The organism is Sorangium sp. So ce726 (assembly GCF_051521405.1).
Classification (GTDB): domain Bacteria; phylum Myxococcota_A; class Polyangia; order Polyangiales; family Polyangiaceae; genus Sorangium.
The window spans coordinates 5,832,822-5,890,492 of record NZ_CP150349.1 but is presented as its reverse complement, the minus strand read 5'-3'; the positions used below and the strand labels follow the sequence as shown (position 1 = coordinate 5,890,492).

Here is a 57,671-nt window from a genome sequence, read left to right as displayed (position 1 = left end):
CCACGTCGTTGCCGACGGATACTTCTGGGATTACGTGCACCTGTGCACGGACCCGTCGCTGGTCGACTGGAAGGTCGAGCAGGCGCTCTGCGCGTCGCGGTACCACGGCGTGTGGGACGCGGCGAAGGGGGTCTGCCACCCGATCGAGCGCGATTGCCTGGCGTGGGCGAAGTTCTGGGCCGGCGGCCTGACGTACTACGGCGGCTTCCTGGGCGCGTCGGCGATGGCGTACTGGCTGCTCAAGCGCGATCGGTTCCCGTTCTGGAAGGCAGCGGACATGGCTGGCTTCGCCGTCCCGCTGGGCCTCGGGTTCGGCCGGATGGGCTGCCTGCTCGCCGGCTGCTGCTTCGGCCTGCGCACCGAAGGGGCGTTCGGGCTCTCGTTCCCGCCGAACAGCCCCGCGAGCGAGGCGCAGTTCAAGCTGCTCGAGCTCACGAGCCCGCGCCTGCCGTCGCACCCGGTGCACCCGACGCAGATCTACGAGTCGGCGATGTCGTTCGCCATCGCGGCGATCTGCATGCTCTACGTGCACGGGCGGAAGCGGTACGACGGGCAGGTCTTCGCGACATTCCTCGGCCTCTACGCGCTCGGGCGCTTCATGCTCGAGTTCGTGCGCGCCGACGACCGCGGGGGCTTCCTCAGCCTGTCCACGTCGCAGCTCATCGGGCTCGCGATGGCCGGCGCCGCGGTCGCGATCCACGTGGCGCGGAGCCGGAAGGCTGCGCCCGCGGCGGCCGCGCCCGCCGCCTGACCTGCGCCGCCGCGGAGGACGGCGCGCGGAGGAGCAGCGCAGCGGTCTGCCGTGCGGCACGCCGTCGCGGAGGACGCCGCGCAGGCGGCCCCAGCTGCGCCGCGCCGCCCGTCAGCCCTTGGTGACTTCCTTCTCCTTGCGCGCCTTGTACGCCGCGCGCTGGGCGTCGGTCGGCGGCTTGCCGAAGAGGTACGCGAGGCCGATCGAGAGCACGTAGAGCAGGCACATCGGCACCGCCATGACGAGCTGGCTCGTGATGTCCGGCGGCGTCAGGACGGCTGCCAGGACGAAGGCGCCGAACACGAACCAGCGGCCGAACAGGATGAGCTGGATGTAGTTGACGATGCCGGCGATGGACAGGAAGAGCACGATGAGCGGGATCTCGAAGATGATCCCGAAGCCGAGCAGGAGCTGGGCGACGAAGTCGAGGTAGTCGCCCATCATCACGGTCGGCGTGATCGTCACCCCGTCGCCGCCGACGGTGCCGGCCAGGCTGAGGAAGTAACCGAACGAGATCGGGAAGGCCGCTCGCCAGCCGAACCAGCCGCCGCCGACGAACAGGATCGTCGAGAACAGGACGAACGGGATGACGTAGCGCTTCTCTTTGGCGTAGAGGCCGGGCGCGACGAACGCCCACAGCTGGTAGAAGATGAACGGCGAGGCCATCGCTGCGCCGCCGATCATCGACAGCTTGAAGTAAGCGACGAACGCGGCCGCGGGCGCGCCGAAGTGGAGCGAGGGGTTGCCCGCCAGGTTCTGCTCCCGCCACGCCTGCACGAACGGGACGGTCAGGAAGTGCAAGAGCTCCTCGCGCACCTCCCACCCCACGATGCAGGCCGCGAAGAAGACAAGGATGCTCCGGACGAGCCGCTTTCTCAGCTCGTCGAGGTGCTCCCAGAACGACATCGGCCTGTCTTCGCCCTGATCCTCCGCGGCGTCGCTGGACGCGCCCGCCGCCTCTGGGGAGCCGCTCTTCACCGCCGCCGCCTGCTCCTGGCTCATGACGTCGCTCCGTTTCCGGTCACCACGCCGTGCGTCGCCGCGGCGGTCTCTGCGGCCGCGGGCGCCGTCGTCGCGGCGGTCTCTGCGGCTGCGGGCGCTGTCGCCGTGGTTGCGGTCGCTGTGGCCGCGGTGGTCTCTGCGGCCGCGGGCGCCGTCATCGCGGCGGTCTCTGCGGCTGCGGGCGCTGTCGCCGTGGTTGCGGTCGCTGTGGCCGCGGGTGCTGTCGCCGCGGTTGCGGTCGCTGTCGCTGCAAAGGTCTCTGCGGCTGCGGGCGCTGTCGCCGCGGCGGACCCCGCGCCGGCCGTGGCGTCCGTCGCGCCGGCCGTGGCGTCTGCGCCGGCCACACCGGCCGTGGCGTCCGCCGCCGTCGCGGTCTCCGTGGGGGTCGCGCTCTCCGGTGCGACCGGCAGGCTGGTCGCGCCGTCCGGCGCCACATCCAGCGTCACTCCGTAGGCGTCGCAGCCGAGGACGGGATACTCACGCTCGCGGAGCGGCTGAACGAGGGGCGGCGGCGGCGGCTCGGGATCCGGTGGCCTCACGCGCGGCGTGGACGAGGCGACCGTACCGGCGGCGGTCACGGCGCCGACGACGGGGTTCACCAGCGTCTCGATCACGTTGACCCGCGACAGGGCGCGGAGCTCGCGGAGCTCACGCTCCAGTCCCTCCTGGCGGATCAGATCGTCGATGCCGCTCTGCGTCCGGAGGTCCGTGCTCAAGCGGCGGAGCTTGGCGACCCAGCCCCCCGCCGTCCTCATCATCGCAGGCAATCGCCGGGGACCGACCACGATGATGCCCACGATGGCGAGCACCATGATTTCGCCGAAGCTGAAGCCGAACACGCGCGCAAGCTAGCGCGCGTGGGAGCGGGGATCCATAGCGACGCTCACGCTGGCCTGGGCGGCGCGCTCGGCCCGACGTCGGCTGCGCCCGCGGTCGCCCCGGCGCGGGGCGGCGCCCGGCGGCCGCCCGGCCGCTGCGCCTCCGCCAAAGGCCGCGCAAGCTGACCGCACGCCGCGCCGACGTCGCCCCCGCCCGAGTAGCGCACGATCGAGCCTACCCCGGCGGCGGAGAGGACCGCACGGAACGCGTCAAGCCGCGCCGAGCGCACGAACGGATCGGCCGACGCGCCGCGTTCATCGCCGCCGCCCGGCGAGGGCAGGGGATCGCCGGGCGCGCCGATCGCGTTGTAGGGGATGAGGCTGAGCCGGGGAGAGATGCCGTGCTGCGCCGCGAAGCCGCGGGCGAGCGCGGCCAGGCACCCCGCGTCCTCGTCCGTGTCGTTCTGGTCCGCGAGGAGCGTGTACGCCCACATCGGCGCGTGCCCGCTCGCGCGCGCGTGCTCGCCCACGGCCGCGAGGACCTCCTCGAGCGGGTGCGCCCCGTCGATCGGCATGAGCAGGCGCCGCTTGCCGGGGCGCACCGAGCCGAGCGACAGGCCGAGCCGGACCGCGGGGACCTCGGCCGCGAGCCGCCGGATGCCGGACGGGAGCCCCGCCGTACAGACGGTGATGTTGCGCATGTCGATGGCCTGCGCGCTCGGCTCGGAGAGCACCCGGATCGCCTGGATGACCCGGTCGGCGTTGGCGAGCGGCTCGCCCATGCCCTGGAACAGCACGCCGTGGACGCGCGCGCCGCCGCCAACCGTGGCGTCGAGATCGCGGCGGATGAGCCGCACCTGCTCGACGATCTCCCAGGCCTCCAGGTTGCGCGTGAGGCCCATGCGCCCGGTGGCGCAGAAGGCGCACGCGAGCGCGCAGCCGACCTGCGAGCTCACGCACGCCGAGTACCGGCCCGGCCGCTCGAGCGGGATGCGCACCGACTCGACCGCCGCCCCGTCCTCGAGGCGGAAGGCGTACTTCACGAACGGATCCTCGGCGCTCGCGCGCCGCTCGACGAGCGCGAGCGTCCTGATCTCGCCCGCCGAGCGCGCCGCGTCGAGCGCGGCGCGCCGGACGGTCGCGGGCGCGCGGGCGGGGAGCTCGCCGAGGCGGTGCGCCAGGGAGACGATGCGGCGCGCGTCGGCGATGTCGATGCCGCACGCGCCGGCGAGCTCCTCCGGCAGCACGGCCTGGAGCGCGAGGCGGGGGCGGCGTTCGTCCGGGCTGCTTCGAGGGCTGAGATCCACGGCGGATACCGACTAGCGCGCCAGGGCGGCCCAGTCTACGGTCGCGCGCGCATGTTTCGCCGGATCCGCCGGAGGGGGCGCGGGTTCGCGCCGCTCCTGGCGGCGGGGCTCGCCCTCGCGCAGGGCGGCGCGGCGCAGGCGTCACCGGAGGACGTGCTCGGCTTCGGCGCGCGATCGAGCGCCATGGGCGCGACCGGCGCCGCGGCCGCGGAGGGCTACGAGGCCGTCCACGCGAACCCGGCGCTCCTGTCGCTGTCGCGCGAGCGCCGGCTCACGCTGGGGCTCACGGGCGCGATCTTCGACCTCCGCGCCGGGGACCTGCGGCTGTCCTACGCGCCGCTGCGCGGCAGCGTGATCGGCGCGACGGTGCCGATCCCGTTCGGCGGCGCGCTCGCGGATCGCGTGACGATCGGCCTCGGCTTCTTCGCGCCGTTCGATGTGGTGGTCCGCGGGCGGATCCTCTACCCGGAGACGCCGCAGTTCCCGCTGGCGGATCGCACCCAGTCGGTCGCGGTGCAGGCGGCGCTCGGCGCGCGGGTAGGGCGCGGCGTCCGGGTGGGCGCCGGCTTCGCCGCGCTGGCAGCGCTGTCCGGCGCGGTGACGGTGGCGACCGACGCCTCCGGCCGCGTGGGCACCCTCGTCGAGGACACGCTCGTCGCGAGCTACGGGCCGATCCTCGGCGCGAGCTACGACGTCGGCGCCTACCGCGTTGGGGCCACGTTCCGCGGCGAGCTCGTCGGGCGGTTCAACGTCGTCATCCACGCCGAGGATCTCGGGGGGATCGCCGTGCCGCCGCTCCACATCGCGGGGATCGCGCAGTACGATCCAGCGCAGATCGCGCTCGAGGTGGCGCGCGTGAAGGGGCCGTGGAAGGTGGCGATCGGCGCGACGTACAAGCGCTGGTCGGACTACCCCGGAGCGCTCGAGGCGACGGTGCGCTGCCCGGAGGTCGACCCAGAGACGGGCGAGCCGTTCGCCGGCTCGTGCGCGGCGCCGGTGCCCGCGGACCCGGGGTACTCGGACACGGTCGTGCCGCGCGCTGGCGTGGAGCGCAGCCTCGCGCTGGCGCGGGGGGCCACGGCGCACGCGCGCGCGGGCGCGTTCTTCGAGCCGTCGCCTGCGCCCGAGCAGACGGGCGCGTCGAACGTCTACGACAACGCGCGCGTCGCGCTCTCGATCGGCTACGGGCTCGCGCTCTCCGCGCCGCTGCCGCGGCTGACGCTGGACCTGTTCGGCCAGGTCCAGCTGCTCCTGCCGCGCGCGCACCGGAAGCGGGAGGAGGGAGCGGCGGACGCGGAGGAGGGCGGCGCTGGCCTTGTGCGCACGCGGGGCGTCCTCGTCGCGGGCGGGACGACGCTCGGGGTGGTGTTCTGATGCGCCGGCTCCCCTGCGCCGCGGCCGCGCTGCTCTCGCTCGCCGCCGCGGGTCGAGCGCGCGCGCACGCGCCCGACGCGTACGGATTCGGCTCGCGCGGCGCCGCGATGGGCGGCGCGCTCGTGGCGGACGCGACCGATTTCTCGGCGAGCTACTACAACCCGGCGGGCCTCTGCGGCGCGACGGGCCTCGGCCTCTCGATCGGGTACGGCTACGCGTCGAACCGCCTGCGCACGAACGGGCGCGACAGCGGCGCGCGCGACGTCCACGGGCTCGCGGGCGGCCTGGTCGCGCCCGGCGAGGTGTTCGGCGTGCCGTTCGCGCTCGGCCTGGCGACGTTCCTCCCGGACGACGGGCTGTCGCGGATCAAGGCGATCCGCCAGGAGACGCCGCGCTGGGAGCTCTACGACGACCGGCTCTCGATCCTCTTCCTCGCCGCGAGCGTGGCGGTCCGCCCGCTCCCGTTCCTGGAGCTCGGCGGCGGCGTCGCGTTCCTGGCCTCGACGCGGGGCCGCTTCGCGGTCACGGGCCGCGCTGACGCGCTGTCCCCGTACGACTCGGCGCTCCGGCACGAGGTGGACGCGGATCTCACGTCGATCCGCTATCCGCACCTCGGCGCCCGGGTGCGCGTCGGAGATCTCGGCTTCGTGGGCATCGCCTACCGTGGGGAGGCGAAGCTCCCCCTCGCGATCGACGCGCGCTTGCAGGGGGTCGTGGACTTCGCGGGCATCGAGGTGCCGCTCCTGTACGAGCTCGAGTCGCGCACCGTCGATGCGTTCCTGCCGCAGCAGGTCGTCGTGGGGGCGAGCTTCCAGCGGATCCGAGGCCTCCGCGTGAACCTGGACGTGACGTGGGTGAACTGGTCAGCCTACGAGAGCCCGGTGGCGAGGACGCGGGCGCACCTCGAGGCGGCGCCTCCGCCGGAGGTGCCGATCGACCTGCCCGACGATCCGAGGCCCACGGCCGTGGCGCCGCTCCGGTTCGGGGATCGGTTCGTGCCGAGGCTGGGCGTCGAGTACGTCGTCCCGGCGGCGGGGGGCCTGCGCAAGGTGGCCGGGCAGGGGGAGCGCCGCGCGATCGAGATCCCGCTCCGCGCGGGCTACGTCTACGAGAGGTCCCCGGTGCCGCCGCAGGAGGGCGTGACGAATTACATCGACGCGGACCGGCACACGATGTCGCTGGGGGCGGGCGTCGTCCTGAACCGGCCGCTGGAGGAGCTGCCAGGGTCGCTCCGGATCGACCTGCACGGGCAGCTGTCTGTGCTGCCGGAGGTGGTGATCGAGAAGGACAATCCGGCGGATTTCGTGGGGGATTACCGGGCCGACGGGACGATGCTGAACCTGGGGGCGACGGTGACGGCGGCGTTCTGACGTCGTCACGCTGACTCGAGCGAGAGAAGTCTGCGATGGAGGTAGTCCATCGGGGTCTCGTCCAGCATGTCCACATCGTCCAGTATCCAGTCGTGCCGAAGGAGGGCGCCCTCGGAGTTCATGTAGATCGTCGCTTCGACGTCGCTGCCGACGGGCACGAGCGGCGCGCCGTGGAAGCGTACGCGCGGCCATTCGGTGCCATTGTCGAGCGTGGTGCTGTCCTTTGCCCATAGCGCGTGGTCCTGGGCCTCTCTCTCGAATGCGAGCAGCTGGAATGCACCGAAGGACAGCGACGCGGCTCCTTCGCGCAGGGGGCATCGGAGCCCTCCGAGCCGGAGCTCGAGCGTGCGCACCATCGGAGTCGACGGTAGCCCATGGCGCGCGAGGAGCGCGTCGAGCTCCTCGACATGGCACGTGCGCCGCAGATCGCGCCGAAAGCCAAGCCGGAGGAGCCGTGCCTTGTCCTCACCTGGCAGACCTTCGACCCAAGGCGCTACGTGCTCGACGGCGCGCCCGCTCGGCCATTCCATCTCGCTTATCCGATATCCATCGATGGTGCAGACTTCTTCGACCGCAGCCGGATCGCTGCCGTCGACCCAGGCCACCCAGCCGTCGCCACGACCGAAGCGTGGCCGGTAGCGAAACCAGCTGGAATGAGGGCATCCGTCCGGCTCGCGCACGAGCGGGGCGATCGTCGGCGCCTGCGGGCCATGTACGAGGGCGCCCGAGAGGCCGAGCGCGCAACACGCATCAATGACGCGCTTGGCATCGGATAGGCGTGCGAGAGCGTGCACTGCCGAGGCAGAGGGGGCGTCTAGATCACCCTCGTAGAGAAGGAGCGCGCCCGATTGCCAGAAGCGTTGAAGCTCATCGCTCGCCGCGGCGATCCCGACGACGCCGAGTCGCTCCGCCAGCGGCTCGATTTTCTCGCGTTCCAAGAGGACGACGTGCAATCGCTGGTCTTCCTCAGCCATACCAGCGAGCGCGAGCCTAGCCAGGTAGATGGCCGGGTGCTCGGCTAGAAGAATCCACATGTCTCCGCGGATGCTGAAGAGTCTTCCGCGCTCGTCCATCCCGAGCGCGCCGCCCCCGACGAACCGGCCTACAATCACGACCGTCCGGCCGTCTCCGGGAAGCGTCGCCTGCGCGGCGCCCGTGGCCACGGTCCCGAAGCACGTGTCTGCCAGCTCGAGCAGATAAGGGGAGCTCTGGGATCCTCCCTCGCCGAGTGCATGAAGAGCGCGCTCCCAGGTAACGAGGAGCTCGGAGCAAGGCACGCCGCGTTCTTCAAGGGACCTGCGCAGCAGGAGCTCGTCCCACGAGCGGCTGAATTTGGCATGGCGCTGGATCCAGGAGAGGATCGAAGGGGGGAATTCTTCTAGGTCGCCGATTGTCATCGTAGTTCCCGTTGCGATCAGCGGATCCGCATCCACTGTCCGTTCCGGTGCTCCCACGTGCCCAACGCGCCCGGACCTCCGGGCGGAGGGGCCGCGTTATTGAAATACGCAGCATTTGCCGGGTTGTTGGTGAAGGATGTGGGGGGATTGAACACCGGCCCTGTCTGGCCGCCCGCTGTCCCCGTTGCGACCACATTGTTCGGCGGAGTCATCCCGGCGAGCGTATAGAGCCGCGGGATCATCTGACTGCAATTCTCGCAGGCGGGCCACCGCTTCTCACCGCCTGGATTGGATTGGTCTATCCTGCGTCCACTTACGATCCCGTCATTCGTGTCGATTCCGCTTAACGCACTGCCCAGGTTCTGCTGCCATCCCGGATCCCCCGGACGACATGATCTCGGTGGAGCCCCGGACCGTTGGGATGGCGGAGTCCCGTTCCACTCCCACTCGTTCAGGTAGTTGCTCAGCGCGTGCGGCTCAGCGCATCGCCCGCGCGAATCGTTCTGCCTCGCGGTGTTCGCATCGTTCGGAGGCAACGCAGCGCGTACGGCAGGATGCAGGTCGTCAAGGCTGCCACCGCTCTCCCCTCGACCGAGGACCGGCCGACTGCCCGCCGGGCCCGGGCCATAGAGAACCGATTGCGCAGCGAGGCCATCCAAATCGAAGGCCTCCATAGGCCTTCCCTCCGCGTACGCATAGGTTCGCAGGCTCCCCTCTAGCCGGATCGGCTCCGGACTCAGGTACTGCCCCGTCTCCGGATCGTAGTAGCGGTACCTGTTGTAGTGGAGCCCCGTCTCTTCGTCCGCGTACTGCCCCGGGAACCTGACCGGCGTCAGCCCCGCCCGCTCGTCTTCGACCCTCCCGAACAGAGACGCTTCCAGCGTGCCGACGAGCCGTCCATCCTCCGCCACGAGCGCCTCCGGCATCCCGTTCGGCGCGTCGACATAGTACCGGACCTCGTCATGCTCGCCCCGCCGCACGAGGTCGGCGAGCGGCAGCGACGCCCCGGGCAGCACCGCGTACGCGCGCTCCTCCACGACCGGATCCCCGCTCGCCGACGCGCGCTCGCGGACCTCGTGCACCATCGCATCCCCGCTCCAGGCGTACCGCGTGATGCTCTCCACGGCGCCAGCGCTCTCCACCCGCTTCTCGAGCCGTCGCGCGAACGGGTCGTACACGAAGCGGACCACCCGCCCGTCCGGTAGCCACACCGCCTGGAGCCGGTCGTCGTCTCCCCATTCGAAGCGCCACGAGCGGCCGTCATCGGCGGCCTTGCTCGTCATGCGCCCTCGCTCGTCATACGTGAACGTCACCCCTCCGCGCGCCACGAGCCGCCCGCCGGGCGCGTACTGCCGTTGCGCCGCACCCTCGTACAACGCTCCGCCTGGTCCGTAGCTGAAGCGCTCCATCTCCTCCCGCCGCGCCCCCTCGGCTCGCTGGCGCGCCACGGCCATCCCGTTCGCGTCGCGCGGGATCTCCACATAGCTCCCTCCCGCCGCCTCGCCCACCGCCTGGAGCAGCCCTGCCGGTGACCACCCGTAGCTCTGCGCGAAGGTCACCCCGAGGGGTCGCGGCCCGACCCACGCGGGCTCGCCCGGCCGCACCGCCGGCCCTGCCTGCGGGCTCATCGCCGTCACCCTCGCGACGAGCCCATCCGGTGTCATGTCCTCGGCGATGCGTCCGCCTCCCGGCAGGGCCCGCTCCGCCAGGTTGCCCGCCGGATCGTAGGCCAGGCGCAGGACCCCAGCCGCGCCCAGCGCGACCTCGACCGCCCGCCCCACCACGTCCCGCGCGATGTCCATGGCCCCGAACGGACCCGCTGTCCGCACCGCGTTGCCGAGGGCGTCGTACGCCGTCTCCGTCGTCGTCCGCTGGTTGCCCTGCGTGACTGTCTCGCGCACCACCCGCCCGCGCGCGTCACGTGTGTACTCGCAGCTGACCTCTCCGCTCGTCACGCACTCCATCCGGCCGAGCGGGTCAACAACGATCTTGTCCTTTCGGCCGTCCGAGAAGCTGCGCTCGATGAGCCGCCCGCACGGGTCGTAGGCGAACTCCACGTGGCCCGCGCCGTCCCGGATCTCGGTGAGCCGACCCATCGCATCATGGCGGTAGGTGATCCGTCGTCCATCGAACGTCTGCTCCTCGACGATGCGCCCCTCTCCCCGCCGCACGTACCGGTGCTCGTCGCCGGCCTCGTTCACCACGCGCACGAGATCCTGCTCGCGATCGTGGAAGTACCGCACCGAGCTGCCATCGGGCCGGACCACCTCGGTCACCACCCCGATCCCTCCCCAGCGCAGCGTGGTCACGCGCCCGTCGGCGTCGACGATGCGCGACAGGCGGCCGTCAGCGTCGTGATCGTACCGCTCCGTCGCTCCGCTGGGCCGCCGTACGGACGCGAGCCGCCCGCACGCGTCGTAGACGTAGACGGTCTCGAGCCCCCGCTCGTCCACGAAGCTCGTCACCCGTCCCAGGAAATCGTACCGAATCCGCCGCGTCGACCCGTCCGGCTCGGTCACCGCCACCCGGTTGCCGAGCGCGTCGTAGTCCATCCGGGTCACGCCGCCGTTCGGGAGAGTCGCCTCGACGAGCAATCCCCGCGCGTCATAGCGAAACGCCGCCACGAGCCCGAGCTCGTCGGACACCTCGGTGACGTCCCCCTGCGCGTTCCGCTCGTAGCGGGCGAACCCTCCGAGAGCGTCCCGCACCTCGGCGATGCCGCCCCCCTCGTCGTAGGCATATGCCGTCCTCGCGCCCATCGGATCCACCACGACCCGCAGCCGCCCGATCGCGTCGCGCTCGCAGCGCCACGCGTGTCCGAGGGCGTCGCGGTACTCGAGCACGTTGCCCGCGGTGTCGAACCGGTACGCGTGGACGCCCCCTTGCCAGACCACCTTGTCCGCCTTGTCCAGGGGATTGCCCTCGATGCGCCGCTTCGACCGTGAGGTGATCACCTCGGTGAAGACGCCGTGATCCTCGATCTTGACATGGCAGAACCCCTTCGCCTTGGTCTCGCCATCATCCAAGGTGTCAGGAACCTCGCGGTCGAGCGCGTCGTTGCCGGGTCGCTCGCACCACGTCTCGACGCAGCGGCCCTGGTCGTCATAACGAAATTGCGCGACGAGCCCCCTGGGCTCCCGGCGCCGGATCAGCCGGTGCTCCTCGTCGTACTCGTACCGATGCTCATGACCAGCCGCGTCGATCGCGGCCACGAGATCTCCCCGCTCGCCGTATCGGTACGTGCGAAAGGAGGTCCATCGCCCCTGCGCCGACGCGTTCTTCACCTCGAAGGCAGCGATCCTGCCGTCCGCGTGCCGGCGGACGCGGACGACCCGCCCTGCGCTGTCGATCACGTGCGATAGGTGATTTCCCTCGTACGTCAGGCGAACCTCGTTGCCGTAGCGATCGACGATACGCGACAGGAGCCAGGCGCTCTCCCGTCGGTCGCTGAGCACAACCAAGAGCCCTCCCACCTCGAGCGTGTAGCCCGCCTCGTGCCGCGTCAGCCGGCCGCAGGGAAGGGCGACGGGGCGTCCCGGCTCGGGCACCGCAGCCGTCGTTGGCGCGGCGTTCGGCTCCAGCACCCGGAGCGTCCTCCTCCGCTCCTCGATGGTCCAGGCCAGCGAATGGCTCCAGCCGAACCCGAGGCCCAGATCGACGTCGCGCGTCTCCGACGAGTAGCTCCGCTCGATGAACAACGGGATGGGCCCCGGCAGGGCCAGATCGACGACCTTGGCGGTGTACACGCGCCCGGTCACGGGATCGACCGGATCCCCCGCCGACGTGCCGCCGCCGCGCCCGTGCGACGGATTCGGACAGCCGCCGCCGCTGCCCGGACCGCAGGAGCCGGCGTTCTTGCCGCCGCCCTGCGCCCCCTCGCCGCCACCGCTCCCGTTCGCGCCTTGCCCGGCTCCGCGCCCCCGGCCTCCGCGTCCCCCGCCGCCACCCCCACCGCCTCCTCCGCCCAGGATCCACGTGCCGGGGTTCATGCCAGGTATCGCGGGGATGTTCGGAACCGGAGCCGTGCGCGCCATGGCGCGATGATTTCCAGCTATCCCGTGCAGTCAACCTCTCTGCGGGTGGGGGAGGCGGCAGCCCTCGGCGTCGGATGCCGTGGTGATAGACTCGGTACACATGTGGTGTCATTTCGCATGCAGATCTGTAAACGTCGGTACACATGTGGTGTCATTTCGCATGCAGATCTGTAAACGTCGGTACACACGTGGTGTCATTTCGCATGCAGATCTGTAAACGTCGGTACACATGTGGTGTCACGGTCCATCCGTCAGGGTCTGGACCGCGCCAGGCGTTGCGTTCGTCGCACCCGTCGCCTCTGCGGGCGCTCGCCCTCGCGGCCGTGGGGCTGCTCGCGGCCTGCGCGACGCTCCCGTCGGGGGGCGACGAGGGCAGCCTGCCGAACGCCCACGCCGGCCCGTTCCGGGACATCGCGGGGGAAGAGCTCGGCAACGCGCGGACGGCCCCGCACGTCATGGAGGACGACGAGCGCTTCGTGCGCGACGCGTCTGTCGTCGATCTCGACGGCGACCCCTCGACGCTCGCCGCCGCCGGCTTCTTCGCTGCCACGCTCCACCCCGAGGGCGCCTCGCCGGACCCTCTCGCTCCGCCGAACGCCATCGTCCGCTACGAGGCCGCGGACGGCCGCTCGTTCGAGCGATCGTCGGCGACGGTCCTCGCGCCGGAGCTGCCCTGGGAGGGTGGCTCGGTGGCGGCCCCCTCGGCGCTGCTCGTGCGCGGCGAGATCTGGCTCTACTACGCGGCGGCAGGCGGCATCGGGCTCGCGCGCAGCGACGATGGGCTCGCCTTCACGCGCGAGCCGGCGCCCGTGCTCGCGCCGAGCACCGACGGCGACGGCTGGGAGCGCGGCGCGATCCCGAGGAGCCCCGGCGTGGTCCGCCTGCCCGACGGCTCGCTGCGCATGTTCTACGAGGTCGCCGGCGAGGCGGGCGCCTCATTCCTGGGCGAGGCGCGCAGCGACGACGGCCTCGTCTGGGAGCGCGTCGGCGGCGCTCCCGCGCTCGAACCGGCGTCCGTCGCCGGCGCCGGTGCGCCGGAGGGCGCCGGTGCGCCAGAGGGGGAAGGCGAGCCCTTCGACAGCGCGGCCGTCTCCGACCCCGCCCCGGCGCTCGCCGTCTCCGCCACGGGCCGCCCGCTCCTTCGCGTCTACTACGCCGGAAGGGACAGCGCAGGGCGCTCGGCCATCGGCCTGGCCGCCCGCCTGGGCCACGACGGCCCGCTCCAGCGCGCGGTGGCGCCGGTGTTCGGAGCGTCGTCCGCGCTCTCGCCGCGCGCGCCCTCGGTGGTGGTCTACCCCGGGTTCTCGCTGCTGTTCGTCACGCAGGCGGCTGGGACGCGCGATGGTCAAGGCTACCCCGTGGTCGCCGCCGGCGTCGCTCCCGCCGACGCCGCGCTCCCGCCCCCCACGCCGTGAGCACGAGAGCCGCTCCTCTAGCCCGACGTCTTGCCGGAGCCGCCGACCCTCGAATCGAGCCCTTTGGCGAGCCGAAAAACTTGCGTTCGGCCGCCCACGACGAAACATAGGAAAGAGTGCCTGACAGGACCACGCCGCCCCTTCCTTCGAAGCTTGAGCGCCCGCCGCATCTGGCGATGGTGGTCCGAGGACGCGCATGCAGAGGAGCCGCGACGCGGCTGCCAGCGACCGCGGTGACGGGAAGCGGCGCCCGGGCCGGAGCGCGCGGGCTGCCCGGAACCGCAGGTAGACCACGAGCCTGACGAGCTCTCGTCAACGAGGCGGAACATGGCGTTCAAGAGCGCAGTTATCGGACACACGACGCAGACAACCAGCAGGATCCTGGCCATCTTCGAGAGGCCCAAGGCGAGGGCGAGACTGGCGTTCGCGGACGACAACGGCGTTCGCACGCTCGACGTGCCGATCCTCAGCGCGCCTCCCTTCGGGCTCGCCACGTTCGAGCTGAGCGGGCTGAGCGGCGAGAGGATCCGGTACGGCATCATGGAGCACGACGCAGGAGATCCGCTCCCTACACCCGCGGACAACCTGAGCATCAACGGGTCTGCCTTCCGCACCGTCACGAACGGGCCGATTCGTATCGGCCTCGTGAGCTGCAACGACATCGACAATCACGAGTTTCCCAAGGAGCGGCGCGGGGCGATGTGGCGGGCGCTCAAGGCCCTCGTGGATGAAGGCAAGGTGAACCTCCTGGTTCACGCTGGAGACCAGATCTACGGCGACGGCGATCCCCCGGGCTGGTCGGCCTCGGAGGGGCGCACGGCCGCATACCGCAGGCACTACGTGCAGACGTGGTCGCACCCTGACGTGGCGGCGGTCCTCGGGAGCTGCCCGAGCGTAATGATGTGGGACGACCACGAGATCTACGATGGCTGGGGGTCGAACAACAACGACGGCACTGCGCAGGCCGTGGAGCGCTACAGGGCCGCGGAGCAGGCGTTCAAGGAGTTTCAGGTGGCGCTGAGCCCGAGGGACCGCTTGAGCAGCTCGGGGTTCGGCTGGATCGCGAAGTACGGCGACATCGCCATTCTCGCGGTCGATGGGCGGTCGCAGCGCTCGTGGAGCAAGGGGACGATCCTCGGCAAGCAACAGCTCGACGACCTCGAGCTCAGGCTCAACGAGCTCGCGGCGCTTGATCTCAGGCACCTCTTGGTCGTGGTCGGCACGCCGGTCGTCTACCTGCCGCTCGCGGCCGCCGAGGCGCTCACGAGCGTGTTCAGCAAGGCCACCGTCGACGACATCCGGGACGGCTGGGCAGCCTCCAACAACCAGAACGAATGCAGGCGCTTCCTGATGTCTCTCATGAATTTCGCCGGCTTCAGCCCTCGCACCCAGGTGACGCTCCTGGGCGGCGATATCCACGTGGGCACCATGGCGCACATCGACACGGGCCTCGGGTTCGGGAAGCCGCGCTCGCGGCCGCGCCTGTATCAGGTGACCGCATCCGGCATCGCACGCCCACCTCCCAAGGGCATGTTCGGCATGATCCTCTCGCTGGTGACCAACGGCGGAACTCAGAACCTGTTCAACGGAGACATCAAGGGATTCCTCCGGGAGATCGCGGGCTCGGATCACAAGTACTGCGTCACGCACCGCAACTTTGCGATCCTCGATCCGAGCGACGGCGGAGATGACTGGGACAAGAACAACAACCTGTCGGTCCGCTTTCACGTGGAAAAGGACAACGGCGCAGTCGGCGTCCTCGAGCAAGTCCTCCCGAGAGTGCACACGTAGGCGCCGACGAGCCACGAGCCGGCCTTTCGCGTAAGGGAGAGCGCTCCGTGGGTGCGGTACGAGCGGGCGGCGCCGACCGGCCCGCGGTCACGCACGATCACGTTGGGTGGTCGTGAGCACTTCCTGCACGCCTATCCGACGAGCGGCCGCTCGTCGCCATCTTGCTCGGAGATGGTGTCTCTCCTCGCCACAGCAGTCGCCGCGACGTGGCACGGCCGATGCTCCGACGTTCGCGCTCGTCGCGGGGGTGCACGCAGCGAGGGCACCGGACCGGAGGCACAATGAACACGAGAACGCCGTCCCTGCTCTTCTCCGTCGCGCTCTTGCTGGTCGCCTGCGAGAAGGAACCTCCCTCGCGCTGGGACGAGGCGGCGGCCAAGGAGCCCACGCCTGCCGCGAGCGCCGCCCCTGACGTCAAGCCAGGATCCGCGTTCAATGCGTTCTTCCCCCCGGAGGGAGCCGAGGGGATGAGCCGCGTCTTCACCGCGGAGAAGCCTGGTTACGCGGAGGCCAAGCTGCGGAGGGACGGCGGTGACGTGGCCTCCCTATCCATCTCCGACACGGCGGGCGATCCCCAGGTCGTCGCCAAGTTCGCGAACGCGACGGATCACCTCGCCGGCATGCCGGTCGTGACCGTCGGGAAGAACCAGTCCGCGCTCCTCGTCAAGAATCGTTTCCAGGTGAAGGTGTCATCCCAGACCCTGGACCCCGAGGCGCGCAAAGCATGGCTGCAGCGATTTGACCTGAGCGGTCTCGCGAACCTCTGAAGGGCCCCCCATGACGCGTGAATCGATTCACTCCATCCTCGAAGACCTCCCGAAGTCGAACATGACCACGCGCCTGCTGGGGGCGCTCGACTACATCGTGCCGGGCGAGTGGAAGAACGTCACGAGCTTCGAGGAGATGATCAAGCTCGTCACCGGCGAGGAGGAGCAGGGCCTCATCCAGCAGGTCGGCGAGCGTGCGATAGCCCTCTATGCGGAGTCGGAGCAGGGATACCAGCGCGCGGTCCGGATCTTCCGGCTGGTCGACGACACGAGCGGCCTCGCCGGCGTGGCGACGATCGCACGCAAGATCGGCGATGCGTCGGATTTTCTCTCCTTCCTGTCGAAGATCACGCCCAAGGCCGACACCACCCAGGCCATCGACGCGGGCGTGAAGCTCGTCGCCGAGCTCGCGGCGTTCTGCTCGATCAACGGGCTGCCGGGCGACAGCATCGGCGACTTCGCCGCCTCGCTCGCCAGCTACGAGAAGGACGACGCGATGCGCCTCGCCGCCTGGATCGTTTGCGACGGCATGATCCCGCTCGGCCCTGACTTCCTCGCTCGAGTGGTGGACACCGTTTCGAGCGCGACGAACGAGCAGCTCGGCCAGCAAAGCCGCTTTGCGCGCCTGCTGGAATACCTGCCAGGCGGGAGCGTCGATGCCAAGCGCGAGATCATGAAGGAGAGCCTCGGCGCGTCGCAAACGGCGATCGCCGGCTTCATCGCGAAGAAGGGCATCGAGCGGCAGGGCGTGCTCGAGCGGATCAGCGGACACCTCGGCGCGGCCGGCGGCAAGCTCGATTGCCTCGCGGCCGCGGTCGATCTCGCCACCAATTACTTCGAGCACACCGGCATCCAGTCCGTGGCTCGCCGGGTGATCTCGCGGGCCTACGGGGAGATCTGACGCGCGAGCGCGCGGGCCGTGCTGCAGATCGGCGCCGGTCCCCTGCTTCCGCAGGCCGGCGCCGGTACCTTGCTCCTGGCGTGGAGGGGGTGAATCGCCGCTTCAGAGGCTCAGGATCATGACGTCGATCCGGCGGTTCTGCGCGCGTCCGCCGGCGGTGTCGTTCGGCGCCACCGGTTGCTCGGCGCCCATCCCGGCCACCTCGATGCGATCGGGAGCGATCTGTCGCGCGGTGAGCTCGTTGCGCACCGTCTGGGCTCGCGCCAGCGACAGCGATCGGTTCCCCTCGGCGCCGCCCACGGCGTCGGTGTGCCCTTCGATGCGCACCCGCGCGGAGGGATAGGCGTCGAGGATGACGGCCAGCGCTTCGAGCTTCGGCCGCGACGCTTCGGTCAACTCCGTGGTCCCGAAGCGGAAGTTCACGCCTTCCATCGAGAAGCGCCTGGGGCCATCCGCGGCTCCGGCGTCGAGGTACCGCGCGATCTCCGCCTCGGAGCTGTGCTCGTCGACGGAGAGGACCTTGCCGCCCGGGAGCGTCATCTCTCCGGCCGTGATCTTGAGCTGCTCGACGATCTCCGGCGCGCTCGGCGGCGCCTCGCTGGGCGCGGCGGCCGTGGGCGCCTCGGCGCGCGGCGCCTCGACCTGCGGCGGCGGCGCGACGGGCTGGGCGAGGTCCTCCCTTGGAGCCGCCGCGATCGGGGCCTCCTGCGTGGGCTCGGCGGCGGTGCGCTCCGGCCTGCGCTCGCGGACGAACGCCCAGAGGCCTCCGAGCACCGCCGCTGCCAGCACGGCCGGGAGCAGCCATTCTCGCGTCTCACGTTGACGGGGAGTCCCTTCACGTGAGGGAAGCGGGGTCGAAGGGGCCGCCGTTCGGGAGGCCGACGACACTGCATCATGCGGCCGTTCGCGCGCCGCCGTCGCGACGAAAGGAGCGCCCGCCGCCATGGATGGAGCGAGGAATCCAGCGAGGCCCGCCGGGGCGCGTGGATCGTCCTTGAAGGCTTGCTTGTGATGAGAGAGCAGATCGGAGAGCCCTCGCGCGGTCAGCCCCCTCGACCTCACCTCGCGGCCGAGCACGCACGCGACGATCGGAGCGACCAGGCCGAGCATCGCGGTCGAGCACCGCTGCTCCACGCCGGAGGAGCGGGAGACGAGATCGATCATCCCGCTCGCGCGGTCGCCGAACAGGCGGGCGATCATCGACTGCCCATGCTGCGAGAGCTCCTCGGCCTGCTCGGGGCGGAGGGGCCCTGCTCTCCCGAGCAGACCTTCGTAGTCCCGCTCGGTGATCACCCTGAACAGCTGCGCTGCGCCGCTCTCCGTAGAGGCGACCTGAGCCATTCCGGCGAGCAGCGTCGGCACCGAGCTCTCCGCGGCGCCGCGCACGTTCGTCGGCGATTCATCGCTCAGGCCCAGCCCCTTCGTTGCGGCCGAGATGAGCTCGGGCGTCAAGAAGCCCCTGGTGGTGTCCAGCAACGACATGGTTCCGATCCCTCCGGGAAGTGGTCATCGGCGCGGGCGAGGCAGCGTCATCGCGCACGCGACCCTGCACGCATGAGCGTCGATCCCGTGTTGGTCTTCCGTCGACTCTGCGCGATGCGAGCGACGTGCCGGGACGCCCGCGCAGCGCGCGCTGTGCCGCGGTTGCACACGGCCGGCTCCTGCCGCGCGCGTCCTACCCCTCGCGCTCGGCGAGACGAGCCGGCGGCGGTGGCGCGCTCAGCGTCGTGCGAGCGCGGCTGTGCGGGCCTCGGCCGTCAGCGCGGCGAAGGCGTCCGTGCGTGTATACACGTGGTTGCCAGCCGCGGTGCACCCCGCGCCCCGCGACGTGATGCCCACCACGTCGCCGCGGTCAGCGTCGATCACCGGACCTCCCGAGTCACCGGCGCAGGTCGCCCCCTCGATCTCGAACTCGCGCGGACCGAGGACCTTGCCGGTCGCCGGATCGGCGCGGGGCCCGACGGCGGCGACGAGGCGCGGACCGCGCGCGGCGCGGACGCCGAGCCGGTTGGACGCTCCGCCGCCGTACCCGACGGCGACCACGCTGTCGCCTCGATCGATCGCCCCGGCCTCGCGCATCCGCAGGGGCGCCACATCGGTGAGGGGCCGATCGAGCACGAGATAGGCGATGTCTGCGTCGCAGAGGACGCGCTCTTCACCGTGCAGCGTGGCCACGGCGCGCGCCCGCGCGGCGTCGCGGGAGACATCGATATGGTCCCCGGTGTAAATGGCGATCTCGGAAGGATCGATGTCTCCGCCGAGGTGATCGCCGTTGTGCGACTTGCCCGAGCGATCGCAGCGAGGGGTCGCGGTCAGGTTGCGCGAGATGCAGTGACGCGCGGTCAAGACGAGGTTCGGCTCGACGAGCGCGCCGCTGCACAGGCTCACGCGTCGCTCGCCGCCCCGGGGATCGTGATGCGACACGGCCACGGCGACGACGGAGCGCGCGGCGCCGTCGATGAGGGGCGGAGGCGCGCCCTTCGCGAGGGGCGGAACCTCCGTGATCGGCGCGACCGCCGCCGGAGGAGGCGAGGCTCCGGCCGGGATGACGGCGACGACGATGCGTGGGGCGAGGGCTGCGACAAGACAGCCAAGGCATCCCGCGAGGCGCGGGACGAGAGACGGGGACGCCATTGATGAGGTCACCGACAAAGAGCATGTGAGGAGCGGCCGTGCAAGCCGACCCTGGAGCTTTTCTCCAGCATCAGAAGGGGAGGTGACCCCGATGGGGTGTTGTTCCCACCGAGGGGAATCAGAGATGGAAACCAGGTCAGCCAGGTGAGGGGCGCCCGGCTGGAGGCGCGCTCTCTGGACTCTCGCGCTCGTCGACTAGCCCCGGCCCTCCAGCGCGCGCAGCGCCGGCGCTGCTCGACGCGCCGAGGGCGACGTGTCGCTCGATCAGGAAGATCAGACACGACGACGCGAGCGTGAACGCGATCGCCAGCGCGGCCACGGCGCCCATGCCGTCGAGGCGCTGGTCGGGGAGCTCGTGCAGCAGCCGGGCCGCGAGGAACGCGGCGAGCGCCGACGAGAGGTGATCCACGGCCGACTGGATGGATCCGAAGCGCGCCCGCTCGGAGGGGAGCGGCACCTTCGAGGCGAGCGTGCTGTGGGAGATGTTGCGGATCGCCGTCCCGGTCATGAACGCGACGAAGATGACGAGCACGGGCAGCCCGGGCACGTACGAGTGGAACCCGGCATAGAGGACGGCCACGAGCGTCGCCGCCCCGACCAGGCTCGTGCGGAACGCGCCGATGCGATCGATCAGCGCGCCCGCGGTGCGCATCACGACGAAGGTGAGCGCGCCGCCCACGAGGTAGAGCAGGCCGAGCCGCTCGCGCGGATAGCCGAGGTTGTGCTGCACGTAGGCCGAGATGTTCGGGATGACGAGGAACGACGCCATCGTCATGACCGCCGTCGTCGCGTACGAGAGCAGCACGAGCGAGCGGCCGACGAGCGCGCGGAGCTCGCGCAGGGCGGTCCCGGGCACCCGCGCCCCGGCGAGGTGGCCGCGCATCGAGGGCAGCAGCAGGAGCGCGAGCCCCGCGACGGTGAGCCCGAGCGCCGCGACGGCGAAGAACGGCGCCTGGAAGCCGCCGCGCCGCGCGAGCTCGAGGCCGGCCGGCACCCCGAGCACCGCGGCCAGGGAGTAGGCGCCCATCACGACGCCCATCGCCTTGCCGCGCCGCTCCGGCGGGATCGCGTCCGCGACGATGGAGAACGCGATCGAGGTCGCGGGCCCCCCGAAGGCCCCGGCGAGCACGCGCGCCGCGAGGAGGCTCGGCAGGCCGGTGGCGAGGCCGCCCGCGGCCGTGCCGAGGACGAGGCCGAGCATCGCGACGGCGAGCGCGCTGCGCCGGTCGAAGCGGTCCAGGAAGAACGCGCCGGCTACCCCCGAGACCGCCGCCGCTGCCGTGTAGCTGCCGCCGATCAGGCCGATGTTGGACATCGGGATGCCGAGCGCGACCGCGAAGTCCGGCCCGAGCGGCATGACGACCATGAAGTCGAGCAGGTTGACGAACTGGACCGCGGCGATGAGGAACAGGAGGGTCCGTTCGGAGCGAGCGTTCTGCACGACCGCGGGCTCAGCTCTGGGCCTTCGCGCCCGCGCCGCGCTCGATCACGCCGCGGCTCGCCAGCTCGAGCAAAGCGTCGTGCGCCGCGTCGATCGTGTGATCGATCTGCGCCTCGGTGTGCGCGCCGCAGAGGAAGTTGACGTCGCGCCGCAGCAGGACGCCGCGCCTCGCCATCGCGCCGACGAACGGCTCCATGCGCTTCGTGTGGACGGCCAGATCCTCGGCCATGAGGAAGAAGGGGATCGCGTCGTACCCCACGATCCGCAGCGGGAAGCCGCCCTGCTCTGCGCGCCGGTTGATGCCCTCGCGGAGCCGCTTCCCCAGCGCGGCGACCTTCGCGACGTAGTCGGTCTCGCGGTACTCGCGCAGCGCCGCCCTGCAGACCTCGAGCGAGAGCATCTCGCCGCCGAACGTCGTCGACACCTGGAGCTCCGAGAGCCGGCTCATCACCTGGCGCGGCCCGGCGATCGCCGACAGCGGCATGCCCGCGGCGATGCCCTTCGAGAGGCACACGAAATCAGCCTCGATCTGGTAGTACTCCTGCGCGCCGCCGCGCGCGAGCCGGAAGCCCGTGACGACCTCGTCGAGGACGAACAGCACGCCGTGGGCGCGGCACGCCTCGCGCACCTTGCGCAGGTACTCCGCCGAGACGCACCGCTTGTAGGGCAGCGAGAGCAGCACGAGCGCGAGCTCCGAGCCCTTGCTCGCGATGAGATCGAGCAGCGGCTGCTCGTCGGCCTCGGCCATGAGCGGCATGCGGTGTGTGTACTCGCGCAGCACCGCCGGGACGCCGGGGGTGTCGAACATGAAGTGATCGTGCCAGCCGTTGTAGCCGATGGTGACGACCTTCTCCTTGCCGGTCACGTGGCGGGCGAGCCGGATGGCCGCGGACGTCGCGTCCGCGCCGGTCTTGAAGAAGCGGGCCATCTCGGCGCCCGGGGTCAGCGCGATGAGGTCCTGCGTGGCGGTGACCTCGACCTCCGTCGGCAGCGAGTGAAGGATGCCCCTGTCGAGCCGCCGCCGGATGGCGTCGACGACCGCAGGGTGGTTGTGCCCCAGCGTGTTCGCCCCGAGGCCGCAGATGTAGTCGATGTACTGGTTGCCATCGACGTCGCGCACCAGCGCGCCCTCGCCGCCCTCGAGGTACACGGGGAACGAGCCGAGCGCGAACATCTCCGGCCGCTTCATGAGCGACTGCGTGACGCCGGGGATGAGCCGGCGCGCTTCGGCGAGCAGCGCGTTCGAGCGGTCGAGCCGGAGCCCCTCCGCGGCGCCTTGCGGCGCGCCGCCTCCCTGCTTCCTGTCGCGTGTGTCGATCGTCTGTGTGGTCATCGTGGTCGTTCTCTCAGGCTAGAGGTTCTCGTCCGTGAGCCGGTGTCATGAGGGGCGCGGCGCTCGCTGCGCTGCGCGCGAAGGGGGCGGCAGGAGGCCTTCTTCGACGCAGCGATCGAGGTAGCGGTAGAGGAGCGCGCGATCGATCGGCGGGCACGCGATGCCGGTGCCGGCCAGGCCGCGCTCCAGGTTGTCGCAGCGCACGCGCCCGATGCCGAAGGTCGCTTCTCCATCGGCCGGGGCCGACTGCAGATCGAAGAAGGCGAGCGTCGCGCTGTCCGCGGCGTCGGCGCCGTCCTTCAGCCGCGCGCGCCACGCCGCGACAGGGCGCCGCTCGACCGGATAGCCGTAGTCGCGCGCCCAGTCGAAGAGCTCCGTCAGCCGGACCTCGGGCGCAGGGGCGACGTTGTACACGGCGCCCGTGGCCTGCGCGGTCAGGGAGAGATGCACGATCGCGCGCCCCACGTAGTCGACGGGCGTCCACACCTCCCTCACGTCGAGATCGGGCAGGACGCCGGCGGGGATGCCGGCCCGCAGCAGCCGGAAGACCAGATCCTGCTCGTTGACGACGCCCGTGCCGGGCGCGCCGACGACGCGGCCCAGGCGGTACACGGCGACCGGCAGCCCGCGCTCTGCGGCCTGCTGCACCAGGCGCTCGGCCGCCCACTTGCTCTGCTGGTAGCCGTCGCGCAGGCCGGGGTGCGGCGGCACGAACGCCTCCGCGACCTCGGGGCTCGCCGCGATGCCCGGGGCCACGGCGAGCGTCGACACGTGGTGCAGCGGCTTCGGGCGCGCCGTCGCGGCCAGGCGCAGCGCCTCGCGCGTGCCGATCACGTTGGCGGCGCGCAGGCTGCGGTAGTCGCGCACGAGGCTGACCACCGCGGCGTTGTGGTAGATGGCGTCGCACTCCGCGGCGAGCTGGCCGAACCGCGCGGCGCTCAGGCCGAGGCGGGGCTGCGTCAGGTCGGCGGGGACGGCGAGCACCCGCGCGTCGATGCCGTCCACCGGCAGGCGCTGCTTCGCGAGCGCCTGCCGGATCCGCTCCGCTGCGTGCGCCTCGCTCTCGGCGCGCACCAGGCAGACCACTGTCGCGTCGGTCTGCGTCAGGAGCTCGTGGAGCAGGTGCGCGCCGACGAAGCCGCTCGCGCCGGTGAGCACGACCTGCCGCGGGCGACCGCCGCCGCTGGACCAGGCGAGCGATCGAGGGACGACGTCCTCGGGGAGCTCGGCGTCGGCCAGCATGGCGCCCGGGGTCTCGCCGCTCGTCTGCGACGCCGCCGCGCCCTGCGCCTCGTCGAGAGCGCGCGCGAGCGCCGCGACGGTCGGGTGGCGGAAGACCATCGCGACGGGGATCTCCCGCCCGAGATCGACGCTGAGCCGGTTGGCGACCTGGATCGTCTGCAGCGACTGGCCGCCGCGCTCGAAGAAATCGTCGTGCGCCGACAGGCCGCTCACGCCGAGCACCTGCTCCCAGACCTGCAGCACCCGCCGCTCGAGCGCCGTCGCGGCGGCCGGCGGCTCCGCCGCCGCGGCGATCGGCGCCTCCCGCAGCGCCTTGCGATCGATCTTGCCGGAGCTCGTCCTCGGCAGCCGATCGGTGAGCACGAAGGCCGAGGGGATGGCGGCCGCGGGGAGCAGCGAGCGCGCGTGCCGGCGGAGCTCGGCCGGCGACGGGGCGGGGTCCCCGGCGACGAGGAACGCGGACAGGCGCTTGCCGCCGCCGGCCGAGGCGTGCCCGATGACGGCCGCCTCCCGCACGGAAGGATGGCGCAGGAGCGCCGCCTCGATCTCGAGGGGATCGACGCGATGGCCGCTGATCTTGAGCTCGTCGTCGACGCGCCCGACGAAGACCATCTGCCCGTCGGCCCGCTGGAGGACCAGATCGCCGGTGCGGTACGCGCGCGGGCGGCCCTCCAGCTGGTCGAGGACGACGAAGCGCGCGGCGTCGAGGTCCGGCCGCCCGAGGTACCCTCTCGCCAGCCCGGGCCCGATGAGGTGTAGCTCGCCCACGGCGCCCTGCGAGGCCAGCCGGCCGTGCGTGTTCGTGTCGACGATGGCCGCGCGGACGCCGGGCAGCGGCGTACCGATCGGCGCCTCGTGTTCAACGTCCGGCGCATCGTCCGGCGCGTCGCCGCCGCTCAGCGTGGCGGCCGAGGCGACGACGGTCGCCTCGGTGGGGCCGTAGGTGTTGAGCAGGCGCGCGCGCCGGCCGACGGCGCGGCGGAAGCGCTCGACGCGCTCGGGCAGCGCCGCCTCGCCGCCGATGATGACGGTGCGGATGCTCTCGGGGAGCGACGCCGCGCCGGTCGAGAGGCCGTAGGCGAGCTCGTGCCAGAACGCCGTCGGCAGATCCAGGACGGTGATCCGGTGCCTGGCGCAGGCGTCGAGCAGCCGCGGCACGGATTGCAGCATCTCGTCCGTGCGCAGCACCAGGGCGGCGCCCGCGCACAGGGTCAGGAAGATCTCCTCGACGCTGGCGTCGAAGTGCAGCGGCGCGAACTGCAGCACCCGATCGTCGCGGCGCAGATCGTAGCGGTGGGTCGCGGCCGCCACGAAGTGGGCCAGCGCGCCGCGCTCGATCATGACGCCGTTCGGGCGGCCGGTGGAGCCGGACGTGTAGATAACGTACGCTAGGTGCTCCTCCGCGCTCTGGACCGGCGCCCGCCTTGGCGCCTGCGCGCCGTGGATCGCCTCGTCCAGGAGCACGAGGCGCGCCGCACGATCGCTCCCCACCTTCGCGGCGTGTTGCGACGTCGTGACGACGATCGCCGGCATGGCGTCGTCGAGGATCGCCGCGGTCCTCGACTGCGGCCCGTCCGGATCGAGGGGGAGGTAGCCTGCGCCAGCGTAGAGCGCGCCGAGGATCGCGGTGATGGCGCCGACGCTGCGCGGAAGGAGCACCGCGACCAGCGTGTCCGGCCCGGCGCCGAGCGCGGCGAGCCGGGCGGCGAGCTGCCGGGCGGCGAGGTCGAGCTCGCCGTAGGTCAGGCGCTCGAGGCCGTGGTGGACGGCGGTCGCGTCCGGCTGTTCGCGCGCGCGCAGGGCGATCTGCTCGACGACAGGGCGCGCCGGCGCGGGCAGCGCGCCCCCGTCGAGCACCGCGCCGGGCCGCCCGGCCGCGGCCGCGTGCGCGCCGGGCGCGCGCGCCGTGGCACGGGGGAGGTCGATCTCGGCGCGCTCGAGGGCCTGCTCGGGGGCGGCGGCGACCGCCTCCAGGAACGCGAGGAAGCGCCGCTGGTGCGCCGAGAGATCCTCGTCGCCGTAGCAGGCCGGGTTGGCGTCGAGGTCGAGCCGCGGCCCGCGCCCGTCCGACCTCGCGTAGATGCCGAACGACAGATCCTCGACCGGGCCGGCGGAGATGTTGTGCGCGACGCCGCGATTCCCCGCGAAGCGCAGGTCGTAATCGAACGGCATGATGTTGACCACCGGGCCGAACAGCCGGCGGCCGCCGCCGATCAGCTTGAGATCCCGGCGGAGCTGCTCGTAGCGATAACGCAGGTGGGGCCGGATGGCCGCGAGCTCGGCCGCGACCTGCCGGGCGACGTCGGACAGGCTCGCGCCCTCCGCGACCGGCACCCGGAGCGGGACGATGTTCATGACCATGCTCGGGATGCGCAGCGACACCGAGCCGAGGCGCCCCATCACGGGCAGCCCCAGGACGATCTCGGGCGCGCCGGTGAGCCGGTGCACGTACGCCGCGGTCGCGGCGACCACGACGTCCGGCCAGGTCGCCTTCGCCTGGCGGGCAACGTCCTTCAGCCGGTCAACGGTGGACGGCGCGAGCGAGGCCGTCCGGCGCAGGCAGGCGCTCGACGCGGGCGCCGGCTCGTCGCCGAGGCTCACCGGCTCGGGCCGGTCGGCGAAGCGCTGCGTCCAGAAGGCCCGATCGCGCTCCAGATCGGGGGAGGCGCGGTAGGTCAGATCCTCGTCGACGACCCGGCGCAGCGAGCCGAAGGCGCCGCCTTCGCTCGATCGGCCCTCGACGCGCGCTGTGTAGATCTCGGCCACGCGGCGCGCGATCAGCGAGAAGCCATAGCCGTCCAGCGCGATGTGGTGCGCGCGCTGGTACCAGAAGAGCCGGTCGGGCCCCGCCGTGAACAGCGCCTCCGTGAAGAGGGGCCCGCGCGCGAGATCCACCGGACGCGCGAGATCCTCGCGCATCCACGCCTCGGCCGCGGCGAACGCGTCCGGCGCCGCGCTGACATCGACGCGGTGGACAGGGAAGTCAGCGGACAGGTCGAGTCGCTGGCGCGGCCCATCCGCCTCGCTCGTGAAGCGCACGTGCAGCGTCTCTGTCTCCGAGACGGCCTGGCGTATCGCGGCCTCGAGGATCGCGAGATCGATGGGCCCGCAGATCTCGACGCACTCGCCCGCGTTGTACACCGGGCTCGCGGGGTCGAGCTGCTGGCCTAGCCAGATACCGTGCTGCGCGGCCGACAGCGGCCAGCGCGCGTCCTGAGGAGCGACCATGACGACAACCCTCCTGGTTCAACCGGCGCTCGACGGGACAGCCGCCAGAGGCACGCTCGCGGCAGGCGATCCGCGGCCCGCGACGACGGCGCAAGGGCGGCCGTGACGCCCGAGCCAGCGCCGTTGGAACGAAAGCGGCGCCCGCCGGTGCAGCAGGGCCCGAGCCCCGCGAGCACGCAGGGCAGGGGCGCCGGCCATCGTCCCGACGGCGGACCCAGCTCGACGACCCCGTGATGGGCGTGGCCACCTCGGCGTCGACGATTGAATGAAAATGAAAACTACTTTCAAGTTCGTTTATGATGATGTAGGGTGAGGGTTGTCAAGTGAATTCGTTGGGACCCCAGCCGCGGGCCACCGTCCCGTGAGGGGGCCCGCCAGCGCCAGCGAGGCACGGCGCCGGCGACCCGCGCGAGCGCGCCAGTCGCGCAGATCGCCTCAGTCTCGGCCGCGATCTCGCGCTGCTCGGACCTGCGGACCGCCGCGCCCCTCCGTGGACGTCGCGGACGCTCCCCGACCGCTTTCGCTTGACAACGTTGTTGGTAGCATGGCAGGTTCCGGATTGAAAGTGAAAGTGACTTTCATTATTGAAAGTGGGGTTCCACGATGGACAACCTGATGTCGAAGGCGACTGCTCCGCTCGACAGCCGGTGTGATCACTGCGGCGTTGCTGGACATGCCGAGCCCAACTCCGTGCGCTGCGGCTGCGGCAGCCTGCTCGCCCGGTATGTGCCCGGCGGCGTCGAGCTGAAGTGCCGGCGGTGCAAGCGCGTCGTCGTCGTCCCGGTCCCGGCGGCGCCGGAGGACGTGAGCGGTTGAATCTCCCAGAGCGCTGACATGACAGGTCGCGCGCGGCGACCTCTGGCCAGCGCGGTTTGCGCCATCCGAAGAGGCCTGAAGAGCCGGCGAGCGAGACGCCACGACAACCAGCTTGCGCAGAGCCGGCCAGAGCGCCGCATCGTCACGCTCCGGTGAGCATGCCCGGTGATCTCATGATTCGATTACAGCCCTTGCGTTGCGCCGCGCTGGCCGGGACTCTGGCCTTCGCCCCCTGCGGTGTCCTGTTGGCCTTCGCAGCGGACGCGCGGGCGAGCGAAAACGCCCCTGCCGACGAGGGCGATGAGGGAGCGGCTCCCGAGGCCGAGACAGCGCCGGCGGCGCGCGCCCCGGGCGACGGCGCCGCGCTCGCGGTGCGCCCGCCCGAGCTCACGGGCGCCGTCGAGGCGGCGTATCCGCCGGCGGCGCGCGAGGCGGGTCTGGAGGGGAGCGTCGTGCTGCGGCTGACGATCGACGCGGAAGGGCGTGTCACCAGCGCAGAGGTCGCCGAGCCTGCGGGCCACGGGTTCGACGAGGCCGCGCAGGAGGCCGCGCTGCGCTTCCGCTTCACGCCGGCCCGGCGAGGCGATCGGAACGTCGCGTCGCGCATCCTCTACCGCCACGACTTCCGGCTGCCTGCGCCGCCCCCCGCGGCCGTCCCCGCTGCGGGGATCCCGGCCGGGCGGGGGGGCCCCGCGGCCGCGCCGGTCGCGGGCGCCGCCGGTGCCGCGCCAGCCGCGGGCGCCGCCGGGCCAGCTCTGCCTGCGATCGAGGTGAGCGTGCGGGGGGCCTCCGAGGCCGAGCGGCTCCGGACCTCCGCGCGGGCGGTTCACGTGATCGAGACCGTCGAGGCCAAGCGGCAGGCCGCCGATCTCGGCGAGGTGCTGGCGCGCGCCGAGGGCGTGAGCGTACGCCGCCTCGGTGGGCTCGGCTCCGACGCGCGCTTCTCGCTGAACGGCCTCACCGGCGACCGTATCCGCTTCTTCCTCGACGGCGTGCCGCTCGACCTCGCCGGGCACTCCTTCGGGGTCGCCAACGTGCCGGTCAACCTCGTCGAGCGCGCCGAGATCTACCGCGGCGTCGTCCCGCTGCACTTCGGCACGGACGCGCTCGGCGGCGCGGTGAACCTGGTGACCGATCAAGACACGCGCGGCGCGGGCGCGTCGGCGTCCTACCAGGTCGGCTCCCTCGGCACGTACCGCCTGACCCTCGGCGCGCGCCACGCGCACGCGCCGAGCGGGCTCTTCGCCCGCGCGAGCGGGTTCGTCGATCGCGCGCGGAACGACTACCCGATCGACGTCATGGCGTTCGACGAGAGCGGGCGCCTGTCGCCCGCGCGCGCCCGGCGGTTCCACGATGGCTACGTCGCGGCCGGCGGCGCGGCCGAGGTGGGGGTCGTCCGGCGGCCGTGGGCCGACCGCCTGCTCCTTCGCGCCTTCTTCACCTCGCACGACAAGGAGGTGCAGCACGGCCTGCTCGTCGACATGCTCGACGGCAGGGTCAAGTCGCCGCCCTTCGGAGAGGCCACCTTCGGCAGGCAGACCGGCGGCGCGCTGCTGCGGTATGCGCAGCCGTTCTTCGGGAGGGCGCGGCTCGACGCTCTCGCGGGGTACTCGTACGCGCGCACGACCTTCCTCAACGTGGCCACGTGCACCTACGACTGGTCGGGCGGCTGCGTGGAGCGCCCGTACCGCGGGGAGTTCGAGGGCGGAGCGAACGACCAGCGCATCCACCAACATACCGCCTTCGCCCGCGTCAACCTGGCGTGGCACCCCGCGGCCGGGCACCACCTGCGCTTCGGGCTCTCGCCGAGCCACGTGACGCGCACCGGGAGGAACCTTGTCGTGGCCGAGCGCGAGAAGGACCCGCTGACCGCGGAGCGGGACCTGTGGAGCGGCGTGGCAGGCGTCGAGTACGAGGCGAGGCCGCTCGAGGACCGGCTCGCGAACATCGCCTTCGCCAAGCTCTACCTGCAGTCGGTCCGCACCCGAGAGCACCTGCCGAGCGGCCGGATCGGCGACGTCGATCGGTTGACCCACCGGGTGGGGGTAGGGGACAGCCTGCGCTTCCGCTTCACCGACGCGCTCTACGCCAAGGCCTCGTACGAGGTCGCCACCCGCCTGCCGACGCCGGAGGAGCTGTTCGGCGACGGAGGGCTCGTCGTCTGGAACGTCCACCTGGAGCCGGAGGCGAGCCACAATATCAACCTCGGCGTGACCCTGGAGCGCGCGGAGACCCCCGTGGGGCAGCTCCGGTTCAACCTCAACGGCTTCGGTCGCTTCACCGAGGATCTGATCACGCTGCAAAGGTTCCTCGGCTACTCGGCGTACGGCAACACGCTGTCGGCGCGTTCGGTCGGCTTCGAGTCGACAGCCGGGTGGACCTCTCCCGGCGACTGGCTGTCGGTCGACGGTCACGTCACATGGCAGGACTTCCGGGACGGCTCGACCGGCGTTCGCATCCAGAACCTCCCGTACCTGTTCGGCGGCGTCGCCGCGCGCGCGCGGTGGCCCGAGATCGCGGCGCGGCGTGATGTCCTGTCCCTGACCTGGCACGCCGATTACGTACACGCCTTCTTCGTCGGCCCGGAAGGCCGCGGCGCAGCCGATTCCAAGGCGGAGATCCCGTCGCAGCTCGTGCACACGCTCGCGCTCACGTACCTGGTCGAGCGCGGCGGATGGACGGTGAGCTCGACCGTCGAGGTGCAGAACCTCACCGACGAGAAGGCCTTCAGCTTCTACGGCATTCAACGCCCCGGGCGAGCGGCGTACGCCAAGCTCGCCTTGAGCCTGTGAGCCGATGTTCGTGCGACATCAGTTGTAATCCGAACCAAGGAGATCCTTCATGTTATTTCGTGCGCGCTACGCGAATGCCCTCCTCTTGACCCTGCTCCTCCCGTGCTTCGTCGCCTGCGGTGACGACACGAGCGACGCCACGAGCAGCGGCGCGACGAGCGGCGGCACCGGCGGCGCGGGGGGCGCGGGGGGCGCCGGCGGTGAAGGCACCGGCGGTGAAGGCACCGGCGCCGGCGGAGCCACCAGCGGCACGGGGGGGACGCCCAACGCAGGGCCGGCGTACGCCCTCACGGTCCAGGTGTTCGGGCCGGACGGCGGCGACACCCAGAGCTATGTCATCGTGACAGACAACATCGACTCCGATGAGACGCTGTCGCTGGACAACGCCATCGAGGTGCAGGGGCGCGCCCTCGGCGTCGGGCCGGACGGCGGAGGCGCGGTGTTCGTGGCGAGCGACGCCGCGGCGACCGTGACCCGCTACGACCTGCAGGACGACGGCAGCCTCGAGGAAGGCGACACTGTCAGCTTCCAGGGCAAGGGCCTCGCGAAGCTCGGCGAGTACGGCACCCAGTTCCACTTTGTCTCGGAGACCAAGGCGTACTTCTTCGATGGTCCCACCGCCCAGGTGGTCGTCTGGAACCCTCAGGAAATGACGGTCACCGGCGACATCCCGCTCGAGGATCTCGTGATCCAGGACGCCACCCTCACGTACTCCTCGTCGTCGCCGCTGGTCCAGGGCGACGACGTGATCACCTTCGGCGGCTGGCGGATCGGCGCAGAGGTCCCGAGCGTGGCCGCGGTCGTCGTCGTGGACAGCGCGACGGACGAGGCGACCGTCGTCACCGACGATCGTTGCGGTTACGTGCGCGACGGGATCGAGGGGCCCGACGGCATGATCTACGTGGCCACCGAGGCGTACGGCGCGGCGGTGCACCGGCTCAACCCCGAGAACGCGGCCGCCCCGTGCATGCTGCGCTTCGACCCGGAGACGAGGCAGTTCGACCCCGAGTTCCACGTCGAGCTGAGCTCGCTGTTCGACGGCGACACCGCCGGCTCGCTCTTCGGCGGCCCGGACGGGAAGGCGTTCCTGCGCGTGCTCGACGAGAGCGCCTTCGCGATCGCGGACGACACCCACCCGCGCGTGCTGGCGAGCGCCGCGGCGTGGCGGTGGGCCAGCGTGACGCTCGGCGATACGCCGACCGCCACGGTGCTCGACGCCGCGCCTGGCGGCGGCAGCGTCCTGAACGTCGCGCTCGGCGGCCGCACCTTCCTGCTGGAGTTCGAGGGCCAGGAGTCGACGACGCTCCGCGAGATCGGCGAGAACGGGCCCGGCGAGGCGGGCGTGAGCGCGCCTGGGCTCGCGTTCTCCGTCGCGAAGATCCGATGACGCTCGCGCCCGATCGCGAAGAAGCGATGAGGGACGACGCCGCGCGAGGGCCCCGTTCGCCACGGGGCCCCCGCGGGCGGCCGCGTTACGCCGCGGTCATGAAGGTCGTGCGGCGCCTGCACATGTACCTGGGCTTGCTGCTGTTCCCCTGGATACTGCTGTTCGGGATCAGCGGCATGCTCTTCAATCACCCGCAGATCGGGCGAGACATCGAGAGCCGGTCGCTCTCGGGAGAGCAGCTGTCGGCGCTCACCGGGTTCCAGCCCTGGGATCCCGGCGAGCTCGCGCGCCAGGTCGTCGAGCAGCTCAACGCCGGCTCGCCCTCGCGCTACACGCTCGATCCGGGGACCCCAGGCGCGTTCTCCGGGTGGCCCCTGCTCGCGGCGCCGCGCGCCGACGGGGGACGCCAGGTGGTGATCCTGCGCCTCGACGACGGCAGCGCGACGGTCTCCAGCCATCCTTCCGAGCCCGAGGCCCCCGCGCCCCCGTTCGCAGGCGTCGCGATCGACCTGCCTGGCCACAGGATGGCGGCGGTGCAGGAGCAGATAAAGGATCTCCTGCCCAAGATCGGTGTCGACGCCGCGGGGCCGTTGCGCGCCCACCCGAAGATCAGCCCCGAGCTGCGCTTCGCCATGCGGGACGCGGACGGCCGCGCCTGGCACGTCACGTACAACCTGGGCACGGGGCGGCTCGACGGGCGGCCAGCCGGCGCACGGGGGTGGCCTCGCTTCGTCGAAGTGCTCGAGACGCTTCACAAGACGCATCATTTCCCCGTGCACGGCGGCGTGGCCTGGCTCTGGGCGCTCTTCGCGGACATCACCGGAATTACGCTGGTCGTGTGGGCGCTCAGCGGCGTCGCCATGTGGTGGCAGATGAAGCCCTCACGGGTCCTCGGCGCCCTGGCGGTCGCGGTCGCCGTGGCGCTCGCCGCGGTGGTGATGGTCGGTACGGCGTCCGACGCGCTGTTCGGAAACGTCGCGAAGGAAGGCCCCTAGAGCAGCGATCAGCTCGGAAACCAGAGAGATGAACCGCCAAGACGCCAAGACGCCAAGAAGACAATGAATTTAAAATCTTGGCGTCCTTGGCGTCCTTGGCGGCTCATTCCTCGCTCGAACGAAGCCAGACCAGGATCAGGCGCCCAGCGTGGCGCCGCCGTCGACGCAGAGATCGTGCATCGTGATGTGCCGCGCCTCGTCCGAGAGCAGGAACAGCACCGCGCTGGCGACGTCATCCGTCGTGGCGATCCGGTGCAGCGGGATGCCCAGCCGGAACGCCTCGGGAGCGCCGGCGATGACCGCCTGAGCGCCGCGATCATCCGACCAGAGCGCGCGCTGCATCGGCGTGTCCGTCGAGCCAGGGGACACCACGTTGCACCGGATGTTGTGCTGCGCGAGCTCCAGGCCGAGGCACTTCGTCCACTGGGCCGCGGCGGCCTTCGAGGCCGCGTAAGCGCCCATGTTCATCCGCGGCGTGCGCGCGGCGTTGGACCCGACCGTCACGATCGACCCCGATCGGCGCGGCACCATGCGGCGCGCCACGGCCCGGCTCACGTTGAACACCCCCCTGGTGTTGACCGCGAAGGTGCGCTCCCAGTCGTCGCTCGTCAGCGAGAGGGCGGCGCTCACGCGCAGCACGCCGGCCACGTTGACAAGGATCTCGAGGGGGCCGAGCTCGCGCTCGATCCGCTCCACCGCGCCGTCGACCGCCTCGGCGTCGGCCACGTCCACCGCGAACGCCGCGGCGCGATGGCCGCTCGCCTGGAGATCGGCGACCACGGCGTCCAGGCGCTCCCGGTTCGCGTCCACGGCCGCCACCGCGGCGCCCCGGGCGGCGAGCCTCCGGGCGACGGCCTCGCCGATCCCCTGAGCGGCGCCCGTGACGAGCGCTGCCTTGTGCTTGAACTCCATCGATCGCTCCCGTCAGGCCCTGTCGAGCCCGTCCATGATCCGGTGCCGCTCCGCGTGGTACGCCTCCTCGGACTGGCTGGCCTTCCAGTAGGGGATCGCGTACAGCGCCTCGCGCTCGAGTCCGCGCTCGTCGAGCAGGTGATCGCGGATCGCGACGACGGACGACGACTCGCCCGCGACCCAGGCGAAGACGCGGCCCTCTGGCCACCCCAGGGCGCGGACCGCCGTCTCGAGCCGCGGGCCGGGGGCGTGCTCACCCTGCAGGTAGATCCAGGTCAGCGCCACGTGCGGCGGGTGATCGATCTCCTGCACGTCCGCCGCGTCGGGGACCGCGACGATGGCGTGGCCGCGCGCCGTCCTCGGCAGGGCCTCGAGAAGCGCGCCGATGGCCGGCAGCGCGGAGAGATCGCCGGCCAGGAGGTACCAGTCCGCGGGGCCGAGCATCGGATCGGGGCCGCCCGGCCCGGCGATGCCGATGCGATCGCCCAGCCTGGCGCGGTGGGCCCACCGCGACGCGGGGCCGTCGTCCCCGTGCAGGACGAAGTCCACGTCCAGCTCGCCGGCCTGCGCGTCGAATCTGCGCACCGAGTACGTGCGCGTGATCGGCCGCCGCGGCATCGGAGGCCACACGGGGCCGTCCGGGCCCAGCGTGGGCAGCTCCGGCGCCGCCTGGTCGCCGCGCGGGAAGAAGACCTTGATGTGCGCGCCGCCGCAGCGCGCGGGGAACCCCGCGATCGCCTCGCCGCCCAGCGTGATCCGCCGCATGCGGGGGGAGATCGCGGTCGTGCGCAGCACCTCGAGGAGGCGCGGCGGGGTGCGCGCCACCGTCCTGGGTGGGGATGTCGCGACCTGATTCATGGTGACCTGTGCCATGGGGAAGCCGTCGTGGGGGCGAGCTCGGCCGGTCAGCGGGCGGCTTCCTGAAGGGGCGCCTCCGCGCGGTGCCGGGGCGCTGGCCTCGCCTCGCGCGGCAGCCGGGTCGACAGGAGCTCCCACCAGTGCCCGAGCGTCGGCAGCTCGGCGAGGTCCACGAACGCGACGTCGATCCCCGCGGCGCGCCACTGCTCGACGAGCGTCATGAGCCGTATCGAGTCGAGCCCCAGATCGAGGATGTTATCGCGATCGGAGATCGCCGAGGGGAGCTGGTCGAGGACCTCGGCCACGTCGCCGCGCAGGCACTCGACCCACGGCGTCCGGTCCTGCGTCCCCCCGAGCGGCGCCGGCGCTGGCATGGCGCGTTGCGGGGCGCTCGCCCGCTCGCGGGGCGCGAGCGCGGCCAGGACGTCGCTCGTCGGCAGCGCGACGCCGCAGCGCTGCGCGACGTAGGCGATGGCCATGTCGTGCTGCTGCCGGGAGAAATCGGCGGTCCCGTCGGTCACGAGGAACGGCTGGACGTCGTTCATGAACGCTTCGCACGCGGTCAGCAGGCACCCGATGTGCGCGTACACGCCGCACACGATCAGCTGATCGCGGCCCCACCGGCGCATGAGATCCAGGAGCTCCGTGCGCTGGAAGGCGCTGTAACGCCACTTGGTGAGCACGGTGTCGGCGCTTCCCGGCGCGAGCTCGCGCACGATCTCGTGTTTGTCGGGCTGCTGCGTCAGCCCGGGTCCCCAGAGATCCGTCAGCAAGCCGCGCTGGGCCCTCGTCTGCTCGGCGGGCTGCTTCGTGTAGACGACCGGGATCCCGCTCGCCGTGCACCGCTCCCGGAGCAGGCGGGCACTTTCGATCAGCTCGACCATCGGCGACGCGCTCGCGTCGTAGAAGCCGAGGAAATATTCCTGCATATCGTGGATCAAGAGGACGGAGCGCCCCGGGTCCGGCCGCCATGACACCCGGCTCTCCGGGAGCTCCTCGGCTCGTGGCATGCGATAGGTCTGGATGCGGGGGATGGCCATGGTCGTTCCTCTCTTCTCTCTCTTCTGGTCGCAGCGCTCCTGTCGATGGAACGGGCCGCGGGCGTCGCTGCGCCGCCTGGGCCCGCGCTGTCCTCTCAGGCGCGCGCTCCCTGCGCGAGCCTGTCGGCGATCCACCGGCGGAGCGCCTTCTTGTCCACCTTGCCGACGCTCGTCGTCGGGAGGGCGTCGAGCCACTCGATGCGATCGGGCACCTTGTACTGGGCGACGCCGCGCTCGCGCAGGAAGGCGCTGATCTCCCTCGCTGGCGGCGGCTGCCCGCGGGCCACGAGGAACGCGCACGATCGCTCGCCGAGGTGGGAGTCCGGCATGGCGACGAGCGCCGCGTCGCGCACCGCCGGGTGCGCGAGGACGTGGTTCTCGACCTCCTCGGCCGCGATCTTCTCGCCGCCGCGGTTGATCTGATCCTTGGCGCGGCCCTCCACGACGAGGTTGCCCTCCGGGGTCCGCCGCACGAGATCGCCCGTGCGGTAGAAGCCGTCGCGCGTGAACGCCTTCTCGTTGTGCGCGTCGGCCCTGTAATAGCCGCGGATCGTGTAGGGCCCTCGCGTGAGCAGGTGACCGACCTGCCCGGGCTCGACGTCGCGGTCGTCGTCGTCCACGACCCGGACCTCGTCGTGGGGCGAGATGGGCCGGCCCTGCGTCTCGATCGCGACGGCGTTGGGGTCGTCGAGGCGGGTGTAGTTGACGAGCCCCTCCGCCATCCCGAACACCTGCTGCACCTTGCAGCCCAGGGTCGGCCCCACGCGGCGCGCGACCTCCGCGGGGAGCCTGGCGCCGCCCACCTGGAGCACCTTCAAGCTCGACAGGTCGTTCCGCGCCGTCCGGGCCGACTCCACCCAGACCGAGGCGAGCGGCGGCACGAGCGCGGTCAGCGTGACCCGCTCCCGCTCGATCCACGGGAACGCCTCGTCCGGGCTGGGGCGGCGGCAGAGCACCACGCGGCCGCCGGCGTGGAGCACGCCCAGGCTCCCGGGTGAGCTGAGCGTGAAGTTGTGCGCGACGGGGAGGACGGCGAGGTACACGCTGCCCTCGTCGAGCCCGCAGATCTCCGCGCTGGCCCGCACGCTGTAGAGGTAGTCGTCGTGCGTTCGCGGGATGAGCTTCGGTACGCCGGTGCTCCCGCCGGACAGCTGGAAGAAGGCGACGTCCCCCGCGGCGGGCTCCGGGAGCTCGACGGGCTCCCGATCCAGGCTGGAGAGCGCTGTGTGCTCGCCCGGCTCGCCGGCCACGAGCACGTGCCGCAAGGTCCTGACGTCGCGCCGGAGCTGGCTCGCCAGCTCGCGGTAGTCGAACCCGCCGTCCCGGTCGGCGATGACGTAGGCGACCGCCTCGGTGTGCTCGCAGAAATACGCGATCTCGGCGCGCCGGTGCGCGGGCAGGGCCAGCACGGGGAGCGCCCCGAGCCGGAACAGCGCGAAGCACACCTCGAAGAACTCCGCGATGTTCGGGAGCTGGACCACGACGCGATCCCCCGGCAGGAGCCCGAGGTGCAGGAGGCCCGCGGCGAGGCGATCGGCGCGCCGATCGAGCTCACCGTAGCTCAGCCGGCGATCGCCGCTGACGAGCGCGATCCGATCCGGGTGCCGCGCGGCCCGCTCGCGGAGCAGGCGCCCGAAGGTCTCGCCGCGCCAGTAGCCGGCGCGCCGGTAGAGATCGGCCATCTCGGCCGGCCACGGAGTCCAGCCGTCGAGCGCCTGCGGTTGCGCCTGCGCGGGCGCCTGCCGGCTTTCCTCCGGAGCGCTCATGCCCGCTCCGGCGCCTGGTTGAGGCCGAGCGCGTTCAGCATCGTCCCGAGCTTGGCGGTGGTCTCGGCGAGCTCGTGCTCGCCGTTCGATCCGATGACGATCCCGGCCCCGGCATAGAGGCGGAGCGCCCGGCCGGCGACGTCGGCGCAGCGGATGACGACCGCCCACTCGCCGTCGCCGCTGGCGTCGGACCAGCCCACGAGCCCCGTGAAGAACCCGCGGTCGAACCGCTCGATCGCCTCGATGGCGTCGCGGGCGCGGTCCGTGGGGTATCCGCACACCGCGGGGGTCGGGTGCAGCGCGGTGGCCAGCTTCATCGAGGAGATCGAGAGATCGCGCAGCTCCCCCGTGAGCCGGCTCGACAGGTGCCACAGCGTCGGGGTCTGCGTGAGCGAAGGCTCGTCGGGGACGCTCAGGCGCCGGCAGAACGGCCGGAGCGCGGCGGCGACGGCGTCGACGACGATCGCGTGCTCGTGCCGGTCTTTCTCGGACGCGAGCAGGGCGATCGCCCGCCGGCGGTCCTCGTCGGGGTCCGGGCTGCGGACCGCGGAGCCGGCGAGCGGATTGGCGATCACCCGGAGCCCGGAGCGGGACAGGAGCAGCTCCGGGCTCGCGCCGATGAGCGTCCGCGCGCGCGAGGTCGGGACGCCGCGCTCGGAGCTGGAGAGCCCCGCGGTCGGATCCGAGAGGTTGGCGGCGAAGGTGTAGCCGTTCCGGTTCTGCTGCGAGAGGCGCTGGAGGACGAGGCGGAGATCGACCGGCTCTCGCACGACCATCTCCAGCATCCTGGAGAGGACCACCTTGCTCAGCGCCTCGGACCGCATCAGGCCCACCGCCGTCTCGACGCCGCGCACGTAGTCGCGGGGCTCGGGGACCTGGCGCAGCTCCTGGATGGTGATCGGCAGGTGCGATCTCGGCGCCTCCGACGTGTGGTTGAGCGGGCCAGCGCTCTGGATCGCCCTCGGCACGATGAGGTGCGCGGGCGACGTGCTGTTGAACGGCACCGCGCCGACCACCATGGGGAGCCCCTGGCCGGCTCTCGACGCCGCCGCGAGCACCCTTGTGACGCGGTCCGCGAGGCGATCGCCCTGATCCGCGCCGTTCGGCTCGAGGATCATGTCGTGTACGCCCTGCGCGAGGAGGGTGCGTGTCGGCGACGCGAAGAAGAACGACGACTCAGGGGTGTATTGCTTCAACAGCTGCCCTGCGTTCACCGCGGGCAGCGCGACAGAGGCCGGCATCGAGATGGAACTCATCAAACACTCCTTGAAGGTGTGGAAATGGGTAGCGGCTGCGGCGGGGCGCCCGCGCCATGGCGCCGGGCCCGTCACCGCGCGACAGCGGCGCTGCTCCCGGCGCTAGCGCCCGGGCGCGGCTCGGCCCCCGCGGCCCGCGCCTTCGGCGCGAGGCGCTCCGCGGGGTCGAACTCGATGGGATGGACGCCCGGCGCGCGGTCCGATCGAGGCACGCGCCGACAGCGCGCGCCGCAGGCCCGTCGCCCGACGCTCGACAGCGCTTCCGGCTCCACGGCGCCGCTGCGCGCTACAGGAGCGCCGGCGCGCGCCCTCGGCAGCCATGGGCAGGCGCGCGGCTGCAAGGAGCCGCGCGCGCTCCGCCAGCGAAGGCGTCGAGGGGCAGAGTCGGCGCGAGCGTCGAAATGGACTCGTCACATTCAGCTCCGATGGGCGTCGAGAGCCACGTGGGCTCGGATCATCGGGCGCTGGACGTCAGGTCTCGGGCCGCTAGATTCTGATAAAGAAAATCAGTTTCAAGTAACTCATGGCACGAGCGCGCAGGACTGTCAAGGGACTCCCGATTCTGTCTCGGGTGTGCGTCGCCGGTGGGCCCGTGGACGGGGCGCTCTGGGCCTTCGCTTCAGCGTTGACATCCTGCGTGACGGGTGCGACGAGTCGCCCCGCCATCGGTGCTCGTCCGGCCATCACCTGGCGAGCTGAAAAGGGAACCCGGTGAGAATCCGGGACTGCCCCCGCAGCGGTGAACGGGAACGACCATCACCAAGAAGCACTGGGCACGCACCAGAGCAGCCTGGGAAGCGGTGATCTGTAGGAGAGCGACCGGCGACGGCCGCAGCGCCCGTGAGTCCGAAGACCTGCCGAAGGTGCGCGCGCCGGTGCGCTGGCGCGCGCTGACCTGAGCCTTCGAGGGGAAGGCGCGCAGGCTCTGGACCACCTCGCACGCGCGCGGTGCCGTAGCCCGTCACGCAGCCCCCTCGCTTCGGCTCTCAGCTCACCCGGAGCAGCGCTGGGTCAACGCGGGCAGGCGGCGCGTGAATGGTTGATTCCTCGGATTGTCGGTCGCGTCGGCGCCGCAGCGCCGGCGTGGCGTGCTGGCTCGCGCTCGCCGCCTGCGGCGCCGTGGCGGCCCTGCCGGCCGCCCGCGCCGACGATCTGCGCAGGCCGGAGGGCGAGAAGGGGGGCGAGCACGCTGCCGCTCCGCCGGAGACGGCCTCGCTGGAGGTGCACGTCGAGGGGGATCGCATGCGCGCGCCCGCGCCGCCCAGGGACAGGTCCGTCGCGGGGTCGGTGCTGACCCGCGAGCGCCTCACCGGCGCGGGGCTCGGGGCGGCGGACGTGCTTCGCACGCAGCCGGGCGTGCTCATCATCGAGTCGGGCGGCTTCGGCGGGCCGGCGACCGCGGCCCTCCGGGGAGCGACCGCCACGCAGACGCCGGTGTACCTCGCCGGCGTCCGCCTGAACGACGACGTCGTCGGGACGGCGGATCTCTCCCTCGTGCCCCTCTGGCTCATCGAGCGCATCGAGATCTACCGCGGCCATGCGCCCATCGAGGCCGACCGCCTCGGCCCTGGCGGCGCGATCTTCTTCGAGCCGCGGCGGCCTTCCCGGACGACGGCCGGCGTGGGCGCCATGGCGGGCTCGCTCGGCGCGCGGCGCGGGTGGGCGTTCGCCGGCGCCAGCGCGGGCCCGGTGAGCGCGATCGCCGGGGTGAGCGCCGAGGCCGCGACGAACCGCTACGCGTTCGTCAACGATCGCGGGACGCTCTTCAACAACACGAGCGACGACACCGTGGAGCGCCGGCAGAACGCCGACGTGCGCACGATCGACGCCTGGGCGCTCGCGCGCGTCGAGCTCGGGGGCGGCGCGATCGTCGACGTGATCGCGAACGGCACAGGCCGCGAGCAGGGCGTGCCGAGGCTCGCGCTCCTGCCGTCCCGAGAGGCGCGGAGCGAATCGCGGCGCGTGCTGACGTCCGTCGTGGCGCGGGTGCCGTTCGGCGGAGAGGCGCAGCACACGCTCGAGGCGCGCACCTCGTTCATCGAGGCGCGGTCGGAGATCCATGATCCCCTCTTCGAGCTCGCGCTGCTCACGCCGGAGCTACGCCTCGCCGGCCGCCGGCTGGAGCAGACGCTCGGGGCGACGCTCTCCTTCGCCGACCAGCTCCAGGTGCGGCCCGTGCTCTCGGTCGCGCGCGAGGGCATCTCGCGCGCGCCGGACGACGTACCGCTCGCGCGCGCGCAGCGCTCGTTCGCGCGCGGCGCCGTCAGCGCGGCGGCGCGCCTCGGCGAGGGGCTCGCGCTGCACGCCCTCGCGAGCGGGGAGTGCCACGCCACCGGGGCGGACCGGGAGCGCCCTTGCGACGTGCTCGTCCCGACCGGGCGGGTCGGCGTGGAGGCGGGGAGCGACCGGCTCCGGCTCCTCGCGACCGTGGGCCGCTACGTCCGCGTCCCGACGCTCGGCGAGGTGTACGGCGTCTCCGGCTTCGTCCACGGCAACGCGGAGCTCGAGCCGGAGTCCAGCGCCACGATCGAGGCCGGGATCCGGGCGCAGACGGGGCGCGGCGCCGTGCTGCGCGGCGCCTTCGTCGATGTGTTCGCGTTCGGGAGCGCTGTCTCCGGGCTCGTCGCGTACGAGAAATCCGGCCAGGGCTACGTGAGGCCGTACAACGTCGGCCGCGCCCGCGTCGTGGGCGCGGAGCTCCTGGCCGGGGTCGAGGTGACCCGGTTCCTCCGCGCCGAGATCGCGGCGACGCTCCTCGATCCGCGGGACACGACGCCGGGGCGGACGACGAGGAACGACATCCTCCCGTTCCGCTCGCGCCTCGTCGTCGCGCCGCGCCTTCACGCCGAGTGGAAGCGCCCGGGCGGCGCCGTGTTCTCGGGCGCGTCGGGCGAGCTCCGGGCCGTGTACCAGTCGAGCCGGTACGCCGATCCCGCCGGTCTCGGCGTGATCGCGGAGCAAGCGACACTCGACCTCGACGCGGAGGCGAGGTGGCTCGGCGGGCACCTCGCGGTGAGAGGTCGCGTCGCGGACCTGCTGGACGCGCGGCGTACGGATGTCGTCGGGTTTCCGCTCCCGGGACGGAGCGTGTTTTTCACACTGGAGTCAACATGGTGAAGATCAGTCTATTTGCGATCGCGATCTCGATTCCGCTCCTCGGGTGCAACGTGGATTCGCCGCCGCCGTCGACGGGCGGCGTCCACGGCGGCGGTGATGGGGACGCGTGTGAGAGCGGCGTCGTCATCGTGACGAGCGACTACCAGTCGACGAACATCGTTGTGTCGGAGCTCGACGGGACCACCCTGTCTCCCTCCTTCGTGTCGAGCGGCTCGGCGAAGCCGGGGCTCAGCCTCGCGCTGTCCGGCGACGTCGATGTCCCGAGGGCGGCGCCGCCGTCCGGCCGCGTGGTCCTGCTCGATCGGTTCGGCACGAACGTGATCACATGGATGGATCTCGAGACCGCCGAGGTGCTCGCGCAGCTCCCGGTCGGGCAGGGGTTCGAGTCGAACCCTCAGGACTACATCGAGGTGGACGCGGACCGCGCGCTCGTGTCGCGCTACGGGAGCAACCCGAGCCCGGGCGTTGAGCCGTTCGACGAGGGCGGCGATCTCCTGATCGTCGACACGAAGGAGTACTCCATCGCGGGGCGCATCGCCCTGCCGGAGGAGGAAGAGGGGCTCCTGCCGCGCCCGTCGGGGATGGCGCGCATCGGTGACGACGTGGTCGTATCGCTCGGCCGGCTCGCCGCGGACCTCTCGACCGCTGGCGAAGGGCGCTTCGTGGGCGTCTCGCCGGGGCAGGGCGCTGTCACATGGACGGTCGACGTGCAGGGGCTCTACGGCTGCGGGCGTCTCGCCGTGTCGCCCTCGGGAGAGCGGCTGGCGGTCGCCTGCTCGAGCCGCTTCAACACCGAAACGATGGAGTACGACCCGGCGACGAGCGACATCGTGATCTACGACGCTCGCACCTCGCCCCCGGAGGAGATCAAGCGGCTCGGCGTGGCCAGGGCGCTCGGCGCCGCGGTCCAGCCCACGCTCGCCTTCGCCTCCGAGGACGTCATCGTTGCGACGGCGTACGCGGGCAGCGCGTCGGCCGGGGACCGCGCCTTCTCCGTGAGCATCGCCACGGGCGAGGTCACGAACCTCGCCGAGGCGACCCAGTCCTACGCCTTCGGCGGCGTCCATTGCTCGCCCGGCTGCGGCGACGTGTGCCTGCTGAGCGACGCGGAGAGGAACAAGCTCCGGCGCTGGAAGGTGGCGGCGAACGGCGCGCTCGATCCGCTGGAGGACGCGACGGTCGACACCGAGATCGGGCTCCCGCCGCGAGGGATCGGCGGGCTCTGATCGGTCCCGCGGGCGGTACGCCGATCGACCTCAGAACGAGGCGTCGAGGACGACCTCCCCGGAGACGCCGACCTGGTACGCGGAGACGCGGCGCTCGAAGAAGTTCGTGACCTCCTGGACGTCTTGCAGATCCATGAACGAGAACGGGTTCTTCGCCCCGTAGCGCTTCGGCATGCCGAGCGTGGCGAGCCGCTGGTCGGCGCAGAACTCGAGGTAGCTGCGCACGTCGCGCGCCGACATGCCCGCCACGCCGGCGCCGAGGAGATCCTCGGCGAACCGGGCCTCGCAGGCGATTGCCTCATCCATCATGTCGACGATCGACCGCGAGAGGCCGGCGTCGAAGAGCTCGGGCTCCTCGCGCCGCGCCGTGCTCACGACCTCGAAGGCGAAGCGCATGTGGGCGCTCTCGTCGCGGAAGACCCAGCTCGTCCCCGCGGCGAGCCCGTGGAGCAGGCCGCGCGAGCGCAGGAAATACACGTACGCGAACGCGCCGAAGAAGAAGAGCCCCTCGACGCACGCGGCGAAGCAGATGAGGTTCAGGAGGAACCGCCGCCGCTCGGCGCGCGAGTCCAGCCGGCCGAGCGACTCGACGGAATCGAGCCACCGCATGCAGAAATCGGCCTTCTGGCGGATCGAGGGGATGTTCTCGACGGCCGCGAAGGCGCGGTGACGGTCCTCGGGATCGGGGATGTACGTGTCGAGGAGCGTCAGATAGAACTGGACGTGAAGCGCCTCTTCGTAGAGCTGCCGTGACAGGTACATCCGCGCCTCCGGGGCGTTGATGTGCCTGTACAGGTTGAGGACGAGGTTGTTCGCCACGATGGAGTCTCCCGTGGCGAAGAACGCGACGAGGCGCTGCACGAGGTGCCGCTCCGCGTCGGTCATCCTCCGCAGGTCGGCCACGTCCGTGGAGAAATCGACCTCCTCCACGGTCCACGTGTTCTTGATGGCGGCGCGGTACATCTCGAAGAAGGCCGGATAGGCCATCGGGCGCAGCGTGAGGCACTGGCCCGGATCCAGGAGGCGCGCGGGGCGGCTGACGCGGCTCACTGGCAGGCCTCGCACGCTGCGGGGTTCTCGAGCGCACACGCCACGTCCGCGGCCGCCTTCTCCGGCGGCGCCTGCCCCAAGCCGCCCTCGCGGCGCGGCGCGGGGCCGCCCTCGGTCGTGCGGTCGGGCGCCTCCACGGTCGCCTTGGCGATGCGCGTCGCGGGGCGCGATCGCAGGTAATAGGTCGTCTTGAGCCCCTTCTTCCATGCGTGGAAGTACATGCTCGAGAGCTGGCCGATGGTGGGGTTCTCGATGAAGAGGTTCAGCGACTGGCTCTGATCGATGAAGGCGCCTCGATCCGCGGCCATGTCGATCAGCGAGCGCATCGGGATCTCCCACGCCGTCCGGTACACGGCGCGGAGCTCCTCCGGCAGCTCGTCCATGCCCTGGACCGAGCCCTCCGCGAGCTTGAGCCGGGCGCGCGCCGCGTCGTTCCAGGCGCCGAGCCGCTTGAGCTCCGCGACCAGGTAGCGGTTCATCTGCAGGAAGTCCCCCGAGAGCGTCTCGCGCTTGAAGAGGTTGGACACCTGCGGCTCGATGCACTCGTAGCAGCCCGCGATCGACGCGATGGTGGCCGTCGGCGCGATGGCGACGAGCAGCGAGTTCCTGAGCCCCTCGGCCTGGACGCGCGCGCGGAGCGCCTCCCAGCGCGCCGTGTCCTCCGGGACGGCGCCCCACGCGTCGAACTGGAGCTCTCCGCGCGCGGCGCGCGTCTCGTCGAACGCCGGGTGTCGCCCCTTCTCCGCCGCGAGGTCCGCGGACGTCGAGAGCGCGTGGTAATACACCTCCTCCGAGATCCGCCTGGAGAGCTCCCGCGCAGCCGGCGCGTCGAAGGGCAGGCGCATCTGGAAGAAGACGTCCTGCAGGCCCATGAGCCCGAGCCCGACAGGCCGCCAGCGGAGGTTCGATCGCCTCGTCGAGGGGATGGGGTAGTAGTTGAGGTCGATGACGCGGTCGAGCTGGCGGACCGCGGTCCGCACCGTGCGCGCGAGCTTCTCGAAGTCGAACGCGATCGCGCCGTCCGCCAGTGTGGCCGTGTGGCGAGCGAGGTTGATCGAGCCCAGGTTGCAGACGGCCGACTCCTCGTTCGAGGTCACCTCCAGGATCTCGGTGCAGAGGTTCGAGAGGTGGACGATCCGGCCCGGCAGCGCCGTCTGGTTGCAGGCGCGGTTCGACTTGTCCTTGAACGTCATCCAGCCGTTGCCGGTCTGCGCGAGCGTGCGCATCATCCGCGCGTAGAGCTCGCGGGCCTTCATCGTCTTCCTGGCGAGGCCCGCCCGCTCGGCCTCGACGTAGCGACGCTCGAACTCCTCACCGTAGAGATCGGGCAGATCGCGCACGTCCTTCGGGTCGAACAGGCTCCATTCGCCGTCGGCCTCGACCCGCTTCATGAAGAGGTCCGGGACCCAGCTCGCGAGGTTCAGGTTGTGCGTGCGCGCGGCCTCGTCGCCCGTGTTGTCGCGCAGCGAGAGGAACTCCTCGACGTCGGCGTGCCACGGCTCGAGGTAGACGCAGCAGGCGCCCTTGCGCTTTCCGCCCTGGTTCACGGCCGCGACGGACGCGTCGAGCGTCTTGAGCCACGGCACGATCCCGCTGGAGTGCCCGTTGGTGCTCTCGATGAGCGAGCCGCGCGACCGCACCCGGTGGTAGGCGAGCCCGATGCCGCCCGAGAACTTCGAGAGCATCGCGACGTCGGTGTAGCGCTGGTAGATCGTCTCGAGGTGATCCTCCGGCGAGTCGAGCAGAAAGCAGCTCGAGAGCTGCTCGTGGCTCGTCCCGGAGTTGAACATCGTCGGTGAGCTCGGCAGGTAATCGAGCGACGAGAAGAGCCGGTAGAGCTCGATGGCCTGCGCCGCCGTCTCGGACAGCGCGCACGCGATGCGCAGGAAGAACTGCTGCGGCGTCTCGATGACGAGGCGCGTCTCGGGGTGCTTGAGCAGGTAGCGGTCGTAGAGCGTCCGCAGGCCGAAGTACTCGAGCTCATGGTCCCGCCCCGGCTCGATGGCGTCGTTCAGCTTGCGGGCGTTCTGCGCCACGAAGCCGTGCAGTCGATCGTTGATGAGGCCCAGCCGCCGCCCCACGGCGATGCACTGCGAGAAGGCGTGGATCTCCTGATTGCGGACTTCCTTGTCGATATAGGTCGCGAGCAGGCGCGCTGCGAGCTTCGCATACTGGGGCTCATCGGCGATGAGCGACGCAGCCGTCTGGATGGAGAGCTGATCGAGCTCGCGCGTCGTCGCGCCGTCGTAGAGGCCGCTGATGGTCTTGGTCGCGACGCGGAGCGCGTCGACGTCGGACAGGGCTGCGCAAGAGCGGCTCACCGCCCGGACGATCTTGTTGACGTCCACAGGCTCGCTCGACCCGTTCCTCTTCTTCACCCGCATCGTCGTGTGCGGGAGCGTCTCCTCCGCGCCGGCGCTCGTCATGGCGGGCGCGTGGGGTGCGTGGAGCGCGCGCAACGGCGCCGCGCCGTTGCTCTTCACCAACGGTTCGTTCAGCATGGCATCCTCCTCGTCGTGCTCGTTCCGAGCGGTCCCGGACCGCTCGCGTCGATGCCGCGAGAGCGAAGAAGCCAGCCGATGCGCACGGGTGCGCCAGGCTCTTTGGAGGAGCCCTCGGACCGACCGCTCGCCCCCGCGGGCGAAAGGAAGACAACGCGGGAGGGGGTCGGAACCGGGACAAGCGCGAGAGTCTGCGCCAGCTCGGACCTACCCGCCTCCCTCGAGGCTTCCAGGTCAAACCGGCGCTGGATGTCTCCCCTGCGCAGGATGTTGGCAGGTCTTCGGGCTCACGAGCGCTCCGGCTCTCGCCGGGTTCCTACGGTCCACCGCTTCCCAGCCCGAGGGCCAGTGCGCGTTGTGGAGATCGTTCTCGCTTACCGCTGCGGGGCAGCCCCGGATTCACACCGGGTTCCCTTTTGAGCCCCGGGCCGAAGCCCGAGGCACCAACATGGCCACTACATATGGTGGTGCAGTGAGCCGGTCAAGCGAGATGTTGTGGGGGAGCTCCTTTGCCCGGTTGCATGCTGGGTTGCATGCTCGGTCGCATGGTGGCGCGGTCGACGCTGGCGGTGCGCGCGGCGACGGGCCACAACGCGGTCGTATGCTGCCCAGCGAAGCGCGTCCGGCCGATCCGCTCGACGACCTCGTCGCGCTCCTGCGCGGCAAGCGGATCGTGGCGCTGACGGGCGCGGGGTGCAGCACCGAGTCCGGCATCCCGGATTATCGAGGGCCCGAGACGCGGCGCCGCGCGCGGAACCCGATCCAGGGGCGGGAGTTCTCCCGCTCGGCCGAGATCCGGCAGCGCTACTGGGCGCGCGCCGTGATCGGCTGGGAGCGGTTCTCCAGGGCCGAGCCCAACCCCGCCCACCGCGCCCTCGCGCGGCTCGAGCAGGCGGGGCAGCTCCAGGGCCTCATCACGCAGAACGTCGACGGCCTCCACCAGGCCGCGGGCAGCCGCCGCGTCATCGAGCTGCACGGCACGCTCTCCGAGGTCGCGTGCCTCGCGTGCGGCGCGATGGAGCGGCGCGCCGCCCTCCAGGAGCGGCTCCTCACGCAGAACCCCGGCTGGCTGCGCCTCGCGGCCGACCTCGCCCCCGACGGCGACGCCGACCTGCCCGCCGAGCACGTGGCGGGCTTCCGGGCGCCGCCGTGCCTCCGCTGCGAGGGGCCGCTCAAGCCGCGCGTCGTCTTCTTCGGCGAGAACGTGGCCAGGCCGATCGTCGACGCGGCGTTCGCGCTCGTGGACGCGGCGGACGCGCTCCTCGTCGTCGGCTCCTCGCTGGCGGTCTTCTCGGGCTACCGCTTCGTGCTGCGCGCAGCGCAGCGAGGCATCCCGATCGCCATGATCAACCTCGGCTCCGCGCGCGGCGAGGAGCTCGGCGCGCTGAAGATCGAGGCCCGGGCCGGCGAGGTGCTGCCGCGCCTCGCCGAGGCGCTCGGCGTCGGCGCCGCCGCGGCGCCCGGGTGAGGCGCCGAGCGCCGGCGCACGCGCGGCGCTGGATCACCCGCGCCGGTACATCACATCGCTGCGGAGGACGTACTTGCTCCCCCGTGTCACGGCCGCGCCGCGGTGGAGCCGGCGATGCTCGAACAGGAGCGCCATTCCGCGCCGCGGGGCGATGCTCCGACCGCCCCAGAAATCGGTCGTGCCGCCCTCGAAGTCGTCGTTCAGGTAGATCATCGCGGTGAAGAGGCTCCGCTCGCCGTCGGATCGCACGAACGATCCATCGCCGTGCCAGTTGAAATATTCGCCCTCGGTGTAACGATAGTAGCGGAAACGCTCGTTCAGCCCGACGGCGCGGTGGAGGCCGAAGCTCGGCGGCATCCACGGCGCGAGCCGCTCCCAGAGGCTCGCAGCGAGCTCCGGATCGTCGAGCATGACGCGGCCGTTGTTGCGCACCTCGAGGTTGATCACCTCGCCGCCCCCGATCGGCGCCTGCTCGAAGCCTCGCGCCTCGGCGAGCGCGATGAAGCCCTCGCACTCGTCGGGCGACAGGACGTTCGTCACCGTGAAGATGCGGAGATCGTCGGTGTAGTCGGTGCACTGGGCGGTTCGTTCGGCGTGCAGGGTGCTCATGCGTGAAGCGTGGGTCCGGGCGGACCGGATCCGGAAGGGCGGACCCGGGCAGGACCGGGCAGGACCGGGCAGCGCGGTGGACAGGAGAGCGCCGCATCGCCGATGATCGAGCGCTCGCACCGATGGCACGGGTCTCCAGGGCGGGCCGCAGCGCGGAGCCCGCGGTCCGCTTCAACCACACGCTCCTCCAGCGGGCGCGGCTCGATCTCGACCTGACGCAGGAGCAGGTCGCCGCGTCGATCGGCGTCGACGTGCGGACCTACCGCCGCTACGAGTCGGGCGCCGTCAACGATCCGCGGCTCGGCTTCTCGGTCCGGAGCCCGTCCCGGCGGCGGATCATCGAGCGGCTCGGCGCCGAGCTCGGCCTCGCCGAGGCGGAGCTGCTTGTCGTCGAGGCCGAGGCCGAGGCCGCGCCGGCGGCGGATCCCGCCGCAGAGGACGCGGGTGCAGCGAGCCAGGCCGCGGAGGCGCCCGACGGGGTGGGGAAGGCGCTTGCGGGGGCGGGGGAGGCGCCCGCCGGGGTGGGGAGGGCGCTCGACGAGGAGGCAGGGGAGAAGGCGCCGGCCGGCGCGCCCGCGCCGTCGCAGGGAGCCGCCCCGGCGTGGCGCCCGCTGCACGCGCACACGCTCCAGCGAGCGCGGCACTTCGTCGGGCGCGCAGAGATCCTCGATCGGCTCGCCGTATGGGCCGACGTATTGCCGCCGTCCCCGCGGGTGATCGCGCTCCTCGGCGTCGGCGGGGCGGGCAAGACCGCGATCGCCGAGCGCTTCCTCCAGGGGCTCGGCGACGCCCCGCGGCCTGGCGGGGTGCTCGTCTGGAGCTTCTACGACGACCCCAGGACCGAGGCGTTCCTCGACCAGGCCGTGGCCTACTTCGCGCCGGGCGCGGGCGCCTCGGGCCTGGCGGCGCCGCGGCCGCCGGCAGCGCCCGGAGCGCAGCTCGCGCGGCTGAAAGAGGCGCTGGGGCAAGGGCCGCCGCACCTGCTCGTTCTCGACGGGATCGAGACCGTGCAGGCCGAGGGGGGCGCAGGGCGCGCGCACGGCGAGCTCCACGACGCGCTCCTCCGGCGGCTGCTCTGCGCGATCGCGTCCGGGCTCGGCGGCGCGCGGGCGCTCGTCACGTCGCGCTTCGAGCTCGCGGATCTGTCCGCCTGGGCCGAGGGCGGGCTCGCGACGATCCGGCCAGAGCCGCTCTGCGAGGGCGATTCGGCGTCGCTCCTGCGCCGCTGGGGCATCCGCGGCGACGACAGCGCCCTCGGCGCGCTGTTCGAGACGACGGGCGGCCACGCGCTCTCGGTCGCCGTTCTCGGCTCCTACGTGGGCGCGTTCCTCGGCGGCGACGCGGGGCGGCTCTCCGCGGCGCAAGCGGCGCACCTCGCCGAGGCCGAGCAGGACGACGTCCTCGCCCGCCGCCTGAGCTCGGTGCTGTCGGCCTACGCGCGCGCGCTGCCGCCGGGCGAGCGGGACCTGCTCGCGCGCCTCTCGGTATTCCCCGGCGGCGCGGGCGAGGCGGCGCTGCTTCAGCTGATCCGGGCCGGCGGCGAGATCGCCGGCGCCATGGCGGGGTGGGGCGCCGCGGAGCTCGCGCGCGGGCTCGCCCGGATCGAGCGGCTGGGGCTCGTGTTCGCGGCGCGCCCGGGCGAGCGCTGCTACTCGACGCACCCCTTCGTGCGGCAGCACTTCAAGTCGCTGCTCGGCGTGCCGCCGGAGCGCGTCCACGCCGCGGGGAGCGCGACGGCGCAGCCGCGCCTCGACGAGGCGCCGCGCCGGGCGCCGCGGGAACGCGGGGCGGTCGACGCGTACGAGGCCATCCTCACCGAGCTGCTCGGCGCCGGGCGGGCGGGCGAGGCGTACGAGATCTACGCGCTCGCCCTCGGCGGCTTCGCGCACCTCGGGCTCAAGCTCGGCGACATGTCCCGCGGCGCACGCATCCTGCGCGCGTTCGCCGGCGGCGACGACCCCCGCGGCATGCCGGCCTCGCTGCCCGCGCGCGCGAGGGCATCGCTCGCGTACGACGCGGGGCTCTACGCCGGTGCACTCGGGGATCTCGCGTTCGCGTGCGCCTGCTACGAGGCGCACAACGAGATCGCCGGCGCGCTCGCCGATCCGGCCCCGATCGCGACCGGCCTGCGCACGCTGGCGTACACGGCGCGGCTGCGGGGCGACCTGGCCGGCGCGCGCGGCCTGCTCGAGCGGTCGGCGGAGATCGCCGGCGGCGCCGCGGGGAGCGCCCGTCGCGCCGCGGACCAGGTCCACGTCGTGCGCGCGCTGGCGCTGCTCGCCGCGGTGCTGCACGACCTCGGCGAGGTCGACGCGGCGGGAGAGCACTTCGCGCGCCTTCGGGAGCTGGGCGACGCGCCGGTGGCGCGCCGCGCGCTCTGGGAGGCGGAGCACGCGCTCGCGCTCGGTCGCCGCGACGAGGCGCGCGAGGCCACGGAGCGGAACATCGCCGAGTGCAGGCGGAAGGGATGGGAGGGGCACGTCGCGCACGGCCACACGCTGCTCGGCCTCGCGCTGCTCGACGGTGGCGAGGGCGGCGACGGCGATGTCGCGCCGGCCGAGGCGCACCTCGTCGAGGCGCGCCGCTGGGCTTCCGCGACGGGCGAGGTGGAGGTCGCGCTGCGGTGCCACGAGCTCGCGGCGCGGATCGCGCTCGCCGCTGGCCGGCTCGACGACGGCGCGCGGCAGGCGCTCGAGGGGCTGCATGTCGCGGAGGCGTGCGGGTTCGGCCCGTTCCGCGCCCGGCTCGCGGTCGTTGCCGCGCGGTGCGCGCTGGCCCGCGGCGCGGGGGCGGCGGCGTCCGCGACGGCGCTCGCCGACTCGGCGGTGGCGTGGGCGGGCGAGGACGCGTGGGCGAGGGCGGACGCGCTGCACTGGGCGGGCGTGGCGCGCGCGGCGACGGCGCGCGACGAGGAGCGCGCGCGAGGGCGGGAGCTGCTCGCCGAGGCGGCGGCGCTGCGCGCGCGCCTGCGCCATCCCGGGGCCGGGGCGTCGCGGGAGGCGCTCGCGCGGCTAGGCGGATGAGGGCTGGGCGCGCCGCGGCAGCCGCTGCAGGATGTCCGTCGTCTCGGCGCTCTGCTTGAGCCCGGCGAGGCGCTGCTCGATGTCGCGCTTCAGCACGGCCTTCATCACCGGCTCCAGCACCGGAGCGAGGGCCTGCGGGCGCGCGGCGAAGTTGTAGCGGAAGGTGACGCGGGTCCGCCGCGGCGACAGCGCCTTGAAGAGCCATGCGCCCGAGAACTGGCGGAAGATCCGGGGCCCCTCGACCATGGTGATGGCCACCTGCTCCGGCGGGTTCAGGGTGATGTAACGGGCCTCCATGGACAGCCCGTTCTTCGCCCGCACCCACACCCGCACGCCGACGGCGGGGTCGGTCGCGCCGTCGCGGTAGCGCATCTCGCGGAGGAACGGGTCCCACTCGAGCCGGAGAGCGTAGTCCTGGGACAGCGCGAAGAGCTCGTCGCAGGCGGCGTCGATCTCGGCGGTGCTCTGGATCGTGGGCATGGCGCCGAGGATAGGGTCGAGGGGATTGCGATGGCGAGCGCGCGCTGCGCTCTCTGGCCGCGCGCTTGATCACCCGGCGTCGCCTGAGTTTCTCGGCGGATGATCTGTGGATTCGCGCTCTGCGCGGTTGGCGATTGGGCTGTCTGTGCGGTGCGCGGCGGTTCGTTGACGTCTCGTGGGGACCCAAGTAGTCCGCCGTTGATGGGCCACCGATCGGCGTTCGTGCTCGCTTTCATGGCTGTTGCGGCGTTCGCGCTGGGCGGCTGCAACCGGGGGTATCAGACGGCGGCTGAGCTCGAGTCCGCGGAGCGCGGGCCGACCCACTGCGCCAGCTCCTGTTACGAGCTTGGGATGCGGATGTCCGCGTTCGTGCTCGTGGACCGCGGCGTTGCTGGCTGCGTTTGCGAGCCGGTTCAGGCGCCGGCCGGTCCTTACCCCGCGCCGCCCTCGGCCGGAGCGGCGCCGCCCCCGGTCGTTGCGCCCCCGGCGGCGCAGCCGCAGAGCCGCGCGTCGACCGGGGCCGCAGCGGGTTACGCGGTGATTCATGCGAAGCGGAAGCAGGAGGAGCAGGAGCAGGCGCAGCGGGCCACGCTGCCGAAGTGAGCTGGGGGCCTCTGGGACGATCCGCCGCGGGAAGTTGCCCCGGTTCAGCGGAAATACCGCCATGACGCCAAGAGGAGACGGGAAGAACCGTCTAGGCATTCGCCCGAGGGGGCCCGCCGGTTCGTGGCAAAGCAGCGCGGCCAGGCCGAAACGATGCGCGAGCGGCTCTGGACCCTCCTGGTCCGCCGCTACGCCGACCTCCGGAAGATCGGGTATTGCGTCCACGGCGACGCGTTCGAGGAGGTGACCCCGAAGCTCCGGAGGGCGTTCAAGCGTCCATCACGCGCCATCGGCGGCGTCCTGAAGAGAAATTTCGTCTCCGGACGTGAACGAACTTCACGAGTCCGGGAACAGAGCTCCGAAATCGAGCGGCGCTCTTCAAGCAGCGTGGCGATGCCCGAGGCGTGAGCCGCCGGTTCGCGACGGTGATTTGAGGGAGCCGGCACCCGACCAGGAGCCGATCATGAACTTTCCACACCATCGCTTCGCTTCCCAGAGAACAGCGATCGCCCGCGCAGCATCCATGCGCCTGCGAAGCGTGCTCTCGACGGTCTTTGTTTCGACGCTGCTCGGGTCTTCAGCCCTGCTCGCGGGCTGCTCCGACGGCAGCGGGGCGCCGGCGACGACGGACGCTGCGAGCGGCGTGGGCGGCAGTGGCGCCGAGAGCGGTGCAGGTGGAGACGAGAGCGGCGGAGGCGGCGAAGAGACCGGCAGCGGCGGAGGCGGGGGAAAACCGTCAGGCGAGTGCACCGGCGATCCCACCCTCCACGCCAACACGGATCCCGACGACGTTGTGCAGCAGGGCGCGGACCGCCTGGTGCGCGACGACAAGTTCCCCGCCGTCCTGGTCGCCGTCGGTGATCGCGACGGGCAGACCCGTCACTACACCGCCGGTGTCGGCGACCTCGAGACCGGTGCGAGCGTGCCTGTCGACGGGCAGGTGCGCATCGGGAGCAACAGCAAGACATTCACCGCGGTGGTCGTCCTGCAGCTCGTCGGCGAGGGCGAGGTCGACCTCGACGCGCCGATCGAGACGTACCTGCCGGATCTCGTCCGCGGCGACGGCATCGACGGCCGCGAGATCACGGTGCGGCAGCTGCTGCAGCACACAAGCGGCTTGCCCGATTACGTCGGGCTGGCCCTGGGCGACGACGTCTTCGAGGCCCTGCACACCTACTTCCAGCCCCGCGCCCTGCTCGATCTGGCGCTGACGCAGCCGGCGACGTTCGCCCCCGGCGCCGAATGGGCGTACAGCAATACCAACTACATCGTCGCCGGCTTGCTCGTCGAGAAGGTCACCGGCCGCCCTCTGGCCGAGGAGATCACGCGCCGGGTCATCGAGCGCATCGGGCTGCGCAGCACCTATATCCCCGACGTCGGCGAGCAGGGCATCCGGGGGTGCCACCCAAAGGGCTATCACGCGGCGCTCGGTGAGCCGCTGCGCGACGTCACGGAGCTCGACCCGTCCCAGGCGGGGGCCGCCGGAAACATCGTCTCCACGCCGAGCGACGTGAACCGCTTCTTCACCGCCCTGCTCGGCGGCGAGCTCCTCGACGCGGCGCAGCTCGAGGAGATGCGCGCGACCGTCGACGCTTCCAGCATGTGGCCCGGCTACCGGTACGGGCTCGGCCTGAGCAGCAGCCCGCTGCGCTGCGGCGGCGTCCTCTGGGGCCACGGCGGCGACATCTTCGGCTACGAGACCAGCGGCGGCGTCACCGAGGACGGCCGCGCCGTCACCGTCGCCGTCACGGCGCTGCCCTCGGCCGTGCCGAGCGTCCACACACGCGAGGAGGCATACGCCGCGTACGCCAACGTCCTCGCGCTCGCCGACGCCGCGCTGTGCGAGTGAGCCCCGGGCGCGCCCCCGCGCCGGTGGTCACGACAGTGGTGTCGGCAAGAGCCAGATGCTGAGTTTTGAGGACGGGCTCGTGGACGGCATGAACGAACCTCACGAGTCCGGGAACAGCGTTACGAAAACGAGGGTCGCTCACCGATCCGCGTGGCGATGCCCGGCGGCGCAAGCCGCCGGCTCGCGGCGGTGAACCGAGGGCGCCCGCACGCGACCAGGAGCCGATCATGAGATCTCTGCACCGTCATTTCACTACTCCGAGAGCCCGGACTGCCAGCGCAGCAGGGATGAGCTTGCGAAACGTCTTCTCGATGGTCCTCATCTCGGCGCTGCTCGGGTCCTCAGCCCTGCTCGCGGGCTGCTCCGACGCCGCTGGGACGCCGGACAACACGGGCGGCGGTGCCGGCGTGGGCGGAGACGCCGGCAGCGGCGGTGAGGACGCCGGCAGCGGCGGTGAGGACGCCGGCAGTGGTGGCGAGGACGCCGGCAGTGGTGGCGAGGACGCCGGCAGTGGTGGCGAGGACGCCGGCAGCGGCGGCGAGGACGCCGGCAGTGGCGGCGAGGACGCCGGCAGCGGCGGCGGAGGCGACCCGTTGGGCGAGTGCACCGATGGTTCCACGGACGGCGCCAACACCGATCCCGACGATCCGGTGCAGCAAGGCGCCGACCACCTGGTGGGCGACCTCAAGTTCCCCGCCGTCCTGGTCGCCGTCGGTGATCGCGACGGGCAGACCCGTCACTACACCTCAGGTGTCGGCGACCTGGAGACCGAGGCGAACGTGCCTGTCGACGGGCAAGTGCGCATCGGCAGCAGCAGCAAGACCTTCACAGCGGTGGTCGTCCTCCAGCTCGTCGGCGAGGGCGATGTCGACCTCGACGCGCCGATCGAGACCTACCTGCCCGACCTCGTGCGTGGCGACGGCATCGACGGCCGCGAGATCACCGTGCGTCAGCTGCTGCAGCACACGAGCGGGCTGCCCGACTACGACGATGTGCTCCTCGCCGAGGGCGTCTTCAAGCTCCAGCACACCTACCTCGATCCCCACACGCTGCTCGACATGGCGCTCGCGCAGCCGGGGAAGACCCCTGGCAGCGAATGGGCGTACAGCAACACCAACTACGTCCTTGCCGGCATGATCATCGAGAAGGTCACCGGTCGCCCTCTGAACGAGGAGATCACGCGCCGGATCATCGAGCGCATCGGGCTGCGCCACACCTACCTCCCCGGCGTCGGCGAGCAGGGCATCCGCGGGTGCCACCCAAAGGGCTATCACACGGACGTGCCCGGCGAGCCGCTGCAAGACATCACCGAGCTCGACCCGGGATGGGGATGGGCCGCCGGCCAGGTGATCGCGACCCCGAGCGACCTCAACCGCTTCTATACCGCCCTCTTCGGCGGCGATCTCCTCGATCCGGCGCAGCTAGCGGAGCTCCGCGCCACGGTCGACGCCCCCGCCATGTGGCCCGGCGCCCGGTACGGGCTCGGCGTGGTCAGCACCCCGCTGAGCTGCGGCGGCCTCGTCTGGGGCCACGGCGGCGACATCCCCGGCTACCACACCCGCGGCGGCGTCACCGAGGACGGCCGCGCCGTCACCGTCGCCATCACGGTGCTGCCGTACTTCCTGTACGGCGAAGAGGGCGCCGAACGGGCGTACATGGACGTCCTCGATCTCGTCGATACCGCCCTGTGCGAGTGACCGCCCGAGGGCGCTCGCGCACTCCGAGCGGCGGCGAGCCGGCGGGCGAGTCGCTGCCGGCCGAGCCGTCCGCTCGACCGGCGCTCGCCCGCCTGCGAACCGTCGCGGCACGCGGCTTGCGACGCGCGCGGGGTGGGGGACGCGGCCGCCTTTCACGGCGGGATCGCGCCACCCTGGAGCAGGGCAATGGATGGCGCAGCCAGGGATATCTTCGTCATCAGCGATCTGCACATCGGTGACGGCGGCGCGAGGGACAACTTCGAGGCAGGCAAGAAGACGTCGCAGCTGCGTGCATTCCTCGACCACGTGGGCAGCGAAGGAGGCGAGCTCTTCATCCTCGGCGACCTCTTCGAGCTCTGGCAGATGAACCTCAGCCTCCTGTTCGTGAAGCGGCGAGCGCTCCTCGACCAGCTCGCCGCGCTGAGGCTCGTCTACGTGCCCGGCAACCACGACGTCGATCTCGTGCACTTCATCGAGACCGATCTCCTCAATCATCCCTTTTTCGCGTGCATGCGCGCGCCGTTCAACCGGGAGCTCGGCGGCAGGCGGTTCCGCTTCTGCCACGGGCACGAGACCGATCCGTTCAACGCCGGGGACGAGCCTGGCTTCGGCCGCATGTTCTCCATCCTCGCCGGCGTCGCCGAGGACGAGAACGGCTCTCCTCTCCTCAAGGGCGGCGAGAGCGTGGAGGACGTCCTGGAGCAGTTCGGCGACTCGATACTGACGATCTGGAAACGCACCCTGGCGACGATGAGTCAGCGCGTGCCGGAGAGGGACCCGTCCCCCAGCGGGGCATTGACGCCGGCGCAGAACCCGGACCGGCTCGGCGAGCACGTGGTCGGGGTCCGCGCGGAGCTCGACACTGGCGCATACGACGTGGCTGTCCTCGGGCACACCCACAAGGCAGGTCGTATCGGTGACTGGTACTTCAACAGCGGTTCATGGGCCGGGCCTCTCAACTCGTTCCTTCGCATCTCTCCGGACGGACATGTTCGCTATCTGGAGTGGAAAAACGGTCGCGCCGTCGAGCGCGGGATGCCCCTCGTGCTCCCGGATGCGGAGCCCGATCGCGCGCGTTCCGTGACGAAGAGCCCGGTCGCCGCGGCCATCTCCGCCGCGAGGACGATCTTCCCGAAGCCGACGCGTCCGGAGCGCTCCCGATGGATCCTCATCGCGCAAGGCGGCCTCGCGCTCGCCCTGGGCATCGGCGCCCTGACGATCTCCGTCGGTCAGGGCTCCTCCGCGGGTTGGCGCCTGCTCGTCTCGGCCTTCGCTGCCTACGCGCTCGTCGATGGCGCCCTGTCGCTCGTCGGTGCATCGCGCGAGCCGCCCATCCGACGCCTCCTCTCCCGCGTGCGCGGCGTGGCGAGCCTCCTCCTCGGCCTCGTCGTGCTCCGTCGCGGTTACATGGTCGAGATGTT

Annotated in this window: 39 protein-coding genes and 2 riboswitches (2 of these 41 cut by a window edge); of the genes, 20 read left to right on the top strand and 19 right to left on the bottom strand. The window is 71.9% G+C overall.

All coding sequences use genetic code 11. The annotated features are described in order from the left end of the window. On the top strand, positions 1 to 751 hold the 3' portion of the coding sequence (locus WME79_RS21985; RefSeq protein ID WP_437538635.1) for a prolipoprotein diacylglyceryl transferase. It extends 188 nt beyond the left edge of the window; the window shows 751 of its 939 coding nt (coding positions 189-939); its start codon lies beyond the left edge, outside the window; it ends in the stop codon at positions 749 to 751. A gap of 111 nt (positions 752 to 862) precedes the next feature. Here the strand turns inward: WME79_RS21985 and tatC are convergent, their stop codons facing one another. The 3 genes from tatC to rlmN are packed head-to-tail and all read right to left on the bottom strand — an operon-like array spanning position 863 to position 3,878. Next, complete coding sequence (tatC, locus tag WME79_RS21980) at positions 863 to 1,753, bottom strand: twin-arginine translocase subunit TatC (RefSeq protein WP_437538633.1); 891 nt, start codon at positions 1,751 to 1,753, stop codon at positions 863 to 865. Continuing rightward, on the bottom strand, positions 1,750 to 2,592 hold the full coding sequence (gene tatB / locus WME79_RS21975) for a Sec-independent protein translocase protein TatB (protein ID WP_437538631.1): 843 nt from the start codon (positions 2,590 to 2,592) through the stop codon (positions 1,750 to 1,752). The genes tatC and tatB overlap by 4 nt, the downstream gene beginning before the upstream one ends. A gap of 44 nt (positions 2,593 to 2,636) precedes the next feature. Beyond that, complete coding sequence (rlmN, locus tag WME79_RS21970; protein WP_437538629.1) at positions 2,637 to 3,878, bottom strand: 23S rRNA (adenine(2503)-C(2))-methyltransferase RlmN; 1,242 nt, start codon at positions 3,876 to 3,878, stop codon at positions 2,637 to 2,639. Between the two features lie 51 nt (positions 3,879 to 3,929). Here rlmN and WME79_RS21965 point away from each other — a divergent pair, with 51 nt between their 5' ends. Together WME79_RS21965 and WME79_RS21960 are read left to right on the top strand one after the other, a co-directional pair. Then, entirely contained in the window at positions 3,930 to 5,252 is a 1,323-nt protein-coding gene (locus WME79_RS21965) for an OmpP1/FadL family transporter (protein ID WP_437538627.1), read from the top strand. Further along, the gene (locus tag WME79_RS21960) at positions 5,252 to 6,622 is read left to right on the top strand and encodes an OmpP1/FadL family transporter (RefSeq protein WP_437538625.1); all 1,371 of its coding nucleotides are present in this window, start codon (positions 5,252 to 5,254) and stop codon (positions 6,620 to 6,622) included. The genes WME79_RS21965 and WME79_RS21960 overlap by 1 nt, the downstream gene beginning before the upstream one ends. Before the next feature lie 5 nt (positions 6,623 to 6,627). Here WME79_RS21960 and WME79_RS21955 read toward each other — a convergent pair whose 3' ends face one another. Together WME79_RS21955 and WME79_RS21950 are read right to left on the bottom strand one after the other, a co-directional pair. Then, positions 6,628 to 8,019, bottom strand: coding sequence for a hypothetical protein (locus tag WME79_RS21955; RefSeq protein WP_437538623.1), 1,392 nt, complete (start codon positions 8,017 to 8,019; stop codon positions 6,628 to 6,630). A gap of 17 nt (positions 8,020 to 8,036) precedes the next feature. Further along, complete coding sequence (locus tag WME79_RS21950) at positions 8,037 to 12,008, bottom strand: RHS repeat-associated core domain-containing protein (protein ID WP_437538621.1); 3,972 nt, start codon at positions 12,006 to 12,008, stop codon at positions 8,037 to 8,039. A gap of 320 nt (positions 12,009 to 12,328) precedes the next feature. Between WME79_RS21950 and WME79_RS21945 the strand changes: the two genes are divergently transcribed. The 4 genes from WME79_RS21945 to WME79_RS21930 all read left to right on the top strand — a co-directional run bounded on the left by WME79_RS21945 (position 12,329) and on the right by WME79_RS21930 (position 16,927). After that, entirely contained in the window at positions 12,329 to 13,468 is a 1,140-nt protein-coding gene (locus WME79_RS21945) for a hypothetical protein (RefSeq protein ID WP_437538619.1), read from the top strand. A gap of 327 nt (positions 13,469 to 13,795) precedes the next feature. Beyond that, positions 13,796 to 15,259, top strand: coding sequence for an alkaline phosphatase D family protein (locus WME79_RS21940; RefSeq protein ID WP_437538618.1), 1,464 nt, complete (start codon positions 13,796 to 13,798; stop codon positions 15,257 to 15,259). Positions 15,260 to 15,540: 281 nt separating this feature from the next. Further along, positions 15,541 to 16,026 carry a hypothetical protein gene (locus tag WME79_RS21935; protein WP_437538616.1) on the top strand — a complete coding sequence of 162 codons (486 nt, stop codon included), beginning with the start codon at positions 15,541 to 15,543 and terminating at the stop codon, positions 16,024 to 16,026. 10 nt (positions 16,027 to 16,036) lie between these two features. Next, positions 16,037 to 16,927 (top strand): hypothetical protein, encoded by an 891-nt coding sequence (locus WME79_RS21930; protein ID WP_437538614.1) that lies wholly within the window; start codon positions 16,037 to 16,039, stop codon positions 16,925 to 16,927. 102 nt (positions 16,928 to 17,029) lie between these two features. On the opposite strand, the gene WME79_RS21925 is transcribed toward WME79_RS21930, so the two are convergent. The 5 genes from WME79_RS21925 to mxcG all read right to left on the bottom strand — a co-directional run bounded on the left by WME79_RS21925 (position 17,030) and on the right by mxcG (position 26,805). Beyond that, a complete protein-coding gene (locus tag WME79_RS21925) occupies positions 17,030 to 18,409 on the bottom strand; it encodes an OmpA family protein (RefSeq protein WP_437538612.1) in 1,380 nt (459 codons plus the stop codon). 237 nt (positions 18,410 to 18,646) lie between these two features. Next, positions 18,647 to 19,561, bottom strand: a complete 915-nt coding sequence (locus WME79_RS21920; protein ID WP_437538610.1) for a trypsin-like serine protease — start codon at positions 19,559 to 19,561, stop codon at positions 18,647 to 18,649. Between the two features lie 136 nt (positions 19,562 to 19,697). Then, complete coding sequence (locus tag WME79_RS21915) at positions 19,698 to 21,002, bottom strand: MFS transporter (protein WP_437538608.1); 1,305 nt, start codon at positions 21,000 to 21,002, stop codon at positions 19,698 to 19,700. Positions 21,003 to 21,012: 10 nt separating this feature from the next. After that, positions 21,013 to 22,335, bottom strand: coding sequence for an aminotransferase class III-fold pyridoxal phosphate-dependent enzyme (locus WME79_RS21910; RefSeq protein WP_437538606.1), 1,323 nt, complete (start codon positions 22,333 to 22,335; stop codon positions 21,013 to 21,015). A gap of 45 nt (positions 22,336 to 22,380) precedes the next feature. Next, positions 22,381 to 26,805: a myxochelin non-ribosomal peptide synthetase MxcG gene (mxcG, locus tag WME79_RS21905; RefSeq protein WP_437538604.1), complete on the bottom strand. Its 4,425-nt coding sequence runs from the start codon at positions 26,803 to 26,805 to the stop codon at positions 22,381 to 22,383. A 615-nt stretch (positions 26,806 to 27,420) separates the two neighbouring features. Between mxcG and WME79_RS21900 the strand changes: the two genes are divergently transcribed. The 4 genes from WME79_RS21900 to WME79_RS21885 all read left to right on the top strand — a co-directional run bounded on the left by WME79_RS21900 (position 27,421) and on the right by WME79_RS21885 (position 32,795). Beyond that, positions 27,421 to 27,621, top strand: a complete 201-nt coding sequence (locus WME79_RS21900) for a hypothetical protein (protein WP_437538602.1) — start codon at positions 27,421 to 27,423, stop codon at positions 27,619 to 27,621. A gap of 245 nt (positions 27,622 to 27,866) precedes the next feature. Further along, positions 27,867 to 30,413, top strand: coding sequence for a TonB-dependent siderophore myxochelin receptor MxcH (gene mxcH, locus WME79_RS21895; RefSeq protein WP_437538600.1), 2,547 nt, complete (start codon positions 27,867 to 27,869; stop codon positions 30,411 to 30,413). Between the two features lie 49 nt (positions 30,414 to 30,462). After that, a complete protein-coding gene (locus WME79_RS21890) occupies positions 30,463 to 31,800 on the top strand; it encodes a hypothetical protein (RefSeq protein ID WP_437538598.1) in 1,338 nt (445 codons plus the stop codon). A gap of 98 nt (positions 31,801 to 31,898) precedes the next feature. After that, complete coding sequence (locus WME79_RS21885) at positions 31,899 to 32,795, top strand: PepSY domain-containing protein (RefSeq protein WP_437538596.1); 897 nt, start codon at positions 31,899 to 31,901, stop codon at positions 32,793 to 32,795. A gap of 135 nt (positions 32,796 to 32,930) precedes the next feature. Here WME79_RS21885 and WME79_RS21880 read toward each other — a convergent pair whose 3' ends face one another. The 5 genes from WME79_RS21880 to dhbC all read right to left on the bottom strand — a co-directional run bounded on the left by WME79_RS21880 (position 32,931) and on the right by dhbC (position 38,627). Beyond that, positions 32,931 to 33,707 (bottom strand): 2,3-dihydro-2,3-dihydroxybenzoate dehydrogenase, encoded by a 777-nt coding sequence (locus WME79_RS21880; protein WP_437538594.1) that lies wholly within the window; start codon positions 33,705 to 33,707, stop codon positions 32,931 to 32,933. A gap of 12 nt (positions 33,708 to 33,719) precedes the next feature. After that, on the bottom strand, positions 33,720 to 34,565 hold the full coding sequence (locus tag WME79_RS21875) for a siderophore-interacting protein (protein WP_437539903.1): 846 nt from the start codon (positions 34,563 to 34,565) through the stop codon (positions 33,720 to 33,722). Positions 34,566 to 34,612: 47 nt separating this feature from the next. After that, the gene (locus tag WME79_RS21870) at positions 34,613 to 35,605 is read right to left on the bottom strand and encodes an isochorismatase family protein (RefSeq protein WP_437538593.1); all 993 of its coding nucleotides are present in this window, start codon (positions 35,603 to 35,605) and stop codon (positions 34,613 to 34,615) included. Positions 35,606 to 35,700: 95 nt separating this feature from the next. Continuing rightward, positions 35,701 to 37,371, bottom strand: coding sequence for a (2,3-dihydroxybenzoyl)adenylate synthase (locus WME79_RS21865; protein ID WP_437538592.1), 1,671 nt, complete (start codon positions 37,369 to 37,371; stop codon positions 35,701 to 35,703). Further along, complete coding sequence (gene dhbC / locus WME79_RS21860) at positions 37,368 to 38,627, bottom strand: isochorismate synthase DhbC (RefSeq protein WP_437538590.1); 1,260 nt, start codon at positions 38,625 to 38,627, stop codon at positions 37,368 to 37,370. The genes WME79_RS21865 and dhbC overlap by 4 nt, the downstream gene beginning before the upstream one ends. A 649-nt stretch (positions 38,628 to 39,276) precedes the next feature. Continuing rightward, positions 39,277 to 39,503: riboswitch (cobalamin riboswitch) on the top strand. Between the two features lie 207 nt (positions 39,504 to 39,710). Here dhbC and WME79_RS21855 point away from each other — a divergent pair. Both WME79_RS21855 and WME79_RS21850 read left to right on the top strand, forming a co-directional pair. Beyond that, the gene (locus WME79_RS21855) at positions 39,711 to 41,744 is read left to right on the top strand and encodes a TonB-dependent receptor domain-containing protein (protein WP_437538588.1); all 2,034 of its coding nucleotides are present in this window, start codon (positions 39,711 to 39,713) and stop codon (positions 41,742 to 41,744) included. Then, complete coding sequence (locus WME79_RS21850) at positions 41,738 to 42,970, top strand: hypothetical protein (protein WP_437538586.1); 1,233 nt, start codon at positions 41,738 to 41,740, stop codon at positions 42,968 to 42,970. Before WME79_RS21855 ends, WME79_RS21850 begins: the two co-directional genes overlap by 7 nt. Positions 42,971 to 43,000: 30 nt before the next feature. Here the strand turns inward: WME79_RS21850 and WME79_RS21845 are convergent, their stop codons facing one another. Both WME79_RS21845 and WME79_RS21840 read right to left on the bottom strand, forming a co-directional pair. Next, complete coding sequence (locus WME79_RS21845) at positions 43,001 to 43,957, bottom strand: ribonucleotide-diphosphate reductase subunit beta (RefSeq protein ID WP_437539901.1); 957 nt, start codon at positions 43,955 to 43,957, stop codon at positions 43,001 to 43,003. Positions 43,958 to 44,016: 59 nt separating this feature from the next. Beyond that, positions 44,017 to 46,446, bottom strand: coding sequence for a ribonucleoside-diphosphate reductase subunit alpha (locus WME79_RS21840; RefSeq protein ID WP_437539899.1), 2,430 nt, complete (start codon positions 46,444 to 46,446; stop codon positions 44,017 to 44,019). Between the two features lie 330 nt (positions 46,447 to 46,776). Further along, positions 46,777 to 46,984, bottom strand: a riboswitch (cobalamin riboswitch). 138 nt (positions 46,985 to 47,122) lie between these two features. On the opposite strand from WME79_RS21840, the gene WME79_RS21835 reads away from it, so the two are divergent. Continuing rightward, positions 47,123 to 47,989: an NAD-dependent protein deacetylase gene (locus WME79_RS21835; RefSeq protein WP_437538584.1), complete on the top strand. Its 867-nt coding sequence runs from the start codon at positions 47,123 to 47,125 to the stop codon at positions 47,987 to 47,989. A gap of 33 nt (positions 47,990 to 48,022) precedes the next feature. Here WME79_RS21835 and WME79_RS21830 read toward each other — a convergent pair whose 3' ends face one another. Beyond that, complete coding sequence (locus WME79_RS21830; protein WP_437538582.1) at positions 48,023 to 48,598, bottom strand: prolyl hydroxylase family protein; 576 nt, start codon at positions 48,596 to 48,598, stop codon at positions 48,023 to 48,025. Positions 48,599 to 48,720: 122 nt separating this feature from the next. On the opposite strand from WME79_RS21830, the gene WME79_RS21825 reads away from it, so the two are divergent. Further along, positions 48,721 to 51,621 (top strand): helix-turn-helix domain-containing protein, encoded by a 2,901-nt coding sequence (locus WME79_RS21825; RefSeq protein WP_437538580.1) that lies wholly within the window; start codon positions 48,721 to 48,723, stop codon positions 51,619 to 51,621. Here WME79_RS21825 and WME79_RS21820 read toward each other — a convergent pair. Next, positions 51,610 to 52,101: a type II toxin-antitoxin system RatA family toxin gene (locus WME79_RS21820; RefSeq protein ID WP_437538578.1), complete on the bottom strand. Its 492-nt coding sequence runs from the start codon at positions 52,099 to 52,101 to the stop codon at positions 51,610 to 51,612. The two genes, WME79_RS21825 and WME79_RS21820, sit on opposite strands and share 12 nt — an antisense overlap. Positions 52,102 to 52,302: 201 nt before the next feature. Here WME79_RS21820 and WME79_RS21815 point away from each other — a divergent pair, with 201 nt between their 5' ends. The 5 genes from WME79_RS21815 to WME79_RS21795 form a co-directional block, all read left to right on the top strand. Further along, the gene (locus tag WME79_RS21815) at positions 52,303 to 52,704 is read left to right on the top strand and encodes a hypothetical protein (RefSeq protein ID WP_437538576.1); all 402 of its coding nucleotides are present in this window, start codon (positions 52,303 to 52,305) and stop codon (positions 52,702 to 52,704) included. 123 nt (positions 52,705 to 52,827) lie between these two features. Beyond that, positions 52,828 to 53,112 carry a hypothetical protein gene (locus WME79_RS21810; protein WP_437538575.1) on the top strand — a complete coding sequence of 95 codons (285 nt, stop codon included), beginning with the start codon at positions 52,828 to 52,830 and terminating at the stop codon, positions 53,110 to 53,112. A 115-nt stretch (positions 53,113 to 53,227) separates the two neighbouring features. Continuing rightward, positions 53,228 to 54,553: a serine hydrolase domain-containing protein gene (locus WME79_RS21805; RefSeq protein ID WP_437538573.1), complete on the top strand. Its 1,326-nt coding sequence runs from the start codon at positions 53,228 to 53,230 to the stop codon at positions 54,551 to 54,553. 287 nt (positions 54,554 to 54,840) lie between these two features. Beyond that, positions 54,841 to 56,250 (top strand): serine hydrolase domain-containing protein, encoded by a 1,410-nt coding sequence (locus WME79_RS21800; protein ID WP_437538572.1) that lies wholly within the window; start codon positions 54,841 to 54,843, stop codon positions 56,248 to 56,250. Positions 56,251 to 56,436: 186 nt separating this feature from the next. After that, positions 56,437 to 57,671, top strand: the 5' portion of a protein-coding gene (locus WME79_RS21795) for a metallophosphoesterase (protein ID WP_437538570.1). It continues 274 nt past the right edge of the window; 1,235 of the gene's 1,509 nt are visible here — the first part of the coding sequence; it begins with the start codon at positions 56,437 to 56,439; the stop codon falls past the right edge of the window.

What these genes read in the sequence shown, in the direction of transcription:
- tatC (WP_437538633.1), bottom strand. Translation starts at nt 1,753, where the DNA reads ATGAGCCAGGAGCAGGCGGCGGCGGTGAAGAGCGGCTCCCCAGAGGCG.
- WME79_RS21965 (WP_437538627.1), top strand. Translation starts at nt 3,930, where the DNA reads ATGTTTCGCCGGATCCGCCGGAGGGGGCGCGGGTTCGCGCCGCTCCTG.
- WME79_RS21960 (WP_437538625.1), top strand. Translation starts at nt 5,252, where the DNA reads ATGCGCCGGCTCCCCTGCGCCGCGGCCGCGCTGCTCTCGCTCGCCGCC.
- WME79_RS21955 (WP_437538623.1), bottom strand. Translation starts at nt 8,019, where the DNA reads ATGACAATCGGCGACCTAGAAGAATTCCCCCCTTCGATCCTCTCCTGG.
- WME79_RS21950 (WP_437538621.1), bottom strand. Translation starts at nt 12,008, where the DNA reads ATGAACCCCGGCACGTGGATCCTGGGCGGAGGAGGCGGTGGGGGTGGC.
- WME79_RS21940 (WP_437538618.1), top strand. Translation starts at nt 13,796, where the DNA reads ATGGCGTTCAAGAGCGCAGTTATCGGACACACGACGCAGACAACCAGC.
- WME79_RS21935 (WP_437538616.1), top strand. Translation starts at nt 15,541, where the DNA reads ATGAACACGAGAACGCCGTCCCTGCTCTTCTCCGTCGCGCTCTTGCTG.
- WME79_RS21930 (WP_437538614.1), top strand. Translation starts at nt 16,037, where the DNA reads ATGACGCGTGAATCGATTCACTCCATCCTCGAAGACCTCCCGAAGTCG.
- WME79_RS21925 (WP_437538612.1), bottom strand. Translation starts at nt 18,409, where the DNA reads ATGTCGTTGCTGGACACCACCAGGGGCTTCTTGACGCCCGAGCTCATC.
- WME79_RS21920 (WP_437538610.1), bottom strand. Translation starts at nt 19,561, where the DNA reads ATGGCGTCCCCGTCTCTCGTCCCGCGCCTCGCGGGATGCCTTGGCTGT.
- WME79_RS21910 (WP_437538606.1), bottom strand. Translation starts at nt 22,335, where the DNA reads ATGACCACACAGACGATCGACACACGCGACAGGAAGCAGGGAGGCGGC.
- mxcG (WP_437538604.1), bottom strand. Translation starts at nt 26,805, where the DNA reads ATGGTCGCTCCTCAGGACGCGCGCTGGCCGCTGTCGGCCGCGCAGCAC.
- WME79_RS21900 (WP_437538602.1), top strand. Translation starts at nt 27,421, where the DNA reads ATGTCGAAGGCGACTGCTCCGCTCGACAGCCGGTGTGATCACTGCGGC.
- WME79_RS21890 (WP_437538598.1), top strand. Translation starts at nt 30,463, where the DNA reads ATGTTATTTCGTGCGCGCTACGCGAATGCCCTCCTCTTGACCCTGCTC.
- WME79_RS21885 (WP_437538596.1), top strand. Translation starts at nt 31,899, where the DNA reads ATGAAGGTCGTGCGGCGCCTGCACATGTACCTGGGCTTGCTGCTGTTC.
- WME79_RS21880 (WP_437538594.1), bottom strand. Translation starts at nt 33,707, where the DNA reads ATGGAGTTCAAGCACAAGGCAGCGCTCGTCACGGGCGCCGCTCAGGGG.
- WME79_RS21875 (WP_437539903.1), bottom strand. Translation starts at nt 34,565, where the DNA reads ATGAATCAGGTCGCGACATCCCCACCCAGGACGGTGGCGCGCACCCCG.
- WME79_RS21870 (WP_437538593.1), bottom strand. Translation starts at nt 35,605, where the DNA reads ATGGCCATCCCCCGCATCCAGACCTATCGCATGCCACGAGCCGAGGAG.
- WME79_RS21865 (WP_437538592.1), bottom strand. Translation starts at nt 37,371, where the DNA reads ATGAGCGCTCCGGAGGAAAGCCGGCAGGCGCCCGCGCAGGCGCAACCG.
- dhbC (WP_437538590.1), bottom strand. Translation starts at nt 38,627, where the DNA reads ATGAGTTCCATCTCGATGCCGGCCTCTGTCGCGCTGCCCGCGGTGAAC.
- WME79_RS21850 (WP_437538586.1), top strand. Translation starts at nt 41,738, where the DNA reads ATGGTGAAGATCAGTCTATTTGCGATCGCGATCTCGATTCCGCTCCTC.
- WME79_RS21845 (WP_437539901.1), bottom strand. Translation starts at nt 43,957, where the DNA reads ATGGCCTATCCGGCCTTCTTCGAGATGTACCGCGCCGCCATCAAGAAC.
- WME79_RS21840 (WP_437539899.1), bottom strand. Translation starts at nt 46,446, where the DNA reads ATGACGAGCGCCGGCGCGGAGGAGACGCTCCCGCACACGACGATGCGG.
- WME79_RS21835 (WP_437538584.1), top strand. Translation starts at nt 47,123, where the DNA reads ATGCTGCCCAGCGAAGCGCGTCCGGCCGATCCGCTCGACGACCTCGTC.
- WME79_RS21830 (WP_437538582.1), bottom strand. Translation starts at nt 48,598, where the DNA reads ATGAGCACCCTGCACGCCGAACGAACCGCCCAGTGCACCGACTACACC.
- WME79_RS21825 (WP_437538580.1), top strand. Translation starts at nt 48,721, where the DNA reads ATGGCACGGGTCTCCAGGGCGGGCCGCAGCGCGGAGCCCGCGGTCCGC.
- WME79_RS21820 (WP_437538578.1), bottom strand. Translation starts at nt 52,101, where the DNA reads ATGCCCACGATCCAGAGCACCGCCGAGATCGACGCCGCCTGCGACGAG.
- WME79_RS21815 (WP_437538576.1), top strand. Translation starts at nt 52,303, where the DNA reads ATGGGCCACCGATCGGCGTTCGTGCTCGCTTTCATGGCTGTTGCGGCG.
- WME79_RS21805 (WP_437538573.1), top strand. Translation starts at nt 53,228, where the DNA reads ATGCGCCTGCGAAGCGTGCTCTCGACGGTCTTTGTTTCGACGCTGCTC.
- WME79_RS21800 (WP_437538572.1), top strand. Translation starts at nt 54,841, where the DNA reads ATGAGCTTGCGAAACGTCTTCTCGATGGTCCTCATCTCGGCGCTGCTC.